Genomic DNA, 57671 nt, shown 5'->3' on the forward strand with positions numbered 1-57671 from the left:
AAGATTTCAAGATTTCAAGATTTCAAGATTTCAAGATTTCAAGATTTCAAGATTTCAAGATTTTAAAGCCCTGCGTCACTTTTCTAACCTCTGACTTTACGTCATTCCGAGGAGCCTAATCGACATCAGGAATCTCTTTACTTAATCAAACCTTTTAGCTTTTTGACTTACCCGCAGCACTTCTTATATTTCTTTCCGCTACCACAGATACATGGGTCATTGCGGCCGATTTTAAAGCTCTCAACCGTTTGGTTTAGACGGGGGTCAATCTCAGGCTCTGATCGTTTTTCTTGTTCATCTTCTTGCTCAGGGAAGGTGCCATCAATGTAATACCAAAAACCGTCTTCACGAACAAAGCGCGAACGTTCTTGCATACAGAACTGCTCAGCTCCGTCGTTGAAGTAAGCTTTAAACTCAACAAAGCCTTCGTTTTCATGTGAACCTGCGGCTGTACCGATGACCTCTAAACCCGCCCAATCACTATCTATGGATTCGGCAATACCTTCTCTCTGCGCTTCTGCATTACAAGTCGGGTGGTAAGTAGCAACCACATAATCCACCAAACCAAGTACATGTGCAGAATAACGTGAGCGCATCAATTGCTCGGGTGTTTCAACGGCACTGTGGTTAAGGTGTGCTGATTCACAGCATTGTTGGTAAGTATTTTTGCTACCGCATGGGCATGAAGACATAGTCAAATCCTGTAAAAATGGCCTCTATTAAGAGGCCATAAATGAATGCGTTGGAGTTTACCAAGAAACGATTGCTCGCCAAAGCTTAGTTTCGATTAGTATGGTTATGTGAAGTGGACTATTTCAATGAAGGTGATAACAGCTCTTGAGCCCAAGTCGTCGCTTCGTCATAAGCTTGCCCGAGCTCTGCTTCGCTTAGTTTGAGCAGTTTACGAATACGTGTTGCTTCATCCCATCGAGCTTGCTCATAAGCAATAACCATCGCCAAGATTGCACCTAATACGCCTTTTCGTTGTATCAGAGCTTGTTTAATCTCTTCATCAATAGGTACTGAGTCCAGCACTTGCTTCAACGGTTGGTCAAACAGAGAATCGAGTAGAGAGAACATACCAGTCAAAAAGGCTTGTCCGGGTTCAACTTTCACATTCATCTTCTCGACTAATAGTTCACACTCACGTGCACGTAATACCGCTAAACCATAGAGTGAATCTGGTTTGTCTTCTTTCGCGGATGCAATCGCCACAAGTGAAACGAACTTACGTAGCTTTTGCTCGCCAAGGAAGATAAGCGCTTGGCGAAATGACCGAATGGTTGTTGCTGAGCCGCCTGCGGAGTTCACATAGGCAAGTAACTTGTAAGACAGCGTGACATCTAGCGTAATTAAACGTTCTACTTCGCTAAAGTCGATAGGGTCGTGCGCAATCTCTTTTAACAGCTGAACAATCGTCAAGAACGCAGGGTTGAGAGCGCGAGTTTGAATCATTTCCGGCTTGCTGAAAAAATAACCTTGGAAGTAGGTGAAGCCTGCTCGATTTGCTTCTTGATATTCATCGTAAGTCTCGACCTTTTCTGCGAGGAACTTAATATCCAACCCTTTGAGAGAGTTCATGAACATTGAAGCTTTCGCGATTGAGATCAAACGGATATCAAACTTGATAATTGAAACGTACGGTAAAAAGCGCTTCCATGCTTTGCTTGGTACAAAGTCGTCTAACGCGATGGTGTAACCCGCGTCATAGATAGCTTTTATTGCTTCAAGTAGTTCGTCTGTTGGTTCGCAGTCTTCAAGAACCTCAACAACGAGGCTTTCTTTGGGAAACAGAGTCGGGACTAAGTTGATTAGGCTTGCATAAGGGAAGTTCACGAACCCCAATTTATCACCCAACGTATTATAGTGAGTTGATAAAAAGTGGTCGGAAAGCAAACGGCTAGTAGCGAGCTCCGGCTCTACTTCAGGGAAAGTGTTCTTAGGACCATCCCTGAATAGCAACTCGTAACCTATGGTTTTCTTGTCTGTATCGAGTATTGGTTGACGCGCTACGTATGAATATTTCAACTTGGTACTGTGTTCGGTTTATTTCTGGTAGAGAGATAATAGCTAATTCAGTAGAAATTACCATACACTTTCTATGAAAGTCTGACCGATAATAATAATCAAAGTGAAAGTTTAAGAGTGATGTTAAAAGCGGTTGCTAAACTCTCGATTCTGTAGTTCAAAACTTTGCGGAGTGAACACCAGCACTGAACCTTGCGTATACCAATCACCCAATACGATACGAGTTTTAGTGCAATCATTGACGTTAAAAGTGTGGATGTCAGGGCGATGAGTATGGCCGTGGATCATAAGATCGACGCTGTTTCGTTCCATCACATCTTCCACTTCTTGTTGTGTCACATCCATGATGTCGAGAGATTTGGTCTGCTTGTCATCTTTGATGTCAGATTGAACCTTCGAGACAATTTTCTTCTTGATGAAAAATGGAATTCTGTTGAAGACCCATTGCAGCCATGGTTGATGCACTTTTTCGCGGAAGGCGAGGTATTTTACATCTTCGGTACACAGGGTATCACCATGCAACACCACCGCTTTTTGCCCGTAGATATCGATCGTTGATACTTCATCTAGAAGTTGTACGCCCGTTTGCTTGGCAAATTTTTTGCCAACTAAAAAGTCGCGGTTACCTTGTGTGAAGTAGCAAGGTACGCCCGTTTTCACTAAGTCGATAAACGCTTGGCGGATAGAAGTCGCGAACTCACTCTTATCGTCGTCACCAATCCAGAATTCGAAAAGGTCGCCTAATACGTAAAGTGCATCCGCTTCTACGGCTTCTTTCTTCATAAAGGTTAAGAAGCAGTCAGTGATGTCTTGTCGTGACGGAGTAAGGTGCAGGTCTGATATAAAATATGTTTTCATAGGTCTAAAAAAAGGGAGCGATTCGCTCCCTATATCCTGATTTTATCGGGTCACCAATTATTAATACTAACCGAAAGCGATGAATTAAGCTTCGATTGTAGTACCAGTGATGATCACTTCTTCTAGAGGTACATCTTGATGCATACCCATAGAACCAGTGCTAACACCTTTGATCTTGTTTACGATGTCCATGCCTTCAACAACTTCTGCGAATACACAGTAGCCCCAACCGTCTAGGCTTTCGCTACGGAAGTTTAGGAAAGAGTTGTCGTTAACGTTGATGAAGAACTGAGAGCTCGCTGAATGCGGTTCCATAGTACGAGCCATTGCTAGCGTACCCACTTTGTTCGCTAGGCCGTTGTTTGCTTCGTTCTTGATAGTTGCACGAGTTGTTTTTTCTTTAAGGCCAGAAGTCATACCGCCGCCTTGAACCATGAAACCATCGATAACACGGTGGAATAGCGTGTTGTCGTAAAAACCGTCACGGCAATACTGTAGGAAGTTTGCGCTTGTTTCTGGTGCTTTTTCTTCGTTAAGTTGAACTTTGATGTCACCAAAATTTGTGTGAAGGATGATCATGATTGTTACCTTACTGTCTTTTTAATATGAAGTTCGAATTCTAGCGCATGTTGGCGGACTTTCAAATCACCAAATCATTAACTTAACTTGGTTGTTTGAGGTAATTACTGCTTTGGGGGATTACCTAATAACGCATGAATTGATATACTTGACCTCTTATTTTGATTAATACACAAATATAGATAGAGATCATGCTGAAAATTTATAACACACTCACAAGACAGAAAGAGGAATTCAAACCAATTACAGCTGGCAAAGTCGGCATGTATGTCTGTGGGGTAACCATATACGATCTCTGTCACATTGGTCATGGCCGCACGTTTGTTTCTTTCGATGTAGTAACTCGTTATCTTCGTTACCTTGGTTACGATTTGAACTTCGTTCGTAACATCACTGATATCGATGATAAAATCATCAAGCGCGCTAATGAAAATGGTGAGTCTTGTGATTCTCTGACTGAGCGCCTGATCGGGGAAATGCACGCGGACTTCGATGCATTGAACATGAAGCGCCCTGATGTTGAGCCTCGTGCGACTGAATTCATCACTGAAATCGTTGAGCTTGTTGAAAAGTTAATTGAGCGTGGTTTTGCTTATGTCGCAAGCAACGGCGACGTCATGTTCGAAGTTAAGAAATTTGACGAATACGGTAAGCTTTCAAAGCAAGACCTTGACCAGCTTCAAGCGGGTGCTCGTGTTGATGTCGATTCTGCAAAACGTAGCCCGTTAGATTTCGTTCTTTGGAAGATGTCTAAGCCAGGTGAACCTACGTGGGAATCACCATGGGGTCCAGGTCGTCCGGGTTGGCACATTGAGTGTTCAGCAATGAACTCTTCTATTCTTGGCAATCACTTCGATATCCACGGTGGCGGTTCAGATCTACAGTTCCCGCACCACGAGAACGAAATCGCACAATCTTGCTGCGCACACGGCACCCAGTATGTGAATACTTGGATGCACAGTGGCATGGTGATGGTAGACAGAGAAAAAATGTCTAAGTCACTGGGTAACTTCTTCACTATCCGTGACGTACTTCAGCATTACGATGCAGAAACAGTACGTTACTTCCTAATGTCTGGTCACTACCGTAGCCAACTGAACTACAGCGAAGATAACCTAAACCAAGCTCGTGCATCACTTGAGCGTCTCTACACATCACTTCGTGGCCTAGACGTTACAGCAGCTCCGGCTGGTGGTGAAGAGTACGTGACTCGTTTCTCTACAGCGATGAACGATGATTTCAACACTCCAGAAGCTTATTCAGTACTGTTTGAAATGGCTCGTGAAATCAACCGCATCAAAACTGAAAGCGTCGAAAAAGCAAGTGCACTAGGTGCATTGATGCGTGAACTGGCAGACATCATCGGTATTCTTCATCAAGACCCAGAGGCTTTCTTGCAAGGTGATGCGGCAGGCAACGATGACGAAGTGGCTGAAATCGAAGCGTTGATCAAACTGCGTAACGACTCTCGTGCTTCGAAAGATTGGGCGAATGCTGACCTTGCACGTGACAAGCTAAACGAGTTGGGTATTGTTCTGGAAGATGGTCCAGAAGGTACGACTTGGCGTCGTAAGTAAATATTATAAAAAGGGCTGATTTTCAGCCCTTTTTTCTAGCAAAAATTCTCTAATATCACCTTTTTATCTTCAACTTTTAATTAACAGGAATATTTCTGTGGCTCAGATGTATTTTTATTACTCGGCAATGAATGCGGGTAAATCAACAACACTTCTTCAGTCTTCATTCAACTACCAAGAGCGTGGCATGACGCCAGTGATCTTTACGGCTGCATTGGATGATCGTTATGGTATCGGTAAAGTTAGCTCTCGAATTGGTTTACAATCTGAAGCTCAACTTTTTAAAAATGACACCAATATGTTTGACGCTATCCAAAAACTCAATGAAGAAGAAAAGCGTCATTGTGTTTTGATTGATGAGTGTCAGTTCTTGTCGAAAGAGCAGGTGTACCAGTTAACAGAAGTGGTCGATAAACTGCATATCCCTGTACTTTGCTATGGTTTACGTACCGATTTCTTGGGTGAACTGTTTGAAGGTAGTCGTTACTTATTATCTTGGGCAGATAAACTGGTTGAGCTTAAAACCATTTGTCACTGTGGCCGTAAAGCTAATATGGTGATCCGTACCGACGAGCACGGTGTGGCGATTGCTGAAGGTGACCAAGTGGCTATTGGCGGTAATGATCAGTATGTTTCTGCTTGCCGTCTGCACTATAAAGAAGCGTTAGGTAAATAAACCGATCTCATAGTTCAGCTTGCTAAAACGAAAAACGGTGACCAAGTGTCACCGTTTTTGTTTATTGAGCCTGTGTTTTTACTTTATTCCAAGTCGCGCCTTTGCTTTATTCGAAATGGAGCTTTTGATTTATTCGAAGCCGAGCTGCTTCAATGCTTGATAGGCATGATCAACGTCATCGGGGATTGGCATCTCAATTTGAAAGCCTTGGGCTGGGTAGAATTTGATTCGTTCATAATCAGCAATCAATGCGCCCAACACCATGTCTAACGGCAACTCTTCGTTAAAGTAATCATCCCAATTTTGCCATTGTGAAGTCACCGTGACTTCTGTCGTTTCTTCAGGCCACTGTTTGCTGAAAGTGGCGTAGGTACGTTTCTCCATAAACGGCTTTTGCACTAAGGTCATCCTCTTTGGTGATAGGCCTCGCTCAGTAAGCAACTCGTATGTGAAACGGACATTTTCTCCAGTATTAGACGCTTGTTTTTCAATGACAATATCTGAATCTGGCACGCCACAGTCTCGCGCTATCGCGGCAAAGGTTTCTGCTTCTGAACGTTCAAAATTGCCTTCAGTGAAGCGTCCCACACCACCGGAAAAAACGATGTATGGGGCGATTTTTTTGTGATAAAGCGCGGCCGCATATTCCGCGACTCTTGTATCGTTGCTGCACAACACAAAAATACAGTCTGAAGGCGTAACCTTGTGACCCATAGACATAAAGTTCCAAAGGGTGTCGACTGAGCGATGCAGTTTTATGTTGGGATCTTTGTTAGCTATAGATTGTTCAGTCATGAAGTGTGTCCAGTGTGAATTCGAATTTAAATGAATAACCTAAGCCGAGAATCTTCTTTGAAGAGATCAGTTTGTCTGGGGTATCAACAACAGCGGGTAGAGGCTCACTGCTGTTGGCGCTTTTCAGTGCTGCGGCATAAAATTCCGCCTTACTTACTGTGTTTGGTGTTGTCACGTTAACCACTTCGTTGTGCAGTTGACTGATAGCGAAATCGACAGCGCCAATCGCGTCGTCAAGGTGCAGCATATTGGCTGGCGCTTGGGTGCTGACTTGTTTTAACTTGCTTGCAAAGCGTGATGGGTGACGGCTTGGGCCTATTAACCCACTAAAACGAAGAATGGTGTAGTCGATACCTGAATCAATCACTGACTGTTCAGCTTGCAGCATGATTCGCGCGTTATCGGAAAATAAAGACGCGTGCTCGTTATCTGAGGTTGAAAGGGCTAGCGATGCATCCAGTTCGTTCAACACACCCGGCTTGGTTGGGTATACCGTGGTTGAACTGACCATAATGAGCTTTTTAATGTTGGCCTTTTGGCATGCGTTGGTGAGCTGCTGCCAGTAGTCGGCATACTCTTGTCCAGCTCCTTTTCTAAAGCCAGGGGGGAAGCTACCAATTACAATCTCAGTGTTGTTTTCGAGTAACAGTGAATAGAGTCGCCCGATAGTCTGTTCTGGCTCGGATGAGTCAAAACTAAACACTTCACATGGGATTCGTTCGTTACCAATGGCCTCCGCTCCCGCTTGGGTCGTTTTCGTGACCACCACTCGGTTACCATGTTTTTCTAAATGTTCAGATAAAGGTGCACCTACCCATCCTGCACCGACTATAAATATAGAAGCCATGTGTTCCTCACAACTGAAAGCTATGGATTTACAATAAGCCTAACAAACCTTTGGCCAAAAATGAAAAAACTCCACGGCCGAAGCGAGTGGAGTTTTTGCTAGTACAATAGAGCTTTATTTAAGTACGCGAAGCAGCTTGTCTGCACGCTCTGCCATCTCAATACCTTCATCTGTTAGGTAACCGCCGTCTGGCTGAGTACAAAGGTTTTTTTCGAATAGGCGCTTAACAGCGTCTTGAGTTTCTTGAGCAGCCTCTTGATGAACTTTAATTCCAGTAGCAGCACTACTTACATCAAATTGAAGAAGGAGGTTTAAATCAGCAATATGTTCAGCGTTGTACTTCATAATTAACCTATATATTCATAACGTTCTCTACCTTCACCTTAGTGCGCATTCTCGGCTCAGGCAATAGCAAATAAAGAGAATTGATAAGTGATACCAAATTGATTGATTAATCATCGAGTGATGGGTTTATTTTGTTTATATTGGGTGATTTGCACCCACTTAAATCATCAGTGATGTTTATTGCTAAGTGGTTGTAATATATTGTGACTAGAAATAATTTGCATTGAGCGAATATTGTATAAAAAGGATATGCATAAGTGAGAGCGAACAAAGTAGCATTAACGATCAGTATGCTATTTGCTATCTCAGGTTGTCAAAGCACACCCTCAGAGCAGACAGACGCGAACCAAAACACAAACAACAATAATGAATCTACAATAGAAGTCCGTTCATTTCAGTCTGTCCAAAGCGTTTACTCCGAATGGGAAGTTAAGCTTGAAGACCATGCTCAATTGTCTCTCTATGCACCAGAGAATTACAATGAACTATTAGACGCATGGGATGATGCTGAAAGCATTTATGCGGACTTATTGAAAGACGAAACTCGAATAACCAAGAGTTACTCCATTTTTTCGAGCCTAACTTACGCTGAAGCCTTCGATGAAAAAATCGCTTTGATCAAATCAAACTATGACTCGATCTTAGTGTTAAAGAAGAAGGCTGACCGAGTACTCGCTGATTCGATTGTCCAAATGGATTACCTAAAGTTCCTTGGCGCAGATACCATGTTTACCTCGAGCTATAAACGTTTGTATTCAGAATACAGTGAGTTGTTCGAGTATGTGCTGGTCGATGAGCTTGAAGACGCTCAAGAAGCGCAGGTCGAATTTCTTAACAATGCTCGTTTACTCGAAGTTAAAGTGGCGCATAAGAAATACATCGAACCTTTGAAGAACGAATTAGAGTTCTTGGAAGATGAAGATTTTGATGATGTTGCTCCGCTGACCTTTGCGAAGGCGACATCTCAAATTGCGTTGGCCGAAAGCCAAGTGAAAGCCAGCCCTCGTGAAAAGTCGATCATTGAAGATGCGGTTCACGCTGCAGAGTTTGAATTGAATCACGTGCGCAGTGTCGCTCATGAAGTCAAAGTGCTCGCGAGTGTAAAAGGCGACAAGTTCGAACAGTCGGTTTTGAATGCTGAGAATCAGCTACTGAGCATTTCACAAATCGTTAATGATGAAGATTACCGTGATGTTGGGCTACGTCAGCAATCACAGAAGATTGTAGCGAGTGTTAAAGCGTTAAAAAACTCCGATATGACAGAGCTGTTAAAGTCAGAGATTGAAACTTTAACTGAGCAATTAGCTCTGCTGGAGTCTGAAAACCAGAAGCAAGCGCAGCAATTGTCTGAAGCAACCAAGCACAGTGAGTTTCTAGGTGAGCAGATTACGAAGAGTGATGCTCACATAAAAAGCTTAGAAGAGTTAGTGGATAGTTTGAAAAGCTTAGGTGGCAAAGTTGCCAACGAAAGTGACTCTGATGTGATGCCCCCGACTATTGAATCTAATTTAGAGGATGCAACCTTAGAACAATCATCAGAAGGAGTGATTGAACCTTCGGTTTAGTATCACTAATTTCTTTATTTGTGATTGAGTTAAAAGCGCCTAAGGGCGCTTTTTTGCGTTCTGTTGATCTATATCAAAATCTACAAATAAAAGCGCTCAGTGAGTCGTTATAGTGTACGTCATTCTTTTGGTTTTAATGTAACTTGTTGATATTTATAGGTGTGTTATTTTCTATGCTGATAACTAATCATTCAGCAGAGTTTTCTTTTTACTACTAAAGTCGTATGAATTTGGAATAACTCGGACTATTTGCTTTCAACAAGGCTGTGAGAGGCATTTTGAGCCTAAAATAGCTCTTGAATTCAGAAATGAAAGAGAGGATTATCGCGCTCCCGACGACATGTTTCAAAATGTAAATCATCATGAATCTAAACCAATTTGACTCATTATTACCGCCACAAATGGCTGAGCGCGCTGCAGATATTGGCGTAGGTAAAGCAACCAAAGACCCAATCAAATCTTTTCTCTTAGCGATTTCCGCTGGCATACATATCGGTATTGCGTTTGTGTTCTACACCATCGTAACGACCGGTGCTGGTGATTTGCCTTGGGGTATTACTCGCCTATTAGGTGGCCTTGCATTTAGCTTGGGCTTAATTCTCGTTGTTGTTACCGGTGGTGAGTTATTTACCAGCTCGGTGCTTACTCTGGTTGCTCGTGCAAGTGGCAAAATTACTTGGCGCACGCTCGTCAAGAACTGGGCTACGGTTTATGTAGGTAACTTGATTGGCGCATTGTTGCTGGTGGCATGTATGCTTCTGACCAAACAGTACATGTTTGACCATGGCCAGGTTGGTTTAAATGCAATGGCGATTTCCCAACACAAGATGCACCACGATTTTATCCAAGCTATCGCGCTTGGTATCATGTGTAATGTATTGGTTTGTATCGCGGTATGGATGACGTTTAGTGGACGTACACTGACCGACAAAATCGCAGTAATGATTTTACCTGTTGCGATGTTCGTATCGGCTGGTTTCGAGCACTGCATTGCGAATATGTTCCAAGTCCCTTTAGCTATCGGCATTAAAACATTTGCTCCAGCTGAATTCTGGACAATGACAGGCGCTAACCCAGCGGACTATGTTGACCTGAACATGATGGACTTTTTGATGAACAACTTGCTGCCCGTTACCATCGGTAACATCATTGGCGGTGGTATCTTTGTTGGTATGTGGTATTGGCTAATCTATTTACGTGACTAATTCAGTTTACGAGATTAGTTGAAGCTCATTGACAATACTGAACTGACTTATGACATTTACCAGAACACGGTCTGCATTGCAGGCCGTTTTTTATTTGTGGAAAACCTACTCACTCATTTCTCAAATTGTCATGTGAACGCTCAATAGTATTACTCAACGTATGTGTATATGTCTTTGAAAACACCGAAGGATCAACGGTAATGATCGTTCTTTGGATGGAAATGGACAAAAAAGGATCTATATTGATTTGGTTATCCACAATTTCTGTGGATAACCTGTCTCAAATTCAGTGAGTAACCAGGCCTCAAGGGAGTGGGGAGGTTATTTCGAAGGCTGTATTTTAGCGAGAACTCGTCCTTCTTTCGTCAAGCAATTCTTCAATGAAAGGTGAAGAGCAAGTGCCAAAGAGCAACTCATCATCACGAAAATAGCCAGCATGATCATCAGTTGATACTTAATCGCGATCATCGGTGACGCGCCACCAAGAATTTGTCCTGTCATCATTCCTGGTAGTGTCACTAAGCCTGTCGTAGCCATAGAAGCCATAATCGGAGACATCGCTTTCTGTATTGCATTACGTACAAACGGTGCTGCAGCGTAGGAGGGAGACGCGCCTAACGCGATTGCTGCTTCATATTCTGATTTCTGTGTTTCAAAAGCACCAAACAGGTTCTGCAATGCCACTATATTACTGCTTAAGCTATTACCCAATAACATTCCTGCGATCGGGATAAGGTACTGCGCGTTAAAAAGCGGTGTCGGTTTAATGATGAAAAAGCAGATAAACAAGACGATGGGTACACAGGTTACGGCAAGGCTTACGGCAACAGGCGCTAATAATAACTGTCTCGGTAGCCTAGACTTCTCAACAACCGAGCTCGCACCGACAATTATCATGGCAAATAACCACAACAAATTGACCCACAAACTATTCAAAGTAAATAAATATTCTAGGTAAAGACCCACAAGAAACAGCTGAATAACCATGCGAATGATGCTAATAGAGGCTTCTTTTCCAAGGCCGAGTTTCAGCTTGTGGTTGATGGCAATGGGCAGAAAGAGAAGTGAACCGAAGAGCAACAACTGCCACCAAGATATATCAATAACGTCTTGCATAGAGCTTCCTTTTAAGTAGGTCCCCATCATATCTGAAAGTGCCAAATGATGCATTTCAGCTTCAAACCCGTCGATTCAAAAAGTGCTCAATTATTTAACAACCAAAGTACAAAATATTGGTTGTTTAAGGCATTTTTAGCTACTACTTAGTAGGTAAAACGTTAAAATTGGTTACAATAAGGTTGCGTGAGTGTTGGGATTTAACATTTGTGAAATATACTTAATTCTTCACATTTGTTAATACTTTTTAATAACTTTGTTTAACTAAAAACAACTTTGGATGAGCTCAAAAAAGTATTGATTAGCAAGGGTTATAACAGGAGATTTGATTGAACCCTACTTTGAGTATGGTCTAAAATTTGTTGTTAGATACTTAAGAACTTTAGCCCCATAGAATGGGTTACTCGAAATTACTAAATACAAAATAGGCAAAATGTATGAGTGATGTTAATAAAATTGAAACTGGCGAAAAACGCTCGTTGGAGTGGAAGTCTTTCCTCTTCATCGCGGTGGTTCTCTTTCCAATATTAAGTGTGGCTTTTGTAGGCGGCTACGGCTTCCTAGTTTGGGCACTGCAAGTGTTTGTATTCGGACCTCCAGGTGCTCACGGCGGCATGTAATGCCCTCTAGTAACAACATTTTTTAAAATCAATATTTAAGAGAGCTAAACATGAAATCATTTTTAGTTAAATTATGGCGCACAATGACTCGCCCTGCGGTACACATCAGTCTTGGTGTACTAACTATGGGTGGCTTTATCGCCGGTGTTATTTTCTGGGGCGGTTTTAACACAGCTCTAGAGCACACAAATACAGAAGAATTCTGTGTAAGCTGTCACACCATGCGTGACAACGTATACGTAGAACTACAAGAAACGGTTCACTGGAAAAACACTTCTGGTGTACGCGCGACTTGTCCTGACTGTCACGTTCCACATGAATGGACAGCAAAAATCGCTCGTAAGATGCAAGCATCTAAAGAAGTATTCGCTCAAGTATTTGGTGACCTAGATACACCTGAGAAATTCGAAGCTCGTCGTATCGAATTGGCTAAACATGAATGGGATCGTTTCTCTTCGAACAAATCTCTAGAGTGTAAAAACTGCCACAACTACGATTCAATGGATTTCGAAAACATGCGCCCAACAGCGCGTATCCAGATGAAAAACGCGGCAGAGCGTGATCAAAGCTGTGTTGACTGCCACAAAGGTATTGCTCACAACCTTCCATTAGATATGGCATCAGCAAGCGGTATTGTTGGCGAGCTAGAAAATGTAGCAAGCAGCACATCTTACGCAAATGGTTCAGACGTAATCTCTATTCGTCACCTACCAATGTATACGGATGAGACAGCAACAGTTGAAGCGGGTCTATTAAGCCCTGCAAGTAAAGTTGCAGTGATCGACGAAAAAGGCGACATGATTAAGATTCAAATCGACGGTTGGCGTAAAGCGAAAGGCTTCGGACGTGTAATCCAAGAAGACTTCGGTATGAACATCTCGACTGCAATCTTGACGAAAGAAGTATCTCAAAGTGACGTAATCACTGTTGGTGAGAAGAAAGAAGATGAGCTAACTGGTCTTCCTTGGGAAGAAGTTAACCTAGCACTTTGGATGAAGAAAGAGTCTATGGTTGATAACTTCGATCCAATCTGGAACGCAGCTGGTCAAGCGTACCAATCTAACTGTTCAACGTGTCACTCACAGCCAGATGAAGCTCACTTCAGCGCTAACGGTTGGGTAGGCATGCTAGATGGTATGATTGCGTTCGTTAACTTCGATACAGATACAGAAGCACTTGTTCTTAAGTATCTACAGAAGCACTCATCAGATTTTTCTGAAGGCCATCACTAATAAGACGTCAATTGGAGTAACACAATGGCAATTACAAGAAGAAGTTTTCTGAAAGGTGTCGCTACTACAAGTGCGGCATCGGTTATCGGTCCAAGCTTATTGGCGTCGGCATCAGCGTCTGCTGCAGAAACAGACGGCGCGTGGAAAGTCTCTGGTTCTCACTGGGGTGCATTCCGAGCTCGTGTTTATGCGGGTAAAGTACAAGAAATTAAACCTCTAGAAATCGATCAACACCCAACTGAGATGTTGAAAGGTATTAAAGGTATTATCTACAGCCCATCACGTGTGCGTTACCCAATGGTTCGCCTAGATTGGTTGAAGAAGCATAAATACAGCGCAGATACGCGTGGTAACAACCGCTTTATTCGTGTGACTTGGGATGAGGCACTAGACCTTGTTTACCGTGAACTGGAGCGCGTACAGAAAGATTACGGTCCATGGGCGCTTCACACCGGTCAAACTGGTTGGAGACAAACTGGTCAGTTCCACAGCTGTACTAACCACATGCAACGTGCAATGGCACTTCACGGTTACTCTGTGAAGAAAATCGGTGACTACTCAACAGGTGCTGGTCAAACGATCATGCCTTACGTGCTAGGTTCGACTGAAGTTTACGCGCAAGGTACATCTTGGGAACTTATCCTAGAAAACAGTGACAACATTGTTCTTTGGGGTAACGATCCAGTTAAAAACCTGCAAGTAGGTTGGACATGTGAGACGCACGAGTCGTTCGCATACCTAGAACAGCTGAAAGAAAAAGTTGCTAAGAAAGAGATCAACGTTGTTTCTGTTGACCCTGTTAAAAACAAAACAGGCCGTTACCTAGAAAACGAGCAAATGTACATCAACCCACAAACTGATGTGGCGTTCATGCTTGGTGTTGCTCACGTTCTTTACAACGAAGATCTATACGACAAGAAGTTCATCGAAACTTACTGTCTAGGTTTTGAAGACTTCATCAAGTACGTTCAAGGTGAAACGAAAGATAAAGTTGAGAAGACACCAGAATGGGCTGCAGAAATCTGTGGTGCAAGCGCGGACTCTATCCGTGAATTCGCTAAGATGCTGGTTAACGGTCGTACACAGATTCTTGTGGGTTGGAGTATCCAACGTCAAGAGCACGGTGAACAGCCTTACTGGATGTGTGCAGTTATCGCAGCAATGGTTGGCCAAATTGGTCTACCTGGCGGCGGTATCTCTTACGGTCACCATTACTCAGGTATCGGTGTATCTTCAACTGGCTTCGCTGCTCCGGGTTCTTTCCCGCTGAACATCGACCAGGGTCAATCGCCTAAGCACACTAACACTGATTACAACGGTTACAGCCGCGTAATCCCTGTTGCTCGTTGGGTAGATAGCCTGCTAGAGCCAGGTAAGAAGATCAAAGCGAACGGTTCAACGGTAACACTACCTGATATCAAAATGATGGTATTCAGTGGTAACAATCCGTGGCACCACCACCAAGATCGCAACAAGATGCGTAAAGCATTCAAGAGCCTACAAACTGTAGTGGCTGTTGATTTCGCTTGGACTGCAACTTGTCGTCACTCTGATATCGTGCTTCCAGCATGTACTCAGTGGGAGCGTAACGATATCGATGGTTACGGTGCATACTCTGGCCGTGGTTTGATCGCGATGCACAAACTAGTTGATCCTCTGTTCCAGTCTAAGACTGACTTCGAGATCATGTCTAGCCTAACTAAGCGTTGGGGTCGTTACGACGATTACACGCGTGGTATGGATGAAATGCAGTGGGTTAAATCTCTGTACGACGAATGTCGAGCTTCAAACGAAGGTAGCTTCGAAATGCCTGAGTTTGCTGAGTTCTGGGAAAAAGGTTTCCTAGACTTCGGTAAAGGTAAGCCATGGACTCGTCACGCTTCATTCCGTGAAGACCCAGAGATCAATGCTCTAGGTACACCTTCTGGTTTCATCGAAATTACAAGCCGTACTGTAGGCAACATGGGTTACGAGCACTGTCAAGAACACCCAATGTGGTTCGAGAAATCTGAACGTTCACACGGTGGTCCAGGTTCTGACAAACACCCGTACTGGCTACAATCTTGTCACCCAGACAAGCGTCTTCACTCTCAGATGTGTGAATCTGAAGAGTGGCGTGCGACTTACGCGGTACAAGGTCGTGAGCCAATCTACATCAACCCAGTAGATGCTAAGAAGAAAGGCATCAAAGATGGTGACGTAGTACGTGTGTTCAACGACCGTGGTCAACTACTAGCGGGTGCTGTTCTAATGGATAGCTATGCTCCTGGTGTTGTTCGTATCGAAGAAGGTGCTTGGTACGGTCCGATCAACGAGAAAGTGGGCGCGCTAGATACATACGGCGATCCAAACACACTGACTCAAGATATCGGTACGTCTGAACTTGCTCAAGCAACGTCAGCAAACACATGTTTGGTAGACTTCGAGAAGTTCCAAGGCAAACTGCCTCCAGTAACTTCATTCGGTGGTCCAATCGAAGTTTCTTAAGCATCTCGCTTAAAAGCTAAGATTAAAGCTTGAATTAAAGCCCCTGTAAGCACTCTTACGGGGGCTTTTTGTATTTTAGATGTCTGTGTTGCTGTTTCTAATAAGCCTTGTGACAAGGCGAATAGAGGGCATTTTTGAGATAGGTTGTAACGTGCTGTTTGAGATAGGTGACAGAAGCAATGACGCGGAAACAAAAAGGCCGATACAAAGTACCGACCTTACAGAAGCCTATGGAGTTAGCTCTGATCAAGTTAGATCTCAAACATAAACCAATAGCCATAAGCACAGATTAAAGCGGGCACACTTGAATACAAGGTTGCGACCAGTGCTGCTTTCGGTGCCATCGCAATCGCAGGAAATAGTGCATCACCATCATTTGAAATTGCGTTACCTACCTGAGCCGAAAGTGGTAGTGCGCCTGAAAGGTATAAGCTAGTGACCAATAATTGTGGTCCACAGCCCGGTAGCAAACCCATCAACACGCCAGCCAGGGGGAGCATGATGCCCCAGCTTGAGAATAGCGTCGCAAAATCGACATTTGCAATGACAGAGCCAAATTCAAAGAAAAGAAAGGCAACCACCACCCAAGCGGTAACAAAGTTTGTGTCTTGAGCGGTCTTTTGCAGTGGATGAGAGCCTACACATTTTTCGTCCTCACTCACAGCTGATTTGTAATCCTCAATTTCACGGGTCAGCCCCCACAGAAACATTGAGCTAATCAGTAAAATTGTTCCCACCCATTCCATTGACATTTCAGGCAAAGCGAGCAGCTCGTTGACATCGACTTGAAAAGAGCCAAGTAGGGCCACCGCTGCACCGGGAATAATTAGGACTGACCATAGGTAGCCTTGCAGATTGATCGCCTTTTTAGATACCGCTTCTTTGTCTTGAGATTGGGAAGCACAGCTGTTGGAGGCTTCATTTTGCTCAGTCTGTTTTGGACGTAAGAAGTCATCGGCATGGAATAGGTTAATGATTCGACCTGAAGCAGTACCCACAATCACGCCCATCGCCATCATGGCTAAACCAGTTTTAGGTTCGCTAGCAATCAGCAGGAAGGCTGCGTCACCCATCGTGGAAACAAGCACCGCAACAACCGCACCAAACCCGAGTTTGCCGGATATAAATTGCGTGGTTACCACAATCGCACCGCCACAACCGGGTAAAGCCCCCATGAGTGCCGCAAATACCACTTGGTTTGAACGAGACTGATGTACAAGCTTGTTAAAGACGTTGTCCTTATTGATGTAAAGGCTTAACCAGTGGTAAATCGCCAAGGTTAAAGCAACATAGCAAGACACTGCCCAGAACGCGTCTGACAGAGTGGTCACCGTCAATTCACGTGTAGCGGGAGCGGCCACAAGAGCGGCAAGTGAGATAGGTAATAGCAGTCGCTTAAATGACAGTGAAAACTGAGTTGTTTTCGAAGCACGACTGCTTGGCAAAAAAGAGATTAGACGATCCATAGGTGTTACTCAAAATTAGTGGCTTAAGATAAATATATACGAATGATAATAATTATCAATTGCATTTGTTGTTTTTTTATCTATTGTTACTATTGGCTAAACCTAGGAAACATGACCAATCTAAAAAAATGAGGTAAAGTATGGCTAATAAAGAGAGGCTCTAAAGGTAGAGTCATAATTGTTAGTGTAATAGGAAGAAACATGATTTTAGTTGTTGGTCACAAAAACCCTGATAGTGACAGTATTTGTAGTGCGTTAGTTGCAACAGAGCTTCTTAAAGCTCGTGGCGAGGAAGCGACACCAATTCGCCAAGGCGAGATCAACCGCGAAACTCAACACATTCTAGAAGTTGCTGGCGCTGAAAAACCAGAGCTTCGTACTTCTGTTGCTGGTGAGAAAATCTGGCTAGTAGACTACTCAGATCTAGCACAAGCACCAGACGATGTTGCTGAAGCAGAGATCGTAGGTATTGTTGATCACCACCGTCTAGGCGACGTGATGACAGTAAACCCAATGGAAGCTTGGATCTGGCCTGTTGGTTGTACAAACACTGTACTTTTCAACATGTTCAAGATTGAAGGTCACGCTATCTCTCAACAAATCGCTAAGCTAATGATGTCTGCAATTCTTTCAGACACAGTTGGTTTCGCATCTCCAACATGTACTCAAAAAGACAAAGACGCGGTTGCTGAACTTGCTGAAATCGCAGGTGTAGAAGACGTTGATGCATTCATCAAAGCACTTCTAATCGCTAAAACAAACATCGAAGGCCTATCTGCTGCACAGCTAGTAGAAAAAGACCTTAAAGGCTACCCATTCAATGGTCGCGATGTTGTTGTTGGTCAAGTTGAACTTGCGACTCTTGAGCAAGTAGACGGCATGATTGAAGCTCTAGAAGCTGATCTTGAAGAGCGTTGTGAGAAAGACGGTCTAGCATTTGCTGCGGTAATGCTAACTGACATCACTACTGCGCAAACTCGTCTTCTTTACAAAGGTGAGTGGGCTGAGAAATTAGTTAAGCACGAGAAAGACGGCGTATTGATGATGGAAAATACACTAAGCCGTAAGAAGCAAGGCTGGCCTTGGCTACAAGGTGAGCTTGTTTAATCAAGTCACTTAAATAATAAACGCCTGCTACTTTAGCAGGCGTTTTTCTTTGAAGTAGATTTTCTTCTTCATCGATAATGTTTGAAGTTAAAAGTACTCGGCATAAAATAGCTTTAAGAACAAAGTTACTGATTAAAGTAGGAAATTAAGATGACTACACAGCTAGACGATAAAAAAATCGCTGAAATCAACAAGTATACGGGCGAGCAACGCCTGAAGTACTGTGTGAAAGAAATCGTAGCAAACCGTGAAGTATGGATCTTAACCGATGAACACGGTTGTGTAATGCTGAACACAGAAGATGAAGACTGTGTTCCAGTATGGCCAAACCAAGAGTTCGCAGAGTCATGGGCAACGGGTGATTGGTCTGAGTGTAAAGCTGAGTCTATCTCGCTAAACAAATGGCACAGTCGGTGGACTAACGGTCTAGAAGACGATGAACTTGCTGTCGTTGTATTCCCGAACGAGCAAGAAGAAGGCGTTATCCTGTTCCCTGATGAGTTCGACTTCGAGCTGAAGAAGCAAGCCGCTAAGCGCTAATCTTCTCGTAACATCATAAGTCAGCGTTGCCTTCTGCTAGGCAGCGCTTTAGTTCTGTTTGATCGTTTCAGCTCTCCCTAAACAACAAATCACTATCTCACGTTCTAATTAGTATCCAATCAACTGATACAGAGGTGCTTGTTGTGCGTCCTTTGCTGCTCGTTGAAGTACGCCTTTCTCGCTGTATTTCTTTAGAATCTTTTTCACCACAGGCTTAGCTTGTGCTTTGGTCATTCCCGCTTTCAATTCCGGTTCATACAACAGCTTTAGTAGCATTACATCTAATGGTGATAACAGGTCTTCTGGCGTGTGATCATTGAAGATAGAAGGGTAGGCCTTGTCGGAATCATTCGGGAGCCCTAGCACTTGCGTTATCTCTTCTACGATACAGGCGACTAGCTTACCTCGCGATCTTGCCTGATCTACGGGAATCACAATCCCAGCGTAAACAATCTCACTTTTAGAATTGGTTCGATAACCCGCCGTGCAGATAGCGTTATTTAAATGCTGAGTTGATTTGAGTTTAAGTACCGATTTCGCCTCAGACACCCACTGGCTCTGCCTCGTGTATATCCATTTAACGTTCGCTTCAGATTCTTTGCTGACAATTGTTATAGGGTGTTGAGTGACTTCGGATAAATGTTGGATATGAAGCTCGGTGAGTTCTTGATGCAGTTCTTCATCGCCCACTCGATGATCAATCCAAATCTTGATCGGTTGTTTCCATTTGGCCAGTGGTTTACTGCCTTGGGAATATTCGTGTTGCAGCGCGACGTTATAAAACGCGGTTTCAACGAAGGTTCTATCTAACCAAGTAAGAGGAGTGCTTACGGCGTTAAAGGAGAGAGTTGCAAGCAAGAGGGGAAGCATTGAAGCTTTTGTTAGCATGCGTTACCCCCTCTAGTGGCGAGTGAAAAAGCGAAACCAGTTTAGTGGTTGGGCGCTTTGGAGAAATGGCTCTCAACCAGTCTTTGCGTGATTTGGTGAGTTGGGTTGGTCAGCACTTGATCCGTTTCACCGCTCTCAACCACATTGCCTTCGTGCATCACGATGATCTTGTCGGTGATGTGCTTAACAATACCTAGGTGTTGAGATACGTAAACGAACGACACGCCCATCTCTTCTTGCAGCTCTAAGAACAAGTTAATAATCTGAGAGCGCATTGCCATGTCCAAACCATTTAACGCTTCATCAGCGACAATGATGGATGGCTGAAGTATCAAGGCACGAGCCAAACAAACCCTCTGTTTCTGGCCCGCAGCAAGCATCTGAGGGTAGAAGTAAGCATGTTCCGGTAGAAGACCTACGCGCAGTAGTGTGTCTTTCACGCGGCGCATACGGGCTTCTGGTGGCATGTTGGTATTTCGCTTCAATGGGCCTTCAAGAATTCGACCAATCTGAATGCGTGGATTAAGTGATGTATTCGGATCTTGGAAGATCATTCGAATCAGCTTACAACGAGTTGAATAGTCTTTGTGTTCTAGCTTTTCGCCGTTCACGCGGATCTCACCCGCAGTCGGTTCAACCATGCCTGCGAGCATTCTCGCTAATGTTGATTTCCCAGAGCCATTCTGACCGATAAAACCAATCGTCTGGCCTGCTTCAAGGGAAAAGCTAACCGGCTTCACCGCCTGATGAATCTTCTTACGAAAAAGACCAGAGCGAGTCGTAAAGTCTTTAGATAGATCACTGACTTCTAATAATGCACTCATGATTTCTTTTTCTTCTCCATATTCAGAGGGAAGTGACAGTTAAATTTATGGTTCTTGATACGTTTAGTATGTGGGATCTCCACACATTGCCTTTGCGCGTATGGGCAACGTGGGCCTAACCGACAACCAATAGGTAGATGTTGCAACGGCGGAATTGATCCTGGTAAAGACTGTAGCTTCTCCTTGTGGGGAATCCAGTCGTTAAAGTCTGGCATCGCTTTTAGCAAAGCAACGGTGTAAGGGTGCTTAGGTGCATCCAATAGTTTCTGCGTATCAGCAGATTCTACAGATTGGCCACAGTACATAACGGTAATACGAGTCGCCCATTGGGTAATGGTAGTTAAGTCATGGCCGATCAGCACGATGGTCGTGTTATTGATCTGATTCATACGACTCAACAGACGCAGTATTTGAGACTGCGTAATTGGGTCTAAATCGTTGGTTGGCTCATCCGCTATTAAGACTTTTGGTTTGGCAGCTATCGCCATTGCGATCATGACTTTCTGACACTCACCATCGGTTAGTTCATAAGAGTAACTGTCCATTAGACGAGAGTGGTCTTTGATACCTACTTTGTGCAGTAACGCTATGGCCTGCTTCTTACGCCACTTAAATCGCTGCCACCAACGACCTTCAAATGCGTGGGAAGGAATCGCTTCAATGAGTTGGTTGCCTACTTTTTCAGAAGGGTCAAGACAGGTCGATGGCTCTTGGAAGATCATCGCGATATCGCGTGCGATCACTCGTCGCCTTTCTTTCGGCGTCAGTTGCAGCAGGTCGATATTACCTAAGCGCATTCGGTCTGCAGAAACCTTCCAGTTTTCTTTACAAACCCCGACAATTGCCTTTGCAACCAAGCTCTTACCTGAGCCAGACTCACCTACTAAGCCACGAATTTCCCCTTCATTGAGGGTAATACTCATTCGATCTACTGCTTTAACCATGCCTTGAGGGGTCTCAATTTCGATGGTTAGATGTCGAATATCAAGTAACGGCATTATTCGATTCCTGCATTTAGCGCTTGGCGAACACCTTCACCGACGAGGTTAATCACGATAACTGTAAACATAATAGCTAAGCCGGGTAGGGTTACTGTCCATGGCGCAAGGTAAATCAACTCGACCGAATCACCTAAGATTGAGCCCCATTCCGTACTTGGTGCTTGAGCGCCAAGCCCCAAGAAACCTAAGGCCGTGATATCAAGAATTGCAACTGACAGTGCCAGAGTCACTTCAAGAGCGACCACGGTAAGAATGTTAGGAAGGATTGAGTTCCATAGTAGGTAGAAATCGTTCGCACCATCAAGGCGAGATGCCAGAATGTAGTCCTTCTCTACTTCAGCGTGCACGGCAATGTACACCGAGCGAATAAAGCGTGGAATCAGTGCCAAGCACAAGGCAAGCAAGATATTAAACTCACCAAAGCCAAGGAATGCCACGAAGATAATCGCCAGCAGAAGAGATGGGATTGACATCACGGTATCAAGCAGGTGATTGAGCGTGCTTGATAGCAACCCACGCGTCATCCCGGCAAGTACGCCAATCAGACAGCCAATGACTGCTGCGATAAAGGTAATCACCACCGCAGCGCCGAAAGTAAGTTGAGAGCCAATTATTAGGCGAGAAAGAATGTCTCGGCCTAAGTCATCAGTACCTAGAAAGTATTCAACCGTACCCGCAGGGTCCCACGAGGGAGGGGTTAGAAGATGTCCCGTTTGCTCTTGTGCATCATGTGGTGCTAACCACGGTGAAGTGACGGTAACTAGAATGATAAGCACCAAACACCACAAGCCAAACATCGCCAGATTGTTGCTACGGAAGCTGCGCCAGAAACGTTCGAACTGGGTTGGAATCTGTTCTTCTTGGTAGACGTTATTTGTTAGCATACCATTCCTTCCTTACCAGTGGATTGATCATCGCGCCCAGTAGATCGGACAGAATATTTGCAGTCAAAACCAAGGTTGCCACTACAATTACGCCTGCTTGAATTGAAACATAATCTTGATTCGATAATGCATCCAATAACCAGCGGCCAATACCCGGCCAGTTAAAGATAGACTCGGTAATAATAGCAAGCGTTAACATACTTGATAGTTGAACGCCGACCTTAGGAATAATCGGTGGTATTGCATTTCTCAACACGTGTTGAGTGATGATCTCTCTAGTTGATAGACCCTTAATTCGCGCGGCGCGGATGTAGTTTTGAGTCATCACTTCAGCTACTGATGCTCTCATCAATCGGATTACCTGAGTCGTTGGGGCGAGCGCTAAAACAAGGCAAGGCAACGCCATATGCTCGATAACACTTTGTAGTGCGTGTGCACGGTAACGGCCTTCGGCAAAAAAGGCATCTATCATCGCGAAGCCAGTCACGTGTTCAATTTCGTAAAGCAGGTCGTATCGACCGCCAACCGGGAACATTTCAAAGTGCAGAGAAAATACCATGATCATCAACAATGCGACCCAAAATATAGGTGCAGAGTAACCGGCCATAGAGGTAAACGATATTGTCGTATCGACAAACTTACCTTGTCTCATACCTGCAATCGTGCCGAAAGGGATGCCGATAAACAGCGCAAGCACAAAGGCAAAGAAGCACAGTTCTAACGTTGCAGGGAATACAACGGCCAACTCATCGATGATAGGTACACCGTGTTTGCTTAGACCAAAGTTTAGTGTCGATAATTCAGTGATATAGCTGATCCAACCGGGCCAGAAATCTTGAATTGCCCAAGGTGAGGTTTGGTCTAATCGAAGCAGGGCGAAACCTACTAACGTCAGAATCCCCAACGTAATAATGAATAAGTTTACACGTCTTAATGTATACCAAAACATCACTGCACCTCTCTTCTGACTTGGTCAAAAGGTTGAGCATTGAACGGGCTCTGTTTAAAACCGGTTAGCGAACGATCGTGCACGCGGAATTGTACGCCGTGAGCGAGAGGGATCACAGGAACTTCTTCATTGAGAATGTTTTGGGCTTGTCGATACAAGTTCACACGGTGCCTTTGTTGATTGATCTCTAATGCTAAGTCGAGAAGGAAATCAAAGTCTGAATTACACCACATAGAGACATTTAATCCTGCGCGTTCTGAGCTGCATGATAGAAGTGGACGCAAGAAGTTATCTGGATCCCCCGTATTGCCTATCCAGCCAGTAAGCAACAAGTCTGTTGAGGAAATAGAGGATAACTGTGTGCGGTCAAATCGATCGTCGGTATAGAGTTTCAGCTCGATACCAATATCGGCCAAGTTTGCTTGGATCAATTCTGCGGTTTTTCTTGGGCTTGGGTTGTATGCGCGTGGCTCTAGTGGTACCCACATCGAAAGCTCTAATCCAGGTTCAACACCAGCTTCTTTTAGAAGCGCAATTGCATAGTTTCGATCATAACGAACTTGAACGCTGTCTTTTTGGTAAGCCCAAGACGTAGGAGGAAGCAATGTGTAGGCCTTAGTACCTGTGCCGTAATACACAGAATCAAGAATGTTCTGACGATTGATGGCTAGGTTGAGCGCTTTACGAACTCGAGAATCGCGTAGTGCAGGGTGCTCAGTATTCAGCGCAATGAAAGAGACATTAACCGCCGGTGTAGCAGAAATTTTCAGCTCTTCATGAGCTTGAATAATAGGGATCTGACTAGAAATCGGTGAGTTCAACACGTCACACTCACTGCGGAGAAGCTTGGCAAGTGTGCCTGTCCCACGTTGTGAAGTATCAAACACAACTTGGTCCATTTGTACTTCTCCCCTCCAGTAGTGCTTGTTTTTTTTCAAGCGAACTAGGTCATTGATCTGGTATTCGTCTAAGTAGAAAGGACCAGTGCCGACCGGGTTGGAATCGATTTGATTTTTCTCGTCCGCAGCAATGAGCTTATTGGCATATTCTTTAGAATGAATGACCGCATAGCTGGTGGCGATATTGTTGAGAAATGAATTGTCTGGGCGACTTAATTGGAATTTCACCGTTAGGTCGTCAACTGCAGTGATATCGACGATCAGGTTTTTGAAGTCGATTCCGGCAAACCATGGATATAGGCCACCGCCTACATAATGAAATGGGTTTGAACTATCAATGACACGTTCAAAGCTAAACACCACGTCTTGCGCATTCATGCTACGAGTTGGGGTGAACCAGTCTGTAGTTTGGAACGCAACATTTGGGCGCAGTTTGAACGTGTACTCTGTACCAGATTTATCAACAGACCAACTTGTCGCCAAGTTCTGCTTTGGTCGGTAAGTCATCGGATCAAGAGTGAGCAGTGTATCGAAGATTTGAGGGCTCAGTGATTCTGCGGTAATACCACTATCAACCAGCTGTGGGTTGAAGGTACTAGGATTACCTTGGCCGCAATAAATGAAGCCTTTTTCACGGATTTGCTCGTGATCCATACTCTCACCACATCCAGCTAGAAAGCTCAGCGTGCAGATGCTCAGTGATAGTTTTATTAGTGCTTTCATAAAAAGAAATACTTTTCGAAACGAGGCGTTAGAGGGGCCTCAAGATCCGGATAATTTAACATTTTATTTATTCGGCTCCAAATAATAATCTAGTGTGGGCAGCTATTTATCGTTAGCTTGTCCGACAATCGCGTACTTCCTCACCATTCCTCGTAATTGGTTGTAGGTTAACCCGAGTAATTCAGCGGCTTGCTTCTGGTTGTACTTGCTTTGTTTTAAGGCTTGATTGAGTAGCTTGATGTCTTGCTGCTCCTGCCATGCTTTGTAATCCAACGGCAAAGAAAAAGCGCTATCAGATGAAGTATGGCTGTTGGACTGAGCATTGCCAGTTTCTGGCGTCGAATCTTGTTCTGTTTTCCATGCTGGTTTGAATGGGTTAAACACCAAAGATTCAATAGGATATGGATTCTTACCATGCTGATAGATTGCCCGCTCAATGACGTTTTTGAGTTCTCGTACATTCCCCGGCCAAGAGTAATCCAACAGCGCCTCAACGGCTGATGGGGCAAAACCGACAAACAGCTCCAATTCCAATTCACGACACATCTTAATGGCGTAGTATTCTGCTAGCAGCGTGATGTCTTCTTTGCGCTCACGAAGAGGTGGGATAGTAATTACATCAAACGCTAATCTATCAAGTAAATCGGCTCGGAATTCGCCCTTTAATGCCATGTCTGGCAAGTCGGCATTGGTCGCACACACCAGTCTTACATTCGCACTTAAAGCTTTTTGTCCGCCGACACGTTCATATTGTCCGTATTCAATAACACGTAACAACTTTTCTTGAACTGCAAGCGGGGTTGTTGCCAGCTCATCAAGAAACAGAGTGCCGCCCTCCGCCCTTTCAAAGCGGCCTTGATGACGGCCTTTTGAGCCCGTGAAAGAACCGGATTCATGACCAAACAACTCAGAATCAATCAAACCTTCGCTGAGGGTTGAACAGTTCAGCGAGATTAAAGGTTGATCCCAACGTCTTGAAAGGTAATGCAGCCTTTGTGCGATCAATTCTTTACCCGTACCACGCTCGCCAATGATCAGTATGGGTCTTTCGATTGGAGCCAGTTGAGAAACTTTATCCAAAACAGAGAGAAAACTAGGGGATTCACCAATGAGGTTCTGCTGCATAGCGGGTCCTTGTATTAGCTGAGCGCTGATGGAAGTCATTTAGGCTGTAGTGGTGAAAAATACCAATACTTGGTTAAATTCATCATAGCATGGTTCGGATTAATCGCCATTACATTGTAAGCTACTGATAATTAATGCCTTAAAAGTTGGCATGCTACTTGGATTACTTATGGTAGGTTTAATAACAAACGTAAATTTGCGAGCAAGTGAGTAAAGGGTCGAACAACGATTTAGAACGCATTTGCCATCATTGTAATTAAGGAGTTCCTCATGGGTATTTTTTCTCGCTTTGCAGACATTGTAAATTCAAACATCAGTGCACTATTAGATAAGGCTGAAGATCCTGAAAAGATGATTCGCCTGATTATCCAAGAAATGGAAGACACGCTGGTAGAAGTTCGCACTAACTCGGCAAAAGCTATCGCAGACAAGAAAGAGCTAGCGCGTAAAGTTGAAGCTATCGAAACTCAGATTCTAGATTGGCAAAATAAAGCGACACTAGCACTGACTAAACAACGCGAAGATCTGGCGAGAGCAGCGCTGATTGAAAAGCAAAAACTTGAAGACATCATCAAGAGCCTTCATACAGAACAAACATTGGTTCATGAAACCATCGAGAAGCTAACCAGTGAGATTGGCAAGCTAGAAACTAAAATTGCAGAAACTCGTGCAAAGCAACAAGCATTGATGATTCGCAATAATGCTGCGAGCAATCGTCGTGACGTTCAAAAATATCTGCATTCAAGCAAAACCAACGAAGCAATGGCGAAGTTTGAGCAATTCTCGCGTAAAGTGGATGAATTAGAAGCTGAGGCAGACGTTTACGCAAAAACAGGCAACGCAAAATCTTTAGACCAAGAGTTTGCAGAGCTACAAGCTCAAGACGAAATTGAAAAAGAGCTAGCGAAACTGAAGCAACAAGTTGAAAACCGCGATAAATAATTTAGGAGTTTTCTATGTCAACATTTCTAATTGCAGGCCCACTGATTGTCTTCTTGATCTTCGTGGCACCGCTATGGTTATTCTTACATTACCGCAGCAAGAAGAAATCCAGTAACGGTCTTTCAGAAACGGATCTTCAGCGTCTGCACAAGCTTTCAGCGCAAGCGGAATCCATGCAAGATCGTGTGAAGACACTAGAAAAAATACTGGATGCGGAGTCGCCTAACTGGAGACGCAACTATGAGTAGAGAACTGTATCGCGACACAATTAACGGCAAATTGTCTGGTGTGTGTGCGGGCTTAGCGAACTACTTTGGCCTTGAAGTTTGGCTGGTTCGCATCTTAGTTATCTCTGCAGCACTGCTTGGGGGGAGTTTTCTGGTCTTGTTAGCGTATTTAGCTTTGACATTTATGCTTGAAAAACAACCACCTCAGTATGTCGATCAGATGAAAGCTAAGCAAGAGCACACGCTGAAGCAGAAGCCTTGGGAAAAAGGGCAGACTGCAGAGTCTTTGCTGGGCACTTTAGAGGGGGATTTCCAGAAGTTAGAGACCAGTGTCCGCAACATGGAAGCTTATGTCACCTCCGACACTTTCAAAGTTGATCGCGCATTTAAGAACATCTAGTGTTAAAACCTCAAAAAATTAGATAACGGTTTAGGAAAATTTATCCCAAGCCGTTATTTTTTTTAATAATTTTGTCTAAATAAATCTTACGATAACTGGCAAGTTACATGTGATTAATCTATGTTATAAAAATATTTATAGATATGGATGAACACCAATGTATAGAGCCTCCGTTGTCCTATTGACGGCCTTAGCTGGGTTGTCTGGGTGTGGTAAGGAGCTTCCTCCCGTGCCTGAACCTGAATCTAGACCCGCCAAACTTTTCACTGTCTCCGTCGGTAGCAACGCTTTTGAACGAACTTTTCCTGCCACTACCGAAGCGGGTGACAAAGCGGTATTAGCTTTCCGTGTACCTGGATTACTTCAAACTATCGATGTCACAGCGGGACAAAGCGTGCAAAAAGGTGACCCTTTAGCAATGCTCGACCCTGATGAATATCAATTGTTGGAGAAACAAGCCAGAGCGAATTTCAAGTTGTCTGACGTTCAATATCAACGTGCAATAAAATTGCGTAAAGACCGAGTCGTTTCTGAGCAAGATTTTGACCAAGCAAAAGCGAACCATAACTCTGCAAGAGCAGAGCTCAATCAAGCGAAAGCTAATTTACGCTACACCACTCTTGTTGCTCCATACGATGGCACCATCTCCATTATCCCAGCTGAAAACCATGAATACATAGCGGCGAAGCAAGGCGTCATGAATATTCAAACCAATCAAATCCTCAAAGTCGTATTTTTATTGCCTGATCGCCTAATTACACGTTATTCATCCGGGTTTGAAACTGATTCGACTATGGTATTTGATGCGTTTCCTGACAACGCTTATGAACTGATTTTTCAAGAGGTTGATACCGAAGCGGATCCTAAAACTGGTTCTTATAAAGTTACCATGGTAATGGAGAGACCTACTGACATTGGCATCCTACCTGGTATGTCGGGAACCGTAAATTTGGTTTCCGCCAAAGCAGCTGCGACGAAAATTCCAACCTCAGCAGTGATGACCGATGGCGACGATGTTTCAGTTTGGCGCGTAAACAGTGACGGTATTGTTGAGAATGTGGCAATTGTGATTGATGAAAAGCGTCACATTGTCTCTGGGCTTAATGATGGAGACCGCATCGTAACCTCTGGTGTTAATGGCCTTGAACCCGGCGTTAAAGTCCGAGAGTGGATCAAGGAAAGGGGGCTATAACATGAGTGCATTTAAATTAGCGACAGGTTTGTCATGTTTAGTTCTGCTAACCGCTTGCGGAGAAAAGCCACAAATAGAAGTCGACAATACACCCCTAGTCAAAGCGATTGAAATTTCAGTCTTGGATTTCAATGACAAGCTGTACTTTCCAGCAGTGGCGAATGCCGCAGAGAAAGCGCATCTCAGTTTTCGTGTCGCGGGTGAGATCTTTAAGCTTGATGTCAAAGAAGGCCAGCGAGTTAAAGCGGGGGAATTGATTGCCGAGCTCGACCCTACAGACTACCAATTAGATGTTGATAACGCTCAGGCGAGATATACGGTAATCAATAGCCAATATAGACGCTCTAGTCCGTTGGTCAAAAAAGGGCTGTTGGCTAAATCTCAGTTTGATGAAATTGCAGCTCAACGCCAAATAGCGTATGCCGAGTTAGAGCTAGCTAAGTTACGCTTATCCTTTACTAAGCTTCTTGCACCTGTTGATGGGATTATCTCCCGAGTCAGTGTTGATCAATACGAAAATATTCAAGTCGGTCAGCAAGTTGTCAATATTCACAGCGTCGAAGATGTTGAAGTCATTATCCAGTTACCAGACCGCATATATGTAAATCAACCGAATGATGCGGTACTAAAGACTATCGAAGCTCTGGTGAGAGTTCCGAGTGGTAATGAGTATCCAGCGAGCATAAAAGAGTATACGACAGAGCCAGACCCAAGCACTGGTACCTTTACGGTTACCTTGGCATTGCCGATGCCCGAAGATGATTTGATTCTTGATGGTATGGCTGTCGATGTTACCTCTCATGGGCGAGATATTGGTTTAGAACTGAAAGCCGGTGTTTTGGTTCCAATTGAGGCGGTGTTCAATGCGGATGGCGATGAACTGAGCCGAACGAACTCATTTGTTTGGGTTTTGAATGATGACAATACCGTTTCGAAGCAGCAAGTCGTGTTAGGAAAAGCAAACCAGAAAACTTTGCAGATCATGAAAGGATTAGAAATGGGGCAGCATGTCGTTGTTGCAGGCGTATCGCGATTGCGAGATGGGATGACAGTGGAAGTATTGCCTCAGGAGACGAATAATGAGTGAAGTAAATAACAAGCCTCAAAATGACGATCAACAGGGTGATGATCAGATCACAGGTGTTGCTTCTTACTTTATACGTAACAAAGTCATTAGCTGGATGCTATCTCTGATCTTTCTTATTGGTGGTGTTTCTGCATTCTTTGGTTTGGGTCGTCTAGAAGATCCTGCCTTTACCATCAAAGATGCAATGGTAGTGACCTCTTACCCTGGGGCTTCCCCTCAGCAAGTGGAAGAGGAAGTGACCTATCCGCTAGAGAAAGCGATTCAACAGCTTACTTATGTGGACGAAGTGAACTCTATCTCAAGCCGTGGCCTGTCTCAGGTAACGGTAACGATGAAGAATAACTACGGCCCGGACGATCTTCCGCAAATTTGGGATGAACTTCGCCGAAAAGTGAATGATCTTAAGGTTGAACTGCCACCCGGCGTCAACGATCCTCAAGTCATCGATGATTTCGGTGACGTTTACGGGATTTTGTTGGCGGTGACGGGGGATGGCTACAGTTATAAAGAGTTACTCGATTATATTGACTACCTAAGGCGAGAATTAGAGCTGGTCGACGGGGTCAGTAAAGTCTCGGTATCCGGCCAGCAGCAAGAGCAAGTGTTCATTGAGATATCGATGAAACGGATAAGCTCATTAGGTCTGTCTCCAAGCACAGTATTTAACCTTTTATCGACTCAAAATATTGTTTCCAGTGCAGGTGCGGTGAGAATTGGTGACGAATACATTCGTATCCACCCTACGGGCGAGTTCCAGAATGTAGAGCAACTGGGTGATTTGATTCTGACAGAAGGTGGCGCTCAAGGGCTTATCTACCTGAAAGATGTGGCAGAGGTAACTCGTGGTTATGTTGAAGTACCTACTAACATCATTGGCTACAATGGCAAGCTTGCGCTCAACCTTGGGGTATCCTTTGCGCAAGGTGTAAACGTTGTGGCGGTGGGTGAAGCCTTTGACCGAAGACTCGCCGAGCTGAAATATCAGCAGCCCATCGGTATCGATATCTCTGAGGTTTATAACCAACCCAAAGAGGTAGATAAGTCAGTAAGTGGATTTGTGGTGAGTTTGGGGCAGGCGGTTGCGATTGTAATCGTGGTTCTGCTGTTCTTCATGGGGCTACGCTCTGGTCTGTTGATCGGTTTGATATTGTTGTTGACCGTTTTCGGTACCTTTATTTTCATGCAGTACTTCAAGATTGACCTTCAACGTATCTCATTAGGCGCGTTGGTTATCGCTCTGGGGATGCTGGTGGATAATGCCATTGTGGTGGTGGAAGGGATATTGATCGGCACGCAGAAGGGGCGAACCCGGATGCAGGCCGCCACCGATATCGTGACCCAAACCAAATGGCCGCTGTTGGGGGCAACGGTGATTGCGGTGACTGCGTTTGCTCCTATCGGTTTATCCGAGGACTCAACAGGTGAGTACTGTGGCACCTTGTTCACAGTGCTACTGATTTCTTTGATGCTGAGTTGGTTTACTGCCATCTCGCTCACGCCGTTCTTTGCTGACATGTTCTTTAAAGGTCAAAAGGTCGACTCAGAGAACGAAGGTAAAGACCCATACAACGGGATGGTTTTTGTGATCTACAAAAACTTCCTTGAGTTCTGTATGAAGCGTGCTTGGTTAACCATGTTTGTTCTGATTATTGGTTTGGGCGCAAGCGTTTACGGCTTTGGTTTTGTAAAACAAGCCTTCTTCCCATCCTCGACAACACCGATGTTCCAAGTTGACGTCTGGATGCCGGAAGGTACTGATATTCGAGCGACCAATACCAAGCTTAAAGTGCTTGAGAGTTGGTTGGCTGATCAGGACGAAGTTGAGCACATCACGACGACTGCGGGTAAAGGCCTGCAACGTTTCATGCTGACTTACGCACCAGAGAAAAGTTATAGCGCGTATGGCGAAATAACGGTCCGTGTGAAGAGCTACGAAGTGCTTGAAGGGCTGATGAAACGCTTTCGTGAGCACGTAAATGGTCAGTTCCCTGAGATCGACTATAAGCTCAAGCAGATTGAATTAGGCCCTGGTGGTGGTGCGAAGATTGAAGCGCGAATTGTTGGTTCTGATCCAACAGTATTACGTTCAATTGCCGCTCAAGTGATGGATATCATGCGAGCTGATTCTGGAGCATTTAATATTCGTCATGATTGGCGTGATAGAACTAAGGTGTTAGAGCCTCAGTTCAACGAAAGTCAAGCGCGTCGTTATGGTATCACCAAGTCTGATGTCGATGACTTCCTCGCGATGTCTTTCTCTGGTAAGTCGATTGGTGTGTACCGTGATGGTACAACGCTGATGCCGATTGTGGCTCGTTTACCTGAAGATGAGCGTGTTGATATACGTAACATCGAAGGCATGAAGATCTGGAGCCCTGCATTAAGTGAGTATATCCCGCTGCAACAAGTAACACTTGGTTATGAGTTAGAGTGGGAAGACCCACTGATCATCCGTAAGAACCGTAAGCGTATGCTGACGGTAATGGCGGACCCTGATCTATTGGGTGAAGAGACAGCATCAACTTTACAGAAACGCTTACAACCACAAATTGAAGCGATTGAGATGCCTCCGGGTTACTCATTGGAATGGGGTGGTGAATATGAGTCGTCAGCAGATGCACAGGCGTCACTGTTCACAACCATGCCTCTTGGTTACTTGTTCATGTTCTTAATTACCGTGTTCTTGTTTAACTCGGTGAAAGAGCCTCTGATTGTTTGGTTAACGGTTCCATTGGCGTTGATAGGGGTGACGACAGGCTTGCTAGCCTTGAATACACCATTCGGCTTTATGGCGCTGTTGGGCTTCCTGAGTCTATCTGGGATGCTTCTGAAGAACGGTATCGTACTGCTTGATCAAATTGAGATTGAGATGAAGTCAGGTAAAGATCCATATGTAGCGGTTGTTGATGCGGCACTGAGTCGTGTTCGTCCGGTATGTATGGCAGCGATCACCACGATTCTAGGTATGATCCCTCTACTACCGGATATCTTCTTCAAACCAATGGCAGTAACCATCATGTTTGGTTTAGGCTTTGCGACTGTACTCACGCTAATCGTAGTACCTGTGCTGTATCGTTTATTCCATAAAATTGAAGTGGCTTAACGTCAACTAACCTTTGAAATAATGCCCCTAAATGGGGCATTATTTTTATATATCGATTGATAGAAGAGAATAAAAAATGGAAGTAAATACATCGGATAGAACTTGTGCATGGGCGCTTAAGCACGAGCTTGAAAGGGAGTACCACGATGCAGAGTGGGGCGTGCCTGTTTATGATGACCAAGTTCTGTTTGAGTTCATTACCTTGGAAGGCGCTCAGGCAGGTCTAAGTTGGATTACGATTCTCAAAAAGCGTGAAGGCTATCGTGCCGCATTCGATAATTACGAGTTAAACAAGTTAGCTGAGTTGAATGAAGACAACGTGCCGCACATCATTGAAAACTTCGATGTCGTTAAACACAAGGGCAAGATTGCTTCGGTATACAACAATGCGCGAGCTACGCTTGAATTACAGAAAGAGTTCGGCTCTCTTTCAAATGCTTTATGGCAGTTTGTTGATAATGAGGTGATTGTGAATCAATGGACCGAGATGTCTCAAGTTCCCGCTTCTACCGAGCAATCTAAAGCGATGAGTAAGTTTTTGAAGAAGAGAGGCTTTAAGTTTGTAGGGGAAACAATCTGTTATGCGTTCATGCAAGCGACAGGTATGGTTAATGACCATATCGTAGGTTGTCCGCATAAATAAAGGTGTTATTTATCGTCGAAAAATAATTGCGTTAATATAGGAAAATTCACTGGTCATTTATAAACTATTCAATATCATACTCGACCAAATTCAAACCTAGAAGACGATAGTGAAACAACAAAGCTACCAAATTTGTGATGTTAGTTATGATCCCTTGCTAAGGCAGTTTGTGCGTGACGATGGCCACGTAGAAACTATCGCGCCGATAGAAGGTAAGGTGTTTCTGTTCTTACTTGAAAATACTGGTGAGTGTGTTGAACGAGGCCTAATATTTGATAGGTGCTGGGGCAATGTGATTGTCTCAGAGCAAGCGCTCACTAACGTGATATCTAAGATTAGAAAAACGTTATCGCGAGTGACTTGTGGCTGTGCAACGATTCGCACGGTCAGTAAAACGGGTTATTTACTTGAAATCGATGAATCGATAAAACCTAGTAAAACTGAAATTGTGCCTTCTCAAATGACTGCGAAGGCATCTAAATTAAACTCTTCACCTGTCGATCAAGAAGTGTTGGCTGCAACTGAATTAGAACCCTCAGATTCAAAGAGTAATGCGCACTTAATTAAAGCGGGCTACTTAGTCGCATTGATTTGTGTCGTCGTAACGGCGTTCAATCTTTTCAAAACCTATTATACGCCACTGCCTTATTTTATTGATAAAGCCGAGTACCGCGGCAGTTACACAGACAATACTAATCACTACTTTTTCCATGTTGCGCACAATGAATCCTATTCGTTGCCTGCGATCACTAAAAAGCTAACGGATGTGATACCTAGCCACTGCAATGTTGATGTTTTTGTCCGTATCTACCCATCAGTAGACCAGCCCGAAGATGATACGCTATACATGTTGATTCAAAGGAAGAGTGGTGAGGCTTTGAACTATAGCGCTTCTATTTTCAATGTAGAGTCGTCTTTTGATTCGTTTACTCAGTACATGGAAAAGAGGAGTAACTTTTGCGACTAATTGGCTTACTCATTCTATTGGCAATTGCTACAGCAAGCTTTTTTCTGGAACAGAACGCATTGGCTGGCACTCGCTGGCACTGTAAAACGCTAAAAACGGATTTTTTATCTCAGGCATTCCAACCGTATCAATCGCTTTATGAGCGAATGAGCATTACTTTTCAGTCTGACCAAACTTTTAGTATGAGAGAGTTTGTGACGATAACTGAGAAAGACGGTAACGAAGCTACAATGGAAAATCTTTATTCTGGTTACTATGGCCTTGATGGGGATAGTTTGTCGATGAGTATTATTGATGTGAGAACTGCAACGCCTTTTCATGATCCTATTATTAACAATGATTACAGTGAGTATAAAGGGGTGACGATTGACTACGCTATTGCAGTGAAGGATCAGTCTTTGTATATGTTCAATGAACATCGAACTGAAATATTCAATTGGGCGTGTTTTAACGTTCAGTAGCTTTTTAAAGCTATGTGTCTAATACGCTAATCTGAAAAAGGCAGGAATATCCTGCCTTTTTGGTCTGCGTCTGTTAACGATTTTAATTAAACGAGCGCGTTGTAACGCTCTAACCCTGCTTCTAGGTCTGCAATCAGATCATCAACGTCTTCTAAGCCGATATGAACACGAATCAAAGTCCCTTCGAAGTTAGGGTTCGCTACTGTTCTTAGGCTGTTAAAGCTGCTTGGTTCATTCGCTAGAATCAAGCTTTCGAAACCACCCCATGAGTAACCCATACTAAAGTGCGTCATACCATCAAGCAGCGCTGTGGTCGCTTTGGTATTTGAGTTCTTCAGCACGAAAGAGAACAAGCCATTCCCGCCAGTAAAATCTCGTTTAAAGAACTCATGACCAGGACAAGATTCAAGCGCAGGGTGACGAACGTGGTCAATCTCAGGGCGAGTCTCTAACCATTTTGCCACTTTCAAGCTGCTTTCTGCGTGTTGGCGTAGGCGAACATCAAGAGTACGAATACCACGAAGGCCGAGGTAAGCATCATCTGGCGAAACACATTGCCCCATCAGGTAGCTCTGTTCTCTTAACTGGTCCCAACATTTTTCATTGGCTACCGCAGTCCCTAGCATCACATCAGAGTGACCAACGATGTATTTGGTTGCTGCTTGAATCGAGATATCAACACCGAAATCAAACGGTGAGAAGTTAACACCAGCAGCCCAAGTGTTGTCTAACATAACAATGATGTCATGTTCATGAGCAATACGTGCGAGCGTTGGAATGTCTTGAACTTCCATGGTGACAGAACCCGGAGATTCGGTAAACAGCACCTTAGTGTTTGGCTTAATAAGGTCTTGGATGCCTTCACCAATTGTTGGTTCGTAGTAAGTTGTTTCTACACCCATCTTCTTCATGATGGTGTCACAGAAATCACGCGTCGGTTCGTAGCAGGTATCGACCATCAGAATATGGTCGCCCGTTTCTACAAAAGAGAGAATGGCGTTAGAGATTGCTGCCGTACCACAAGGGTAGAGTGCACAGCCTGCGCCGCCTTCCACTTCCACCATGGCATCTTGGAAGGCGAAATGAGTGTTGGTTCCACGACGTCCGTAAAAAAGTGTTTTGTTAGCGCGGTTAATTGTAGCTTTACGCTTCTCTTCTACTGAGTTGAATACGACAGTTGAAGCGCGCTGTACTGGTGGGTTAACGACACCATTGGTCCACTTCTTATCACGACCTGCAGTGATCAGCTTAGTGGTTTTGTTCTCGGACATGCTGTGAATTCCTTATCAATCGGTTATCTTCTATTTAAAACATGCCAATAGCCTTCAAAGCAAGAGGGGAGCAGGAGTTTTTACGCTTTTCTTTCGCTTTTTAACCTTTTACTTATTCAATGGTGAAAGGTTAAAAACTTACGGGAGGAAGTGATGAGCCGCAATCGACTCATCATATGTATTACAGAAGAGGGTTGAACAAATAGAACAACCTTTCAAAGAAGCGATTTCGCAAGTTTCTCTGTTCCCACTGTTCTAGTACTACTGGGTGAGATGATTCTATATAAGACTGTTGCAGTTCAGAGAGCTGCTGAGTGAAGTGCACGTCATCTACGGCTAGCGTCACTTCGAAGTTGAGCCATAGGCTGCGCATGTCAATATTGACCGTTCCGATCAAACAAAATTCTTCATCGATCACTACCGATTTGGTGTGAAGAAGCCCACCGTAAAACTCGTAAATCTTAACGCCGGCTTCAAGTAACTCGGTATAGAAAGCGCGCGAAGCCCACTTAACCATTAATGAGTCGTTGTTGTGTGGGATGACCAGTTCTACATTGACACCGCGTTGCGCTGTCATTTTGAGTGTTTCTAATAAATCGGCACTCGGTACAAAGTAGGGTGTTGTGATACGAACAGAATGGTTTGCCTGATTAATCGCAATGGTTAGAACTTGCAGGATCAAATACTCCGGCATGCCTGGACCAGATGGCACGACTTGCACAGGGTGATGCGTCATTACCTCTTCAATCGGACATTCAGGTAAATCAGGAAGGATGCGCTCGCCCGTTTCCACTTCCCAATCCCAACCATGAATTGCCGACAGTACATTAACGGTTGGCCCCGTTACGCGTACCATTACATCAATCCACTGGCCAACACCTGAATTTTGCTTGAAGTGAGCGGGGTCAACCATGTTCATTGAGCCAGTGTAGGCGATGGTTTCATCAATCACGATGATTTTACGGTGTTGTCTTAGATCTAGACGACGTAAGAAAATACGCCAAGGGCTTACTTCCAATGCTTGTACAACTTGCACACCGGCGTCTTTCATCATTAAGCGCCAGTGACTTTTAAAAAAGCGCGGGCTACCTGCAGAATCAAGCAAAACTTTAACATCCACACCACGTTTCGCAGCTCGAATGAGAGCGGAAGCAACCGAATCAGTTAATCCTCCAGGGTGCCAAATATAGAAAACCATCTTAATACTGGTTTGGGCATTTTCTATATCTTCGATAATTGCGTGTAAGATCTCATTGGGAGAAGCTTGCAGTGAAAGTGTGTTTCCGCTGAGTGCAGGAATGCCCATCCGATTGTTACAAAGTTCATCAATCTTGTGGATAGGGGAGCCGACCTTTCCTGGAAGGTGGAGCTGGCAATCATCTAGTTTTCGGAACCAATCACCAAATGGAGTAAACATGCGATGTGCGCGTTCAGCCCTCTTCCTACCTAGGTTTAGCTCTCCGAAAAGGAAGTAACAAGCGACACCTACAATTGGGATAATGTAGATAACCATCAACCACGCGAGAGAAACGCTGACAGAGCGTCGTTTTAGTACGACACGGAAAGTCACACCGGCTACAAGTACCCAGTATAAAGCGACAGAAGCTAAAGTTAAAAAATGGTAGAGCTTTTCCACATTGAATACTCGAAAAAAGAGACACTTAGATAGTAATGCTATTTTACGGATATGGGAATTTAAGGAATCAACTATTTACAAATTAGAGCTAAAGCTGTAAACAGGTTATAGTTGTTAAGTTTTGGTTAACTTAAGACGAAAACGATTGTTTTGTATGAAAAGGCGGCATTTAACCATAAAAATTTACATTGGTAACGAAATATATACGGTTCGGGCTTCCAATTTTATTCTTAAACTGGTTTACTTGCTATATACGAGCGTCAATCAAATCTTTTAGGTGTGTAAATTTTTTTATACGCCTTATCTTTTAAAGACGCCACTCAAAGCAAAACACAACATCACATAACACAAAAGTTTGGAGTACACGTGGCTACTAGTAATACAACCACAACACCCCGCGATACCTGGGGTTCGAAGTTAGGATTCGTAATGGCTGCAGCAGGTTCTGCTGTTGGTCTAGGTAACATCTGGAAATTCCCATACACAGCAGGCGAAAGTGGCGGCGGTGCATTCGTTGCAATTTACCTGTTTTTTGTAATCTTCATCGGTTTCAGTGTGATGCTGACTGAATTTGCGATTGGCCGTCATACGCAGAGATCAGCAGTAGGTGCATTTAAATCAACTGACCGTCGCTGGACGTTCGCTGGTGTTATCGGTGTAGTAAGTGGTCTGCTAATCATGGGTTTCTACCCTGTAGTAGGTGGCTGGTCTATCGCATACATCGGTAAAATTGCTGGTGGTCTACTAGACGCACCTGAAGCAATCGGTGACAGCTTTGGTGGCTTTATCTCAAACCCAGTTCAGCCACTTATGTGGATGGGCTTATACCTACTGCTTAACGTTGTCATCGTTATGAAGGGTATTTCTGGCGGTATTGAGAAAGCGGGTAAGATCTTAATGCCACTTCTTTTCATTATCCTTATCGTGGTATCAATCAAAGGCATCATGCTTCCGGGCGCGATGGCTGGTCTTGAATTCCTATTCAGCCCTGACTTCTCTAAAGTAGACAGCGGTGTAATCCTAGCTGCACTAGGTCAAGCATTCTTCTCACTATCTCTTGGTATGGGTTGTATGTTGACTTACGGTTCTTACCTGAAGAAGAAAGAGAACCTAGTTCAAACTACCGCTATGGTTACGGCAATGGATACAGGTGTTGCTATCCTAGCTGGTGTTGCAATGTTCCCAGCAATGTTCGCATTCGGTATGGAGCCTGCAGCGGGTCCTGGTCTGGTATTCGTTGTTGTTCCTCAGCTATTCGCTGAAATGGGCGGCGTAGTGGGTCTTCTATTTGCTCTTATGTTCTTCGTTGGTCTGAGTGTTGCGGCACTGACATCTTCAGTATCTCTACTTGAAGTTGTGGTTTCGTACCTAATCGATGAGAAAGGCATGAAGCGTGTAACAGCTGTACTGTCTGCGAGTGTCGTAATGGCGATTCTATGTATCTTCGCTTCTCTATCACTTGGTGGCTTCGGTCCAACATTGTTCGGTACTGGTGCGTTCGATATCTTCGACTTACTAACTGATAAGATCTTCCTAGCAGTTGGCGGTATGTTGGTATGTATCTTCGCTGGTTGGAGACTAAACCGTGCTGACCTAGAGAAAGAGATCACTAACGACGGTGAAGTATCTTTCCCACTATTCGGTCTATGGTACACACTAGTTAAGTACATCATCCCAGTAGCTATCGCTATCGTTGCGTTCATGGGTATCTCTTCTGGCTTCGACAGCGGTAAAGGTGCAATCATGCTACTAGGTATTGGTATCATTGCTGGCTCTGCGCTTATCTCTAAGAAGCTATAGTTTTTAGAAACCAAAGTTCTTAGAAGCTAGAATCGCAAGTTAAAGTAAGTTAAGAAACGGGAGCCCATGGCTCCCGTTTTTTTATGTGAGTATCTTAATTCTCTTCGAAAAATAAAAAACATTCATTCACTAAAGTTATCCGTGTGCTAGCCGATATAATAAATGTTAAGGGCTGTTTTGGCCGATAATTTTATTTAGGTAGGTGTTGTGTGAAATTGTCAGTGAGAAAGAAACTGTATGCCGGTTTTGGCTCTATATTGGCGGTGCTTGTCACGTTAGTCGGTATTGTATGGATAGAAGTTATTGGGGCCCATAAAAGCGCTGATGAGATTAGAATGGATGATGTACCGGGTACCGTTACCTACCTTGTATTGATAGATGAAGCGGGCGATGTTTATCGGGACGCTTTGGGCGCGATTATTCAGGTTGATAACGCGTTGAACGATTATCGAACCAATAAGAACGAGTTTGCTCAAGCTATTGAGCAGGCGAAGCGTTTGGAGAGCAGAGGATCGGAAGATCATCGACGTATTCAGCGAATTGAAGACTTGATGGGGCGTTTCACTCAAGAGTTTGAAGCGAAGCTTGTGCCTAAGATCAATGATGAATCCGAGCTACTAGCAAACATCCAGCAGCTTCGATCTTTGTATGAGAGCAACTTGATCCCAATTGAAAACTTGCTTGACCAAGCGTCAGCAAGTGAGCGTGCTGATACAGAGCAATCACTGCTTGTATTAACCGAGTCGTTTACCATGATTGAACGTACCATCATGGTGTTGTCTGCCATTGCGATTGTATTTGGTTGTGTGATTGCATTTGTATTGTCTAGCTCTATCACTAACCGCCTAACTCGTGTTGAACAAGTTGCGCGCCGTGTAGCAAATGGCGATCTTACCGCTGGAGATATTGTTGATGATTCAGGGGATGAATTGGCGGATCTTGCTAAGTCGATCAACCAGATGCAGAAATCTTTGGTCGACCTCTTGGGTTCAATTTCTTCTGTGACCAACCAGGTCCAATCTGTGACAGGTGAACTATCTTCTATCAGCCAAGACATCGTGACGGGTGCTTCTGCTCAAGCTGACAAAGCAAACCTGATAGCAACGGCTGCAGAAGAGCTAAGCTTGACCATTTCGGAAGTGGCACAGCAGGGCACCTCTACTTATGAAGAAGCTCGACGTTCTGAGTCTTCAGCAGAAGATGGTCGTAACGTGATTGTAGAGATGGTAGCAAGCATTCAACAAGTTTCTGCTCAAATGAGTGACATGTCGGTACAGATGAACACGCTGGGTTCGCATGGTGAACAAATTGGCAGTGTGATTAAAGTGATCGAAGACATTGCAGAGCAGACGAATTTATTGGCTTTGAACGCGGCGATTGAAGCGGCGCGAGCTGGTGAGTTTGGCCGAGGTTTTGCCGTGGTAGCTGACGAAGTAAGAGCGTTGGCTGAAAGAACCACCAAAGCAACGCAAGAAGTGTCTGGCATCATCCAATCGATTCAGTCTGGTACTCAAGAAGCCGTAACTTACACTCAAGACAACTGTCGTTTAGTTGAAATTGGTGTAGAGCAAAGCACAGGGGCGGTATCGGCTCTAGAAGCAATTGTTAGCGGTGCGGGCAATGTACAAAGCATGGTTAACTCAATTGCGACTGCGGCAGAAGAACAGACAGCGGTGACCAAAGAGATTGCTGCAGATATTACCGCGATCAGTGATATCTCAGAGCAATCCTTGCAACTGGCGACTCGCAGTTCTGAAAACACTTCAGGTTTGAATGCTAAGGTTGCTGAACTAGAATCATTAGTCGGTAAGTTCAAACTTGCTTAGTGCTTAGTGCTTAGTGCTTAGTGCTTAGTGCTTAGTGCTTAGTTCGTATTCGATAGAGGCTAAAAGCCTATTACCGAAAGCGAACAAATAAAAATAAGCCCAATGATTCAATGTTTATTGAGTTAGTTGGGCTTTTTCGTAGCTGGAATCTGGGTTCAGACACGGTATACTCCACGCTCTACAATGGAGCTAGCTTTTACATGTTCGACATTCTTCTGAACCATTCAGATTTTTTACTCATTAATAAGCACCCTGGAGTCAGCGTCCACAAAGACGATGGTGACACCATGCTGCTACAAGAAGTCGCTAATGCGCTTAATGAGCCGAAGTTATATCTCGTTCACCGCCTCGATAAAATGACCTCAGGTATTCTACTGTTAGCAAAGAGTGCCTCGGCAGCGAGTGAGCTTTCACATTTGTTCGCAAAGCGTGAAGTCGAGAAGTACTACCTTGCGATTGGTTCGAAGAAGCCAAAGAAAAAGCAGGGGTTGATCTCAGGTGATATGGAGCGTTCACGACGTTCAAGCTGGAAACTACTGACAAGTAAAGAAAACCCAGCGATTACCCAGTTTTTGTCTGCAACCGCTGAACCCGGTGAGCGTCTACTTTTGTGTAAACCCTATACGGGGCGCACACACCAGATCCGTGTTGCGATGAAGTCGATCGGCTCAGCCATTGTTGGTGACCCTATTTATAATCCATCGAGTGAGGCTGACAGAGGATATCTGCATGCATTCGCGATTCGATTTACCTATCAATCACAAGCCTACGAATATGTCTGTGACCCAAGGAACCTAGATTCCTTAGGTGAGAAGTGGCATCAAGAGACTGTGTCTGCTGGTTTAGACAGTTGGCTTGAACCTTGGTCATTAACTTGGCCGAAGCTAAATACTAAGTGAGTGAAATAATGGAAGCATCAGCTTTACCTCTGTTTTTTAGTCATATTGAACAGCAACTTAATGAAGTGCCGAATGAACTACGCCGTATTTTTCACGGTCGCGGTAAGTTTTGGCCAGGTCTAGATCAACTGACATGTGATTGGGTTGATGGGCAGTTATTGGTTAACATATTCAAAGAGGTGGATGACGAATTCTTATCATCTCTTAAAGCTGGATTGGTTGATCTGACTAATAAAGACATCTGGCAAGCAAAGCAGGGCACAAGTATTGTTCTGCAACACCGTTATGCCGATGGCGCGCCTTCAGAGGTTTTATGGGGCGAACTCAATGACTCACCCGTTGTGGTTGAGCACGGTCTTAAATATCAACTCGACATTGGCCGTAATCAGAACTTCGGTTTGTTCCTAGACATGCGTAATGGTCGTCAGTGGGTGCAAGATAATGCCAAGGATAAGAATGTTCTTAACCTGTTCGCATATACTTGTGGCTTCTCTGTCGCGGCTATCGCTGGTGGTGCTCGTCAATGCATGAACGTGGATATGTCTCGCGGCTCGTTGAATAAAGGTCGTGATAACCACCGTCTTAATGAGCACGACATGCGCTCGGTTAACTTCCTTGGCTACGATATCTTTAAGTCGTGGGGGAAAATCAAGAAGGGCGGCCCTTACGAGTTGGTTATCATCGATCCACCTTCGTTCCAAAAAGGCAGCTTTGCTCTAACTAAAGATTATAAAAAAATCTTACGTCGTTTGCCTGAGCTTCTAACAGAAGGTGGTGAAGTGATTGCCTGTGTGAATTCACCTGCTGTATCACCAAACTTCCTGATTGAGACGATGGTAGAAGAAGCACCAAGCGTTGAGTTTATTGAACGTTTAGACAACCCGCCTGAGTTTGTTGATGTCGATCTTGATTCGAGCCTCAAAGTTCTGAGGTTTAAGATAGGCGCTTCTGCTGACGCTTAATTGATTCTATACATCAGTTAGAAAAAACGCCGCTCATATTGAGCGGCGTTTTTGTATCTTGTTTTTGTCGTTAGAGCACTAGATCTCTTGCTGAGTCTTAAGAGTTTGGAACCCAAAATAGATACGCATAAATGTAGTCAGCCAGCAAGCTGCACCAAAGGTATAAGCGATAACTGCAAAGTGTTGAGGCCAAATACAGAAAGCAATGAAACAAGCAATGGTTTCTGTACCTTCGGTTAATCCCGACATGTAATAAAGAGACTTATGTTTATAGACTGGGTTTTCAATGCCTCGTTTGCCTGCCATTACCGCAAACGCCAAAAAGCTACTGCCTGTACCGATAAAAGAGAAGATCAAAAATGCACCGGCAATGGCGTTGTGCTCTGGATTGGCAATCACAAAGCCAAAAGGAATCAGCGAATAGAAAAGGAAATCCAAGCTGATATCGAGGAAGCCACCTGCATCACTGATGCCTTGGATTCGAGCCAAAGCGCCATCAAGTCCGTCGCAAACCCTGTTAAATACAATAAACCCCAATGCCAATTCGTATTGCTGAAATGCTAATGCTGGAAATGCTAAACACCCAACCAGAAATCCGAATAACGTGGTTTGATTGGCCGTGATACCTAATTGGTTCAGTAACTTAGCCGACTGATTCAATGGCCATTTAATGACCTTAATGGAGTACTTATCCAGCATTGTGACTTCTCCATGGCCAAGACAGTACTTCTGCCCCTTGAGGCACATCGGCCTCGTCGTGCGTGACCATTAACGTCGGGATATTTGCTTTGGTCAATTGTTCAAACACCCAATCGCGAAATTGTGATCTTAACTCTTGGTCTAACTTACTGAACGGTTCGTCGAGTAGGGCGAGTTTCGGCTTGGCTAGTAACATACGAGTTAAGCTTATTCTTGCGCGTTGACCGCCTGAAATTTGATCCGGGAATGACTCTGCCAAGTGAGTCAGCTCTATGTCTTTTAGTGCAGCCATTGCTTGCTGTTGACGAGCGGAGCCCTTAACTGAATTAGGTAATGAAAAGGCCAAGTTCTCCCATACTTTTAGGTGCGGAAACAACAAGTCATCTTGAAACAAAATACCGACTTCACGCTGATGTGAAGGCAGTTCATCTAGCTGAATATCGTTCAACACAACGGTGCCAGAATACGAAAACTCTTCACTTAAGTGACCAGCAATCGCATCCAGTAAGGTCGACTTTCCGCAGCCACTCGGCCCCATCAAAGCCAGTATTTGGCCAGATTCTAATGTTACGTTTAGCGCTGAGAACAGCGAATCCCCATCGGTTTTACGGATGGCGAGGTCGTTGAGGTACAGACTCATTACTTAGGAAACCTTTAAAAGTAAGACGGCGATATCTAAGTTGAAGTCGGCTGACTAATATCGCTAAAGAGAAAAAGAACAGAGGCAATAGAGCCTGCCAAATGGCATAGATTGCTGTCACCCTGCGGTCGAAACCACTGGTTAGGGCAACGGCTTCTGTGGTGATCGTGCTAATACGGCCCGCACCGAGCATCAATGTTGGAAGGTACTGGGCCAAACTCACACTGATCCCGACCGCCCAAGCAAAGGCAATAGCAGGAAGCAAGATTGGCAGTTTGATCGAATACCAACTCTGAAATGGCGATTTACCTAGGCTAAGCGAGGCTTTAATCAACCCATCGTTAAAGCTTTTCCATGGGCCGTCCAAAGACAGATACACAAACGGGAAAGCAAAGAAAACATGCGCCCAAATCACCCAGAACTCATAGGCACTACTGCCAACGTAGAGGGTCGTGACTTGCATACCAAACAACACCGAGAGTTGAGGTATCAACATCGGAATGGCGATAATGAAGCCCGGAACTTGCCACTTGTATTTGATTCTGTATTCGTGAGCAACCAGCGCAAGCAACAAAGCGACTGAAGCGGCAATCAAACCAATCCACAAGCTTTGTCCGACGGTACTCATGATGCCATCCCACTCAAACTCCCAGAAACGCATGCTATATCGGCTAGGGAGTAGGTCTGGGAAACGCCAACGTTGGGCAACACTCCAAATCACCATCAATGGAATGATAAGCAGTGATAACGCAGCAAGCGCAGTAAACACGGTTTTCCCAGGAAGGTTCGCGCCTGTTCTGCCTGAATATTGCCAAATTCGAAAGTATTTAAGGATCGCCCATTCAACGAAACGTGCTAAGGCGATGATTAACGACGCTAAACCAAATAGAACAATAGCTCCGGCTGCTGCTCGCGGCAGTAGGTTAAGATCTGGATCGTTAAACCATTGCCATACTAATACCGCAAAGGTTGGTGGGTTTGTCGGGCCAATGATCAAAGCAATATCGACAACCGAGACACTGTAAGCGAGTACCGCCAGCATTGGGAAGCGAAGCTTAGTAAACCATTGTGGGAAAATAGATTTCCACCAAATCTGAGCACGGCTATAACCCAGAGATGCACTGACCTTAGTGATACGTTCTACATCAATTTGCTGCAGTGTCGAAATGCTCATCAGCAACAAGAAAGGTACTTCTTTGAGTGCGAGCATAATGATCAAGCCGAACGCGTATGGGTCTTTCACCAATAACGCCAATTCTGAGCTCGTAGCCGATTCGCCAAGCAAGTGATGCACGGCTCTGGCTCCAAGCCCTGTCGGGCTGAATAGGAAAGCAAAGCCGATAGCGAAAGCCACATGCGGAATAGCAAGCATTGGCGATAGCGTTAACTCTATCTTTCTCCAAAACTTGTTTCCCCAAGAGGCTTGAAGAATACAAAAGGTTAGGAAGCAGGCTATATAGCTGCTTGCAATCGCTGAACCTAGGCTCAAGCCAATAGAGTGCCAAGCTCCTTCCCATTGAAAGACTTGGCTAAAACCGTTGAGTGTTGGTTCCTCTAAACCTAGGGGCGGGATGAAACTCAGTGACGAAGCCACGACTCCCGCCACCCCAGGAATGGTTGGGATAATGCACACAGCTATAACAACAAAATATAGAGCGCGTAGCATAAAGATTAGTTACCGTATCGCTTCAGCCACTCTTTCTCGAGCGCGTTTTGCCAGCTAGGGTGTGGTTCATCAATCGATTTAAATTGTTGGGTGTTTTTAGCGCTGCCAGTGAGGTACTTGCTGCTCAGTACCGAAGGGTCGCCCCAAACATTGAGGTCACCTTTACGAGATTGCGCTTCTGGGCTCAGCAAGAAGTTAATGGTCACTTGAGCTCCTGCGGTTGCATTGGCATTCCAAGGAATAGCAAGGAAGTGAATGTTAGATAAAGCGCCGCTTTCTAGAGCATAGGCCTTAGTGGTTTCGGCTAGGCGACCACTTGCTTGTGCTGAATAAACAGAGTTTGGATTGAACGTAATCGCGAGATCGAGCTGTCCATCATCCAAAAGTTGGATACTTTCTGATGTGCCTGCTGGGAATTGTTTGCCACCGCGCCACGCTACTTTATGGAATTTATCTAAGTAAGCCCATAGTGGTGCTGTAACTTCTTGGAAGTTGTCTTCTGAAACAGGCTTAGCGAGTTCTGGGCTGTTGTTGGTTAGTTCAATCAGTAGAGACTTAATGAAGCTCGTACCATGAAATTCTGGTGGGCGAGGGTAGCTTAATCGGTTCGGGAAAGCTTGAGCGTAGCTCAACATCTCTGAGAATGATTGTGGCGGGTTGTGTAGTGTCTCTTGGTCATGAATAAACACCAATTGTCCAACGCCCCAAGGTGCTTCAAGGCCTTCTGTTGGTTCAGAGAAGTCGACATCAATCGGCAGAGACTTATCGACATATTGCCAGTTTGGAAGCGACTCCGTGAACGGGCCAAACAACAAAGCGTTATCTTTCATCGAACGGAAGTTTTCGCCATTGATCCAAACGATATCAACACTGCCTTCGCTGTTCTTGCCTGCCGCTTTTTCAGCAAGCAGTCGAGTGGTGGTTTCCGCAATATCGGTTACTTTCACATGCTTCAACGTGACACCGTAGTTACTTTGTAACTTCTTGCCTGCCCATTGTAGGTAACGGTTGATCTCTTGGCTTCCGCCCCAAGCGTGAAAGTAGACAGTTTCTCCCGCTGCCTGCTGTTCTATTTGGTTCCAACTCTCGGTGGATGTTGCTTCATCAGCATAAATGGTTGCGCTGTATGCAACGGTTGCCATGATTCCTAACGTACTTACTATCTTGTTCATAAACTTTTCCATTTGGTAGTGAACGGGCAAGAGCATTGTGTTTTCGAACTCCCTTGGGCGTGTTGACCTTTCGTGGCTAACGAAAGATCAACACGGCATAATAGTTATTCTATCTGTTTCTCAAATAAATTCTAATTCAACAGTAAATTCAATCAATTACTAGGGGCCTTTGCCATCCTAGCAACAGACCGTTAAAGCGGTGAATTAATTGCACCTAAATGAGGTTTTTTTGATATTTATTGGAGGTTGGTACGAAAAGAAGGTGAGAAGTAGCGTTTTTAATGATTAGGTTTTGAGCAAGCAATAAAAAAGGAGCCGTGAAGGCTCCTTAAATCAATATCTGGTGTCGATGATGGGTTAGTTTACCCAGTCACGAATTGTGTACGTTAGTGTGTGTACATCGTTTTTCAGTACTAGCGTATCGTTTGTTAGCGTTACGTCGCTCCACTCGCTTAGAGTAGCTGAAACCGATTGTTCGATTTCCATCGCTGAGCCCTGACACATTTTCATTGTCATGCCCATTTGTTTGATACGGAATTGACCGTCTTTCAGCTCACCTTGACCGAAGAAGTTGTTACAACCAGCCATGCCGTTTGCAGTCATCTTTTCGCCGATCTCTAGACGAGGAGCTGCTTGGTCTTCGCTTTTCACAATGTCCTTGCCATCAATTTGCGCAAGTTCCCAATTATGGTGCTGTAGATCGGTTGGTGTTACTTGCATCGCGTTGTCACCTGTTGTTGTGCATGCTGCTAGCATCATAGGTAAAGCGGCTACTGCTAGTAATTTTTTTGAACTAAACTTCATATTATAAGGCTCCAAAGGAAAGAACGAAGTTACCGAATAAGTGTAACTTGATGGGTTCAAAGTATAGTTTACAAAACACTATATGTGTCAGTATAAGGTCATAGTTTAGTATGGATTTCATGAGCTAGGCGACAAATTAATCGCTTATTTTTGAGATAGTAAGCGTAATTTTAAATGTGTAAGGAGGCACGGTGGAGCAGTTAGAGTTTTTCCAAGTTCCAAGCCCTTGCGTTGGGGTTTGTTCAAGCGATGACAAAGGCTATTGCAATGGTTGTATGCGCAAAAGAGAAGAGCGCTTTAATTGGATGTCGATGACACCGTCAGAACAATTGCACGTGATAAAGCTGTGTCGTCAGCGCTATAGACGAAAAATAATGAAGCAAAAAAACTTGGTTGGTAAGCAGGTCGATGAAGAGGGAAACACAAGTCCCCAAAGAGATCTTTTTGGCTAAAGAGGAAGTATTAAGATTTTATTTAACTCCGAAGTAACTATTACTTTACATAATGGTTGGGGTGTAATATTAAGGTAGGTACCTTTGTACCTGAAGGAGTGGTGTCGGTATGAATAAAAAGAACGTAAAACTCAAAAAAGAGCCAGTCAAAGCACTGGACCGAAAACCGATCGGGGCGAAAGATGACCCTGAAGAGACTCCGCGTGATTGGCATTCGATGTCAGAAGAAGAACGAATGGAAATCCTTTCTCACCTCTCAGACATGCCTTTCCAATAACACCACTGGTTCTCCAGAGTCTTGTTTAAAGCTCAGTTTTCAGAAACAAAAATGTGATTAAACAAACATGTGATTCGCTTTCGTTACACCACGATGGTACGTGCAAAATGTATCATCGGCCTCGGTGGTTTTACTGTGAATCTTAATGTTCGTGATCACTTCTACAGCCCCTGCATCGTAGCAAGCTTGTTCTGCTTTTTTAACGATATCGAGTAATTGGTTGAGTTCACCTTTCATCGTGGTTTCCATCGCACCGACTTGGAAAGGCACATCGGCAGCTTTCACAACTTCAATGGCTTTATCAACCACTTCGAAGTTGTTGCCTTCTTTAACGCGAGGTATCACTTGGAAGGCAACCATCACTTCTTTTTCTCTTTTTAACTCAGACACTTTCTGCTTACTCTAGGATAGGGAATTGTTGCAGATGATAGGTTAATGCGGAGACGAATTCTACAGCGGTTATGCTGGTTGGATTACTCTCTCTGTCCTACTTGTTACCCCAGTGGTCACTTACCCAACCACCTATGTGCTCATCAAAATGACTGCCACTGAACCTCTGGTTGCGTTCAACCGAAGTATCACAATCATCTCTATTATCTATTAGGGTTTGTATGTAGTTTGCCATCGGGTCATTGGAACGTTGACGATCTCGGCGGGTTGCCACTTCCTTAATCAGTTGTAATCGATATGTAGAGCTAGCACGTTTCATTTCAATGACCTCCTGTTGTAGACACTAATAGAAAAATCTAGTTGCCAGATATAGGGGCGTCAACGTGATTTAAGAGTATTTTTTTTGAGCAACCAAGAATCAATACCTTGGCATCATAATTCACAAAAGTGTCATTTAAGTTGGCAACTTTAGGTAAGTTTTTGGGTGTGAATTTATGTTTTGTTGCATATAAAAAAGCCCAGTACAAACTGGGCTGACCATTCTATTTCTGGCTGCTTAGCGCTATTTCTGGTTACTTGGAGCTATTTGGTTTGCTTTTAAATTGCTTAATGCTCTTCTTTTTGGCTGTTCTTCGATTGGCCATTTTATCTTTAGGTGGACGCTTGCGAGCGGTCGCTTCAGATGCAGGTTTGTCGGTAACAGGGAAACCTTCTAATGGTTGCAGCACTAACGGCTTATTGGTCAGGGTGCGAATTGCATTGAGGTAATCAGTTTCGCTGTGGCTAACCAGAGAGATCGCGAAGCCAGTATTTCCTGCTCTTGCTGTGCGACCAACGCGGTGTACATAAGTTGCTGCGTGTGACGGTAATTCGAAGTTGATCACGACAGGTAACTGATCAATATGAATGCCTCGAGCCATGACGTCTGTCGCGATAAGCACACGAGTCTCGCCATTTTTGAAACTTTCTAATGCTTGCTCTCGTTCTTCTTGGCTCTTATTTCCATGTAATGCACTCACACTGATTTTGGCTTTATTCAATCGTTTGGTTAATGCATCGGCATTGTCTTTTGCGCCAATAAATACCAATACTTGTGGCCATGTGTGTTGATTGAGTAGGGCAATGAGCGCTTGAGCTTTACTGCCTTTGTTCACTAAATACAGGGTTTCTTCAATAGCCGCGACCACGCTGTTTTCTTGGTGTGTCGTGACTTTAACTGGATTTGAAAGAAGCTCTTCAGCCTGACCTACTAATTCGGGCGGAAGTGTCGCAGAGAACAACAGTGACTGACGTTTGCTCGGTAGTGCTGCAGTAATCGCTTGAATATCTGGCCAAAAGCCCATGTCGATCAGGCGGTCGGCTTCATCAAGAACCAATGATGAACATTGAGCTACATCCAGTTCACCACTTTTGATTAAAGCAAGTAAGCGGCCCGGTGTGGCGATGGCTAATTGTGGTTTAGTCGATAATTGTTGCTGTTGATCATCAGTATTCACGCCGCCCGTTAGTGTTACCAGTTTGATATTGAGCGTTGTCGCGATCGGTTCTAAAGATTTGGTCACTTGAGATGCAAGTTCACGGGTTGGAACAATGATCAGTGCTTGCAGTTCATTTACATCTTGGTTGATGTTATTCAGTAAAGGTAAGCCGAACGCCAATGTTTTACCGCTGCCCGTTTGAGCCAATGCAAGTACGTCTTTCCCCGCAATAATGGTAGGAATTACCGCTTGCTGTATCTCTGTCGGCTTATTGAATTGAGATGGGAGCGCGGAGACGGTTTTTGCGTTAAGGGTTAGGCTAGCAAATGACATAAATGAACCAAGTATCAAAAGGGAGGTGGAGTCTAACAGGGCTACAAATGTTAGAGAATCAGTTTTGTATGTTAGACGATAAACACATTCATTATACGCGCGAATTATGTATGTTAGCCATACGCGATAATTAAGCGTTTATCATATTGTAATGGCACTGAATGGACGTACAATGTCCGCCCTAAAAATGTTCATGAAATGAGATCGAAATGAGTTTGGACAGTATCCGGCTGTTTATTGTTATCGTGTTTTTTATTGCCATTATTCCGGGCCCTAATGCGCTGTTGGTATTAAGCACAGCATTAACTCAAAGGAAGCTGTTCGCATTTGTGAACGTGTTGGGCGTGTCATGTGGTTTCTTTTTTCACGCATTTATCTCGGCCAACAGCATAAGCCTGTTATTGTCGAACACTCCCATGGCCTTTGAAGGGCTTAAGTGGGCTGGGGTTTTGTACCTTGTCTGGCTTGGGTATAACCATTTTCGTGCGGCGCTGCGCGCTCAAGAGGGCGTACTTTCAGTGGTAGGCGCATCGGGAAGTAAGCTTTATAACCAATTTTTCAAAGGGCTCCTTACTAATCTACTGAATCCTAAAATCGTCCTATTTTATCTTTCTATATTCCCTCAATTTGTGTCAAAAGATACGATTGTGTCAGACAGCCTAATGCTTGGTGGGATTCAAGCGATAGTGGTGTCGATGTGGTTTTTGGTTGTGATCTTAATGGCGGATACGTTTAAGCGCTTGTTGGTTCAAAAGCGTACCTCGCAAATGATGAACATCGTGTGTGGGGTTCTATTTGTGGGCTTCAGCATTCAGTTGGCGTTGTTTCAGCTTTAGGTTTAGAGCTTGATAGAAGCGTTAACCGATACGACTCATATCTCACTTTTCACTGAATCTTAGGGAATCCTTGTCTCTCGCATAAATGCCTAAAGCATTAGGTTATAAAGTCGATATAATTATCAGCTATCAATTTGGTGAATGTGTTTGTTTGAGACCAATTGAAGCCAAAGTCTATTGCTTGACCGAATAACAGAGACAGGGAGTCACTAATGCGTGAAGATTCATTCACCCAGAAACGCAAATATTACCGCTTAAAGTACCCTCAAAAGGCACGTCCGGTGATGCGAATTAAGGATGAGCTTTTTCATGTCAGTGAAGTTTCTGAAAAGGGCGTACGCCTGATGATGCGTAATATTATTCCGGTTTACCTCGGCTTTTCAATGGCAGGCACTTTAAGGTTACATGACAACAACAGTGTTGATATTAGCGGTGCTGTATTGCGACAAGAAGGTGACGAAGTGATCGTTCAGTTATCACAAGGCCCGAGCTTTAAAGATATGGTGTCTGAACAACGCCACATCAGACAGCGATACCCAGTATTTTTTGCTAGCCTCAGAGTGGCATAGAAAGCTTTTAAAGTTAGATTCACTCATTCAAACCGATATTAAAAAGCCCAGCACTTTTTCAAGTGCTGGGCTTTACTATATATGTAAGCAAACTAACGATACGGACAAACTAAGGAGTTTAGTCTGCCTATAGTTCGTTTTATAGCTCGTCTACTGTCGCCCAAACTGCGGCTAACATGTCGTGACCAAATGCAACGCTGCGTTCTGGAGACCAACCGTAAAGTTCGTCTGCGTGGCTGATGTGATCTTTAAATGGCATCTCGACTGTGTAAGCTAAACACTTGAACTGCTCACCAATCCAGTTTGTGCCAACCGTCATATTCGCTTTGCCCGGTTCGTCTTTATCGTAACCAAACTCATCTTGGAACTCTGGCGTGATAGTCAGCAGTGCTTGCTTGAAGTGATTTTCTAGTTTAGCAATGCGCTCGTTGTATGAAGGCGTGCCTTCGCTACCTGCTACAAAGTTATATGGGATCGCTTCGTCGCCGTGAATGTCTAGACACAGATCAACGCCCGTTTCTAGCATGCGCTCACGAACAAGGAATACTTCTGGGCTACGTTCCATAGAAGGCGATTGCCATTCACGGTTCAGGTTAACGCCAATCGCATTAGTACGAAGGTGACCGCGGATGCTGCCATCTGGGTTCATGTTAGGAACCACGCGGAAAACAACGCTGTCTAGCAGAGAACGACCTACTGTATCTGTTTCATCAAGCAGACGTTGAAGTAGACCTTCGATCAACCATTCAGCCATAGTCTCGCCAGGGTGTTGGCGACCTATAACCCAAATGTTTTTCTTCTCTTCACTTGGCTCACCAATGGTTAGCAAAGTGATGTCATTGTTGTCTAGCGTGTGGCCCAGAGTTTCAAGCTTACAAGCCGGGTGCGTTTGAGCACTGTGCAGAAGATCTTGGTGACGATCGTATGAGTAAGGCGCGAAGTACGCGAAGTACATTGAATCGTGCTCTGGAATGATGTCGAAGCTTAGTGTGTCGCCATCGAATTGAGATGGGATACGGAACCACTCTTCACGGTCGTACGATGCAACCACATCATAATCTTTCCAGCCTTCAGGATACGCCGATGTTGCCAGTTGACCGATTTCGAAGTGGTGTGCTTGTTGAGCATCGCTTTCTAAGCGGAAGTGAAACCACTGAGAGATTTCAGTCTGGTTGTCTGCTGGGATAGTCAGTTGAATGTTTTGTGGTGAATCTGCTGAAACGACGTGGATGTTGCCGCTTTCGAAATTGCTGAAAATTTTCATTGTAGTTTTTATCTCGTAGTTGAGTTGCCGTAAGATTAGCACAATTTTTTTCGAGCAAACCACTAACTAAATCGTAATGAGATGTTATTTCAACTATCCACTTTTTAGTTGTCTATTTTTGAACAACCCACTTTCCAACTATCGGCGCTGGCAAGTTGTACACCCACGGCAGGCAGAACGTGTGTGGCGATCTAACTTGCTACGTTGCACCTTGCAATAAGCGTTTTTCAATGCCCTTCGTCCAGAAAACCAATCATCAGGTTTCGCAAGAATCAGATAACCATTAAATCGTTTCACAAGCTCGACTCTATTTTGGTCGATGAACTTGCTATCAAAGTCAATCTCAAAGTAATCAAGCGCTTGTTCGATGGCAGTGAAACTCGCTATTTTTTGTTGGAATTCTGTTTGGCTCATGGGAAGTAGGTTTCTGTTCTGGTGACAACTATTGTATCGAGTTTACGATTTGTTTTATTGATTTTAGTTATGACTTACCTGGGTTTGAATCGTGGGCTTTTTAAACTTGAAGTGATCTTTTTAACTCTTTGAGGATTATAGATAAAGTATTAAAAAACTAAGACAGGACAGAACCAATGAATCGAATCAATCCAAAGAAACTACTTCGCAGTAAATGGACAGCCGTTAGCCCCGTGAAGAAAGAAAAGCACTTTATGGTCACAGAAGTTGAATTTGATGAAGGGGAGGTCGTGCGCTGCATGATAGAGGCGGTAATGACCAAACGAGAAGAAGACATCAATTGGCGAGAGCTTACAGATAATCAAAATTGGCTCCCAGGTTGGAAGTAGGACCGGAAGCCTGTTTGATTAGAATTTGTTGTTAATGGCTAACTAGCGTTTATCGGATGCTCGACGCTCGCTTTTGCCAGTATTTGAGCCCCTCTAACACACCCTCAGCGTGCGTTGCTGTGCTGGTGTACACATTGTCTCTGTCGGATAGGTGCGCCACTTCTGGATAATGGTTAGCAACCAATATCGAATTTACACCCTCTATCGTTAGCATGGATGTGTCGTTTGCAGAGTCGCCTGCTACACACACTTCTTCTACGCTCAAATCATGCTGCTTGAGCAGGTGATGAATCGCAGTAGCCTTATTGACGCCCTTTGGTGTGATGTCCAAATACCAGTCGTGGGAGTAGGTGAGGTGTACATCTAACCCGTGCAACTCCAAGCTTGATTCAATCAACTCATGTTGAGGTTCAGACAGCTTCCCTTCAAAAGTAATCTTGTAATCACCCTGATGATTTTCAAAGCGTTCGCCCATAAAGTCGAGTGGTGCGAGTGCTGTCTCTACTTTGGATTTGTTCCACGACGCTTCTAATTGATTGTGCCAAACATGATCGGGTTTTTGGGAGTGATCGTGATGAATTCTAGTGCCAACATCACTGATAATGCTGTGTGGTTTCGGGTAGTTATCAGACGCCAACCCAACACGAATTGACGGCAGAGTTCTTCCTGTCGCAATGATAAAACGAATATCAGGTTGCTCGGTTAGGTAGTTAAATAACTGATTCACCCCATGAGAAGAGCCTCCATCCAGCGTCCCGTCAAAGTCACACACCAGCATTTTTATCATTCGAATTCCTTGTCTTTTTCTCTAATTCATCGCGGGGAAATGTCAATTTCTTTTATAAAGAATGGCTCAGCAGTGAGGACTCTACAAGTTGTCTTTTAGCTTGGATAATCGACGTTTAATAGTTTGCAGCAAGTGTCACAGTTGGTGTGATGTTTTGAAACTCTTGGTTGAAAAGATCGATTTTATCTCGCTGACTTTAGCCAGTTCACCTTTGGATTTTATGTCGATGCCGAGTGTGGATCTTATCCCTGTAGCAGGGTGGATGATCAACTCTGAAGCGTCATTAAATCTTAATAAATAGTTTGTATTCGAATTATTTGTGCACGAACTATTTAATGCTATTCTTGGTCTGTTTCGCGTATTAATTGCTCAAATGTAAAATAAATATTCAATAATCTGTCAGTAAGTAACACATAATGTTGCAAGCGGCCCTGTTGCTTTAATATCTTTTGTTTTCAGTGTGTTGGGTGTTTTCTACTTTATTATTAATCATTAATTTTTCTAGGGGATTGGTGGTTTTGTGGGTGGGTTACAGTGCGATATCCCTTGATTTACACTGGTTATTTACTTAGAGTGCTAATCGTTTTTCGAGCTTAAATAACCATTTTTAAGTTAAAATAGCTAAGAAAGGATTAGATTATATGGATCCCATACTGGAAGTTAAGGGACTGTACAAGGTGTTTGGTGAAGACACCGACCGCGCTTTTACGATGATTAATCAAGGTGCGAACAAAGATAAAGTTTTCGAAGAAACAGGGCTAACGATCGGCGTTAACGATGTTTCTCTTAGTATTCAAGAAGGCGAGATTTTCGTCATAATGGGACTGTCAGGATCTGGCAAATCAACCCTAGTACGCCTTCTTAACCGCTTGATTGAACCTACCAAAGGCAATGTGCTTCTACGAGGCAAAGACATTGCCCACATCTCAGAAGATGAACTCCGCGAAGTCCGCCGCAACAACATTTCCATGGTTTTTCAAAATTTCGCATTGATGCCGCATATGACTGTGATCGAAAACACAGCGTTTGGCCTTGAGCTTGCGGGTGTCGATGTTGATAAACGAAAAGAGTCAGCACTGGCTGCGTTAGAGCGAGTAGGCCTTGGCGCGTATTCGGAGTCTTACCCAGATGAACTGTCTGGTGGTATGAAGCAGCGTGTTGGTTTGGCTCGTGCTTTAGCATGTGACCCGGACATTCTGTTAATGGACGAAGCGTTCTCTGCACTCGATCCACTGATCCGTACTGAAATGCAAGACGAGTTAATCCGACTTCAAAATGATGATAAGCGTACGATTGTTTTCATCTCGCATGATTTGGATGAAGCGATGCGTATCGGTGACCGAATCGCGATTATGCAAAATGGCGAAGTGGTTCAAGTCGGTACTCCTGACGAGATCTTAAACAGCCCAGCGAACGACTACGTTGAAGCTTTCTTCCGTGGTGTGAATGTCGCAAGTGTCCTTACGGTTAAAGACATCGCACGCAAGAAACCTGCAGCGGTATTTAAGAAATCTGAGCACGATGGTCCAGCTTCGGCTCTGCAAATCTTGATGGATAACGACCGTGAATATGGCATCGTTGTTGAGAAGAGCAGTCACTACTCAGGCATTGTTTCTATCGACTCCCTTCGCAAAGCCCACAAAGAGAACAAATCTTTGGTTAGCGCTCAGCTAAGTGATGGCTTAACTCTGAATCCAGATTTACCAATCAATGATGTGCTTGGCCTTGTTGGCGGTGTGCCTTATTCCG

General features: G+C 44.2%; 57 protein-coding genes (1 of these 57 only partly in view). 28 read left to right on the plus strand and 29 right to left on the minus strand.

Annotated features, from left to right (window positions below):
• Positions 1-167 precede the first annotated feature (167 nt).
• From ACED45_RS01735 to ACED45_RS01750, 4 genes are all read right to left on the minus strand, one after another.
• The gene (locus ACED45_RS01735) at positions 168-692 is read right to left on the minus strand and encodes a YchJ family protein (protein WP_371713216.1); all 525 of its coding nucleotides are present in this window, start codon (positions 690-692) and stop codon (positions 168-170) included.
• Positions 693-810: 118 nt separating this feature from the next.
• Positions 811-2028 (minus strand): EAL and HDOD domain-containing protein, encoded by a 1218-nt coding sequence (locus tag ACED45_RS01740; RefSeq protein ID WP_371713217.1) that lies wholly within the window; start codon positions 2026-2028, stop codon positions 811-813.
• Positions 2029-2151: 123 nt separating this feature from the next.
• The gene (lpxH, locus tag ACED45_RS01745; protein ID WP_017078987.1) at positions 2152-2886 is read right to left on the minus strand and encodes a UDP-2,3-diacylglucosamine diphosphatase; all 735 of its coding nucleotides are present in this window, start codon (positions 2884-2886) and stop codon (positions 2152-2154) included.
• Between the two features lie 84 nt (positions 2887-2970).
• Positions 2971-3465: a peptidylprolyl isomerase gene (locus tag ACED45_RS01750; RefSeq protein WP_004734582.1), complete on the minus strand. Its 495-nt coding sequence runs from the start codon at positions 3463-3465 to the stop codon at positions 2971-2973.
• A 191-nt stretch (positions 3466-3656) separates the two neighbouring features.
• On the opposite strand from ACED45_RS01750, the gene cysS reads away from it, so the two are divergent.
• Together cysS and ACED45_RS01760 are read left to right on the plus strand one after the other, a co-directional pair.
• Positions 3657-5042 carry a cysteine--tRNA ligase gene (gene cysS / locus ACED45_RS01755; RefSeq protein WP_004734583.1) on the plus strand — a complete coding sequence of 462 codons (1386 nt, stop codon included), beginning with the start codon at positions 3657-3659 and terminating at the stop codon, positions 5040-5042.
• A gap of 97 nt (positions 5043-5139) precedes the next feature.
• Entirely contained in the window at positions 5140-5718 is a 579-nt protein-coding gene (locus tag ACED45_RS01760; RefSeq protein WP_004734584.1) for a thymidine kinase, read from the plus strand.
• Between the two features lie 129 nt (positions 5719-5847).
• Here the strand turns inward: ACED45_RS01760 and ACED45_RS01765 are convergent, their stop codons facing one another.
• From ACED45_RS01765 to ACED45_RS01775, 3 genes are all read right to left on the minus strand, one after another.
• A complete protein-coding gene (locus tag ACED45_RS01765) occupies positions 5848-6513 on the minus strand; it encodes a YdcF family protein (RefSeq protein ID WP_371713218.1) in 666 nt (221 codons plus the stop codon).
• Positions 6506-7360 carry an NAD(P)H-binding protein gene (locus ACED45_RS01770; protein WP_371713219.1) on the minus strand — a complete coding sequence of 285 codons (855 nt, stop codon included), beginning with the start codon at positions 7358-7360 and terminating at the stop codon, positions 6506-6508. The genes ACED45_RS01765 and ACED45_RS01770 overlap by 8 nt, the downstream gene beginning before the upstream one ends.
• A 114-nt stretch (positions 7361-7474) precedes the next feature.
• Positions 7475-7705 carry a TIGR02647 family protein gene (locus ACED45_RS01775; protein WP_017630468.1) on the minus strand — a complete coding sequence of 77 codons (231 nt, stop codon included), beginning with the start codon at positions 7703-7705 and terminating at the stop codon, positions 7475-7477.
• A gap of 257 nt (positions 7706-7962) precedes the next feature.
• On the opposite strand from ACED45_RS01775, the gene ACED45_RS01780 reads away from it, so the two are divergent.
• Both ACED45_RS01780 and focA read left to right on the plus strand, forming a co-directional pair.
• Positions 7963-9270: an ATPase gene (locus tag ACED45_RS01780; protein WP_327784001.1), complete on the plus strand. Its 1308-nt coding sequence runs from the start codon at positions 7963-7965 to the stop codon at positions 9268-9270.
• Between the two features lie 362 nt (positions 9271-9632).
• A complete protein-coding gene (gene focA, locus ACED45_RS01785) occupies positions 9633-10475 on the plus strand; it encodes a formate transporter FocA (protein WP_048614492.1) in 843 nt (280 codons plus the stop codon).
• 321 nt (positions 10476-10796) lie between these two features.
• Here the strand turns inward: focA and ACED45_RS01790 are convergent, their stop codons facing one another.
• Entirely contained in the window at positions 10797-11591 is a 795-nt protein-coding gene (locus tag ACED45_RS01790; protein ID WP_371713220.1) for an ABC transporter permease, read from the minus strand.
• A gap of 437 nt (positions 11592-12028) precedes the next feature.
• Here ACED45_RS01790 and torE point away from each other — a divergent pair, with 437 nt between their 5' ends.
• Genes torE through torA form a run of 3 tightly spaced genes read left to right on the plus strand, consistent with a single transcriptional unit; the run spans position 12029 to position 15930 of the window.
• Complete coding sequence (gene torE, locus ACED45_RS01795; protein WP_008222628.1) at positions 12029-12211, plus strand: trimethylamine N-oxide reductase system protein TorE; 183 nt, start codon at positions 12029-12031, stop codon at positions 12209-12211.
• Between the two features lie 50 nt (positions 12212-12261).
• Positions 12262-13443 carry a pentaheme c-type cytochrome TorC gene (gene torC, locus ACED45_RS01800; RefSeq protein WP_004734592.1) on the plus strand — a complete coding sequence of 394 codons (1182 nt, stop codon included), beginning with the start codon at positions 12262-12264 and terminating at the stop codon, positions 13441-13443.
• Positions 13444-13467: 24 nt separating this feature from the next.
• A complete protein-coding gene (gene torA / locus ACED45_RS01805) occupies positions 13468-15930 on the plus strand; it encodes a trimethylamine-N-oxide reductase TorA (RefSeq protein WP_048609404.1) in 2463 nt (820 codons plus the stop codon).
• Between the two features lie 251 nt (positions 15931-16181).
• Here the strand turns inward: torA and ACED45_RS01810 are convergent, their stop codons facing one another.
• Entirely contained in the window at positions 16182-17396 is a 1215-nt protein-coding gene (locus ACED45_RS01810; protein ID WP_102433197.1) for a putative manganese transporter, read from the minus strand.
• Between the two features lie 201 nt (positions 17397-17597).
• Here ACED45_RS01810 and ACED45_RS01815 point away from each other — a divergent pair, with 201 nt between their 5' ends.
• Positions 17598-18503 carry a manganese-dependent inorganic pyrophosphatase gene (locus tag ACED45_RS01815; RefSeq protein WP_048658327.1) on the plus strand — a complete coding sequence of 302 codons (906 nt, stop codon included), beginning with the start codon at positions 17598-17600 and terminating at the stop codon, positions 18501-18503.
• Positions 18504-18653: 150 nt separating this feature from the next.
• Complete coding sequence (locus ACED45_RS01820) at positions 18654-19043, plus strand: DUF2750 domain-containing protein (RefSeq protein WP_004734596.1); 390 nt, start codon at positions 18654-18656, stop codon at positions 19041-19043.
• 108 nt (positions 19044-19151) lie between these two features.
• Here the strand turns inward: ACED45_RS01820 and ACED45_RS01825 are convergent, their stop codons facing one another.
• The 7 genes from ACED45_RS01825 to pspF form a co-directional block, all read right to left on the minus strand.
• Complete coding sequence (locus tag ACED45_RS01825) at positions 19152-19931, minus strand: DUF2927 domain-containing protein (RefSeq protein ID WP_371713221.1); 780 nt, start codon at positions 19929-19931, stop codon at positions 19152-19154.
• A 41-nt stretch (positions 19932-19972) separates the two neighbouring features.
• Positions 19973-20755, minus strand: coding sequence for a peptide ABC transporter ATP-binding protein (locus ACED45_RS01830; protein ID WP_017060304.1), 783 nt, complete (start codon positions 20753-20755; stop codon positions 19973-19975).
• Positions 20752-21753: a peptide ABC transporter ATP-binding protein gene (locus tag ACED45_RS01835; protein ID WP_048658329.1), complete on the minus strand. Its 1002-nt coding sequence runs from the start codon at positions 21751-21753 to the stop codon at positions 20752-20754. The genes ACED45_RS01830 and ACED45_RS01835 overlap by 4 nt, the downstream gene beginning before the upstream one ends.
• Positions 21753-22640: a putrescine export ABC transporter permease SapC gene (gene sapC / locus ACED45_RS01840; RefSeq protein WP_048658330.1), complete on the minus strand. Its 888-nt coding sequence runs from the start codon at positions 22638-22640 to the stop codon at positions 21753-21755. The genes ACED45_RS01835 and sapC overlap by 1 nt, the downstream gene beginning before the upstream one ends.
• Positions 22627-23589, minus strand: a complete 963-nt coding sequence (locus ACED45_RS01845) for an ABC transporter permease (protein ID WP_048658331.1) — start codon at positions 23587-23589, stop codon at positions 22627-22629. The genes sapC and ACED45_RS01845 overlap by 14 nt, the downstream gene beginning before the upstream one ends.
• Positions 23589-25211, minus strand: coding sequence for an ABC transporter substrate-binding protein SapA (gene sapA, locus ACED45_RS01850; protein WP_371713222.1), 1623 nt, complete (start codon positions 25209-25211; stop codon positions 23589-23591). The genes ACED45_RS01845 and sapA overlap by 1 nt, the downstream gene beginning before the upstream one ends.
• A 102-nt stretch (positions 25212-25313) precedes the next feature.
• On the minus strand, positions 25314-26336 hold the full coding sequence (gene pspF / locus ACED45_RS01855) for a phage shock protein operon transcriptional activator (protein ID WP_048658333.1): 1023 nt from the start codon (positions 26334-26336) through the stop codon (positions 25314-25316).
• A 270-nt stretch (positions 26337-26606) separates the two neighbouring features.
• Between pspF and pspA the strand changes: the two genes are divergently transcribed.
• The 9 genes from pspA to ACED45_RS01900 all read left to right on the plus strand — a co-directional run bounded on the left by pspA (position 26607) and on the right by ACED45_RS01900 (position 35358).
• The gene (pspA, locus tag ACED45_RS01860; protein ID WP_371713223.1) at positions 26607-27278 is read left to right on the plus strand and encodes a phage shock protein PspA; all 672 of its coding nucleotides are present in this window, start codon (positions 26607-26609) and stop codon (positions 27276-27278) included.
• Between the two features lie 14 nt (positions 27279-27292).
• Positions 27293-27526 carry an envelope stress response membrane protein PspB gene (gene pspB / locus ACED45_RS01865; RefSeq protein WP_004734605.1) on the plus strand — a complete coding sequence of 78 codons (234 nt, stop codon included), beginning with the start codon at positions 27293-27295 and terminating at the stop codon, positions 27524-27526.
• A complete protein-coding gene (gene pspC, locus ACED45_RS01870) occupies positions 27519-27905 on the plus strand; it encodes an envelope stress response membrane protein PspC (RefSeq protein WP_107898765.1) in 387 nt (128 codons plus the stop codon). The genes pspB and pspC overlap by 8 nt, the downstream gene beginning before the upstream one ends.
• 157 nt (positions 27906-28062) lie before the next feature.
• Positions 28063-29097 (plus strand): efflux RND transporter periplasmic adaptor subunit, encoded by a 1035-nt coding sequence (locus ACED45_RS01875; RefSeq protein ID WP_371713224.1) that lies wholly within the window; start codon positions 28063-28065, stop codon positions 29095-29097.
• 1 nt (position 29098) lies between these two features.
• Complete coding sequence (locus tag ACED45_RS01880; protein ID WP_102431597.1) at positions 29099-30184, plus strand: efflux RND transporter periplasmic adaptor subunit; 1086 nt, start codon at positions 29099-29101, stop codon at positions 30182-30184.
• The gene (locus tag ACED45_RS01885) at positions 30177-33287 is read left to right on the plus strand and encodes an efflux RND transporter permease subunit (protein WP_371713225.1); all 3111 of its coding nucleotides are present in this window, start codon (positions 30177-30179) and stop codon (positions 33285-33287) included. The genes ACED45_RS01880 and ACED45_RS01885 overlap by 8 nt, the downstream gene beginning before the upstream one ends.
• Positions 33288-33363: 76 nt before the next feature.
• Positions 33364-33930: a DNA-3-methyladenine glycosylase I gene (locus ACED45_RS01890; protein ID WP_055320150.1), complete on the plus strand. Its 567-nt coding sequence runs from the start codon at positions 33364-33366 to the stop codon at positions 33928-33930.
• 109 nt (positions 33931-34039) lie between these two features.
• Positions 34040-34897, plus strand: a complete 858-nt coding sequence (locus ACED45_RS01895) for a winged helix-turn-helix domain-containing protein (protein ID WP_102480771.1) — start codon at positions 34040-34042, stop codon at positions 34895-34897.
• Positions 34888-35358 carry a hypothetical protein gene (locus ACED45_RS01900; RefSeq protein WP_102480772.1) on the plus strand — a complete coding sequence of 157 codons (471 nt, stop codon included), beginning with the start codon at positions 34888-34890 and terminating at the stop codon, positions 35356-35358. The genes ACED45_RS01895 and ACED45_RS01900 overlap by 10 nt, the downstream gene beginning before the upstream one ends.
• Positions 35359-35444: 86 nt before the next feature.
• On the opposite strand, the gene ACED45_RS01905 is transcribed toward ACED45_RS01900, so the two are convergent.
• Entirely contained in the window at positions 35445-36629 is a 1185-nt protein-coding gene (locus tag ACED45_RS01905) for a cystathionine beta-lyase (protein ID WP_102480773.1), read from the minus strand.
• Between the two features lie 181 nt (positions 36630-36810).
• Positions 36811-38265, minus strand: coding sequence for a cardiolipin synthase (gene cls, locus ACED45_RS01910; RefSeq protein WP_048658340.1), 1455 nt, complete (start codon positions 38263-38265; stop codon positions 36811-36813).
• 366 nt (positions 38266-38631) lie between these two features.
• On the opposite strand from cls, the gene ACED45_RS01915 reads away from it, so the two are divergent.
• The 4 genes from ACED45_RS01915 (at position 38632) to ACED45_RS01930 (ending at position 43752) form a co-directional block, all read left to right on the plus strand.
• Complete coding sequence (locus tag ACED45_RS01915) at positions 38632-40065, plus strand: sodium-dependent transporter (RefSeq protein ID WP_102431602.1); 1434 nt, start codon at positions 38632-38634, stop codon at positions 40063-40065.
• Between the two features lie 209 nt (positions 40066-40274).
• The gene (locus ACED45_RS01920) at positions 40275-41891 is read left to right on the plus strand and encodes a methyl-accepting chemotaxis protein (RefSeq protein WP_102431603.1); all 1617 of its coding nucleotides are present in this window, start codon (positions 40275-40277) and stop codon (positions 41889-41891) included.
• A gap of 200 nt (positions 41892-42091) precedes the next feature.
• Positions 42092-42790, plus strand: coding sequence for a TIGR01621 family pseudouridine synthase (locus ACED45_RS01925; protein ID WP_102431604.1), 699 nt, complete (start codon positions 42092-42094; stop codon positions 42788-42790).
• 8 nt (positions 42791-42798) lie between these two features.
• A complete protein-coding gene (locus tag ACED45_RS01930) occupies positions 42799-43752 on the plus strand; it encodes a class I SAM-dependent methyltransferase (RefSeq protein ID WP_108020360.1) in 954 nt (317 codons plus the stop codon).
• Between the two features lie 78 nt (positions 43753-43830).
• Here the strand turns inward: ACED45_RS01930 and ACED45_RS01935 are convergent, their stop codons facing one another.
• From ACED45_RS01935 to ACED45_RS01955, 5 genes are all read right to left on the minus strand, one after another.
• The gene (locus tag ACED45_RS01935; RefSeq protein WP_107898771.1) at positions 43831-44451 is read right to left on the minus strand and encodes a CDP-alcohol phosphatidyltransferase family protein; all 621 of its coding nucleotides are present in this window, start codon (positions 44449-44451) and stop codon (positions 43831-43833) included.
• Positions 44441-45091, minus strand: coding sequence for an ATP-binding cassette domain-containing protein (locus ACED45_RS01940; protein ID WP_123283060.1), 651 nt, complete (start codon positions 45089-45091; stop codon positions 44441-44443). Before ACED45_RS01940 ends, ACED45_RS01935 begins: the two co-directional genes overlap by 11 nt.
• Positions 45057-46757 carry an ABC transporter permease gene (locus tag ACED45_RS01945; RefSeq protein WP_107898773.1) on the minus strand — a complete coding sequence of 567 codons (1701 nt, stop codon included), beginning with the start codon at positions 46755-46757 and terminating at the stop codon, positions 45057-45059. Before ACED45_RS01945 ends, ACED45_RS01940 begins: the two co-directional genes overlap by 35 nt.
• 5 nt (positions 46758-46762) lie before the next feature.
• Positions 46763-47929, minus strand: coding sequence for an ABC transporter substrate-binding protein (locus ACED45_RS01950; protein ID WP_102431609.1), 1167 nt, complete (start codon positions 47927-47929; stop codon positions 46763-46765).
• A 357-nt stretch (positions 47930-48286) separates the two neighbouring features.
• Entirely contained in the window at positions 48287-48733 is a 447-nt protein-coding gene (locus tag ACED45_RS01955; RefSeq protein WP_102431610.1) for an META domain-containing protein, read from the minus strand.
• A gap of 191 nt (positions 48734-48924) precedes the next feature.
• Here ACED45_RS01955 and ACED45_RS01960 point away from each other — a divergent pair, with 191 nt between their 5' ends.
• Both ACED45_RS01960 and ACED45_RS01965 read left to right on the plus strand, forming a co-directional pair.
• A complete protein-coding gene (locus ACED45_RS01960; protein WP_048609553.1) occupies positions 48925-49185 on the plus strand; it encodes a DUF1289 domain-containing protein in 261 nt (86 codons plus the stop codon).
• 109 nt (positions 49186-49294) lie between these two features.
• Positions 49295-49462: a hypothetical protein gene (locus ACED45_RS01965; protein WP_009846446.1), complete on the plus strand. Its 168-nt coding sequence runs from the start codon at positions 49295-49297 to the stop codon at positions 49460-49462.
• Between the two features lie 57 nt (positions 49463-49519).
• On the opposite strand, the gene ACED45_RS01970 is transcribed toward ACED45_RS01965, so the two are convergent.
• From ACED45_RS01970 to ACED45_RS01980, 3 genes are all read right to left on the minus strand, one after another.
• Positions 49520-49822, minus strand: coding sequence for a thiamine-binding protein (locus ACED45_RS01970; protein WP_017065764.1), 303 nt, complete (start codon positions 49820-49822; stop codon positions 49520-49522).
• Positions 49823-49949: 127 nt separating this feature from the next.
• Entirely contained in the window at positions 49950-50171 is a 222-nt protein-coding gene (locus ACED45_RS01975; RefSeq protein ID WP_102480781.1) for a hypothetical protein, read from the minus strand.
• A gap of 253 nt (positions 50172-50424) precedes the next feature.
• Positions 50425-51663 carry a DEAD/DEAH box helicase gene (locus tag ACED45_RS01980; protein ID WP_102480782.1) on the minus strand — a complete coding sequence of 413 codons (1239 nt, stop codon included), beginning with the start codon at positions 51661-51663 and terminating at the stop codon, positions 50425-50427.
• Positions 51664-51872: 209 nt separating this feature from the next.
• Between ACED45_RS01980 and ACED45_RS01985 the strand changes: the two genes are divergently transcribed.
• Together ACED45_RS01985 and ACED45_RS01990 are read left to right on the plus strand one after the other, a co-directional pair.
• Positions 51873-52499 (plus strand): LysE family translocator, encoded by a 627-nt coding sequence (locus ACED45_RS01985; protein ID WP_136985074.1) that lies wholly within the window; start codon positions 51873-51875, stop codon positions 52497-52499.
• 212 nt (positions 52500-52711) lie between these two features.
• The gene (locus ACED45_RS01990; protein ID WP_371713226.1) at positions 52712-53068 is read left to right on the plus strand and encodes a PilZ domain-containing protein; all 357 of its coding nucleotides are present in this window, start codon (positions 52712-52714) and stop codon (positions 53066-53068) included.
• A gap of 139 nt (positions 53069-53207) precedes the next feature.
• Here the strand turns inward: ACED45_RS01990 and ACED45_RS01995 are convergent, their stop codons facing one another.
• Both ACED45_RS01995 and ACED45_RS02000 read right to left on the minus strand, forming a co-directional pair.
• On the minus strand, positions 53208-54332 hold the full coding sequence (locus tag ACED45_RS01995) for a M14 family metallopeptidase (protein WP_048658353.1): 1125 nt from the start codon (positions 54330-54332) through the stop codon (positions 53208-53210).
• Between the two features lie 138 nt (positions 54333-54470).
• Positions 54471-54746, minus strand: coding sequence for a nitrogenase-stabilizing/protective protein NifW (locus ACED45_RS02000; protein WP_371713227.1), 276 nt, complete (start codon positions 54744-54746; stop codon positions 54471-54473).
• Between the two features lie 176 nt (positions 54747-54922).
• On the opposite strand from ACED45_RS02000, the gene ACED45_RS02005 reads away from it, so the two are divergent.
• Entirely contained in the window at positions 54923-55135 is a 213-nt protein-coding gene (locus tag ACED45_RS02005; protein WP_102431639.1) for a TIGR02450 family Trp-rich protein, read from the plus strand.
• A 49-nt stretch (positions 55136-55184) separates the two neighbouring features.
• Here the strand turns inward: ACED45_RS02005 and ACED45_RS02010 are convergent, their stop codons facing one another.
• Complete coding sequence (locus ACED45_RS02010) at positions 55185-55922, minus strand: HAD-IIB family hydrolase (protein ID WP_102431619.1); 738 nt, start codon at positions 55920-55922, stop codon at positions 55185-55187.
• Positions 55923-56563: 641 nt separating this feature from the next.
• Between ACED45_RS02010 and proV the strand changes: the two genes are divergently transcribed.
• A protein-coding gene (proV, locus tag ACED45_RS02015; protein ID WP_371713228.1) for a glycine betaine/L-proline ABC transporter ATP-binding protein ProV crosses the window boundary here: on the plus strand, positions 56564-57671 show its 5' portion. It continues 80 nt past the right edge of the window; the window shows 1108 of its 1188 coding nt (coding positions 1-1108); it begins with the start codon at positions 56564-56566; its stop codon lies beyond the right edge, outside the window.

Source organism: Vibrio crassostreae (assembly GCF_041439375.1).
GTDB classification, from domain to species: domain Bacteria; phylum Pseudomonadota; class Gammaproteobacteria; order Enterobacterales; family Vibrionaceae; genus Vibrio; species Vibrio crassostreae_D.

Coding starts and splice junctions, on each gene's coding strand:
- ACED45_RS01955 (WP_102431610.1), bottom strand. CDS start 48,733: ATGAAGTTTAGTTCAAAAAAATTACTAGCAGTAGCCGCTTTACCTATG.
- pspC (WP_107898765.1), top strand. CDS start 27,519: ATGAGTAGAGAACTGTATCGCGACACAATTAACGGCAAATTGTCTGGT.
- ACED45_RS01970 (WP_017065764.1), bottom strand. CDS start 49,822: ATGGTTGCCTTCCAAGTGATACCTCGCGTTAAAGAAGGCAACAACTTC.
- ACED45_RS01765 (WP_371713218.1), bottom strand. CDS start 6,513: ATGACTGAACAATCTATAGCTAACAAAGATCCCAACATAAAACTGCAT.
- torC (WP_004734592.1), top strand. CDS start 12,262: ATGAAATCATTTTTAGTTAAATTATGGCGCACAATGACTCGCCCTGCG.
- ACED45_RS01810 (WP_102433197.1), bottom strand. CDS start 17,396: ATGGATCGTCTAATCTCTTTTTTGCCAAGCAGTCGTGCTTCGAAAACA.
- pspA (WP_371713223.1), top strand. CDS start 26,607: ATGGGTATTTTTTCTCGCTTTGCAGACATTGTAAATTCAAACATCAGT.
- torA (WP_048609404.1), top strand. CDS start 13,468: ATGGCAATTACAAGAAGAAGTTTTCTGAAAGGTGTCGCTACTACAAGT.
- ACED45_RS01845 (WP_048658331.1), bottom strand. CDS start 23,589: ATGTTTTGGTATACATTAAGACGTGTAAACTTATTCATTATTACGTTG.
- ACED45_RS01890 (WP_055320150.1), top strand. CDS start 33,364: ATGGAAGTAAATACATCGGATAGAACTTGTGCATGGGCGCTTAAGCAC.
- ACED45_RS01905 (WP_102480773.1), bottom strand. CDS start 36,629: ATGTCCGAGAACAAAACCACTAAGCTGATCACTGCAGGTCGTGATAAG.
- ACED45_RS01790 (WP_371713220.1), bottom strand. CDS start 11,591: ATGCAAGACGTTATTGATATATCTTGGTGGCAGTTGTTGCTCTTCGGT.
- ACED45_RS01950 (WP_102431609.1), bottom strand. CDS start 47,929: ATGAACAAGATAGTAAGTACGTTAGGAATCATGGCAACCGTTGCATAC.
- ACED45_RS01985 (WP_136985074.1), top strand. CDS start 51,873: ATGAGTTTGGACAGTATCCGGCTGTTTATTGTTATCGTGTTTTTTATT.
- ACED45_RS02010 (WP_102431619.1), bottom strand. CDS start 55,922: ATGATAAAAATGCTGGTGTGTGACTTTGACGGGACGCTGGATGGAGGC.
- cysS (WP_004734583.1), top strand. CDS start 3,657: ATGCTGAAAATTTATAACACACTCACAAGACAGAAAGAGGAATTCAAA.
- ACED45_RS02005 (WP_102431639.1), top strand. CDS start 54,923: ATGAATCGAATCAATCCAAAGAAACTACTTCGCAGTAAATGGACAGCC.
- pspF (WP_048658333.1), bottom strand. CDS start 26,336: ATGCAGCAGAACCTCATTGGTGAATCCCCTAGTTTTCTCTCTGTTTTG.
- ACED45_RS01965 (WP_009846446.1), top strand. CDS start 49,295: ATGAATAAAAAGAACGTAAAACTCAAAAAAGAGCCAGTCAAAGCACTG.
- ACED45_RS01770 (WP_371713219.1), bottom strand. CDS start 7,360: ATGGCTTCTATATTTATAGTCGGTGCAGGATGGGTAGGTGCACCTTTA.
- ACED45_RS01880 (WP_102431597.1), top strand. CDS start 29,099: ATGAGTGCATTTAAATTAGCGACAGGTTTGTCATGTTTAGTTCTGCTA.
- ACED45_RS01995 (WP_048658353.1), bottom strand. CDS start 54,332: ATGAAAATTTTCAGCAATTTCGAAAGCGGCAACATCCACGTCGTTTCA.
- ACED45_RS01835 (WP_048658329.1), bottom strand. CDS start 21,753: ATGCCGTTACTTGATATTCGACATCTAACCATCGAAATTGAGACCCCT.
- ACED45_RS01975 (WP_102480781.1), bottom strand. CDS start 50,171: ATGAAACGTGCTAGCTCTACATATCGATTACAACTGATTAAGGAAGTG.
- ACED45_RS01815 (WP_048658327.1), top strand. CDS start 17,598: ATGATTTTAGTTGTTGGTCACAAAAACCCTGATAGTGACAGTATTTGT.
- ACED45_RS02000 (WP_371713227.1), bottom strand. CDS start 54,746: ATGAGCCAAACAGAATTCCAACAAAAAATAGCGAGTTTCACTGCCATC.
- pspB (WP_004734605.1), top strand. CDS start 27,293: ATGTCAACATTTCTAATTGCAGGCCCACTGATTGTCTTCTTGATCTTC.
- ACED45_RS01750 (WP_004734582.1), bottom strand. CDS start 3,465: ATGATCATCCTTCACACAAATTTTGGTGACATCAAAGTTCAACTTAAC.
- ACED45_RS01940 (WP_123283060.1), bottom strand. CDS start 45,091: ATGAGTCTGTACCTCAACGACCTCGCCATCCGTAAAACCGATGGGGAT.
- torE (WP_008222628.1), top strand. CDS start 12,029: ATGAGTGATGTTAATAAAATTGAAACTGGCGAAAAACGCTCGTTGGAG.
- ACED45_RS01930 (WP_108020360.1), top strand. CDS start 42,799: ATGGAAGCATCAGCTTTACCTCTGTTTTTTAGTCATATTGAACAGCAA.
- ACED45_RS01830 (WP_017060304.1), bottom strand. CDS start 20,755: ATGAGTGCATTATTAGAAGTCAGTGATCTATCTAAAGACTTTACGACT.
- ACED45_RS01775 (WP_017630468.1), bottom strand. CDS start 7,705: ATGAAGTACAACGCTGAACATATTGCTGATTTAAACCTCCTTCTTCAA.
- ACED45_RS01945 (WP_107898773.1), bottom strand. CDS start 46,757: ATGCTACGCGCTCTATATTTTGTTGTTATAGCTGTGTGCATTATCCCA.
- ACED45_RS01825 (WP_371713221.1), bottom strand. CDS start 19,931: ATGCTAACAAAAGCTTCAATGCTTCCCCTCTTGCTTGCAACTCTCTCC.
- ACED45_RS01875 (WP_371713224.1), top strand. CDS start 28,063: ATGTATAGAGCCTCCGTTGTCCTATTGACGGCCTTAGCTGGGTTGTCT.
- sapC (WP_048658330.1), bottom strand. CDS start 22,640: ATGCTAACAAATAACGTCTACCAAGAAGAACAGATTCCAACCCAGTTC.
- ACED45_RS01980 (WP_102480782.1), bottom strand. CDS start 51,663: ATGTCATTTGCTAGCCTAACCCTTAACGCAAAAACCGTCTCCGCGCTC.
- ACED45_RS01885 (WP_371713225.1), top strand. CDS start 30,177: ATGAGTGAAGTAAATAACAAGCCTCAAAATGACGATCAACAGGGTGAT.
- ACED45_RS01925 (WP_102431604.1), top strand. CDS start 42,092: ATGTTCGACATTCTTCTGAACCATTCAGATTTTTTACTCATTAATAAG.
- ACED45_RS01935 (WP_107898771.1), bottom strand. CDS start 44,451: ATGCTGGATAAGTACTCCATTAAGGTCATTAAATGGCCATTGAATCAG.
- sapA (WP_371713222.1), bottom strand. CDS start 25,211: ATGAAAGCACTAATAAAACTATCACTGAGCATCTGCACGCTGAGCTTT.
- ACED45_RS01990 (WP_371713226.1), top strand. CDS start 52,712: ATGCGTGAAGATTCATTCACCCAGAAACGCAAATATTACCGCTTAAAG.
- ACED45_RS01820 (WP_004734596.1), top strand. CDS start 18,654: ATGACTACACAGCTAGACGATAAAAAAATCGCTGAAATCAACAAGTAT.
- ACED45_RS01735 (WP_371713216.1), bottom strand. CDS start 692: ATGTCTTCATGCCCATGCGGTAGCAAAAATACTTACCAACAATGCTGT.
- lpxH (WP_017078987.1), bottom strand. CDS start 2,886: ATGAAAACATATTTTATATCAGACCTGCACCTTACTCCGTCACGACAA.
- focA (WP_048614492.1), top strand. CDS start 9,633: ATGAATCTAAACCAATTTGACTCATTATTACCGCCACAAATGGCTGAG.